This is a genomic window from Kitasatospora sp. NPDC088351 (genome assembly GCF_040685575.1).
GTDB lineage: Bacteria > Actinomycetota > Actinomycetes > Streptomycetales > Streptomycetaceae > Kitasatospora.
Genome location: NZ_JBFBIL010000047.1, coordinates 1 through 56721 on the forward strand (window position 1 = coordinate 1; position 56721 = coordinate 56721).

The 56721-nt window shown below is 71.8% G+C and carries 56 protein-coding genes and 1 tRNA gene (1 of these 57 only partly in view); 39 read left to right on the forward strand and 18 right to left on the reverse strand.

The annotated features are described in order from the left end of the window. Positions 1-75: 75 nt before the first annotated feature. Together AB0P06_RS27020 and AB0P06_RS27025 are read right to left on the reverse strand one after the other, a co-directional pair. Positions 76-1503 (reverse strand): aldehyde dehydrogenase family protein, encoded by a 1428-nt coding sequence (locus AB0P06_RS27020; RefSeq protein ID WP_363611671.1) that lies wholly within the window; start codon positions 1501-1503, stop codon positions 76-78. A 250-nt stretch (positions 1504-1753) separates the two neighbouring features. Further along, positions 1754-2260, reverse strand: a complete 507-nt coding sequence (locus tag AB0P06_RS27025) for a DUF6624 domain-containing protein (protein ID WP_363611673.1) — start codon at positions 2258-2260, stop codon at positions 1754-1756. A 406-nt stretch (positions 2261-2666) separates the two neighbouring features. Between AB0P06_RS27025 and AB0P06_RS27030 the strand changes: the two genes are divergently transcribed. Beyond that, a complete protein-coding gene (locus AB0P06_RS27030; RefSeq protein WP_363611675.1) occupies positions 2667-3668 on the forward strand; it encodes a class I SAM-dependent methyltransferase in 1002 nt (333 codons plus the stop codon). 89 nt (positions 3669-3757) lie between these two features. On the opposite strand, the gene AB0P06_RS27035 is transcribed toward AB0P06_RS27030, so the two are convergent. The 3 genes from AB0P06_RS27035 to AB0P06_RS27045 are packed head-to-tail and all read right to left on the reverse strand — an operon-like array spanning position 3758 to position 4685. After that, complete coding sequence (locus AB0P06_RS27035) at positions 3758-3955, reverse strand: hypothetical protein (RefSeq protein WP_363611677.1); 198 nt, start codon at positions 3953-3955, stop codon at positions 3758-3760. Continuing rightward, positions 3952-4236, reverse strand: a complete 285-nt coding sequence (locus tag AB0P06_RS27040) for a hypothetical protein (protein ID WP_363611679.1) — start codon at positions 4234-4236, stop codon at positions 3952-3954. The genes AB0P06_RS27035 and AB0P06_RS27040 overlap by 4 nt, the downstream gene beginning before the upstream one ends. Beyond that, positions 4233-4685 (reverse strand): ATP-binding protein, encoded by a 453-nt coding sequence (locus AB0P06_RS27045; protein WP_363611681.1) that lies wholly within the window; start codon positions 4683-4685, stop codon positions 4233-4235. Before AB0P06_RS27045 ends, AB0P06_RS27040 begins: the two co-directional genes overlap by 4 nt. A gap of 311 nt (positions 4686-4996) precedes the next feature. On the opposite strand from AB0P06_RS27045, the gene AB0P06_RS27050 reads away from it, so the two are divergent. The 7 genes from AB0P06_RS27050 to AB0P06_RS27080 all read left to right on the forward strand — a co-directional run bounded on the left by AB0P06_RS27050 (position 4997) and on the right by AB0P06_RS27080 (position 9397). Beyond that, the gene (locus AB0P06_RS27050) at positions 4997-5842 is read left to right on the forward strand and encodes a helix-turn-helix transcriptional regulator (RefSeq protein WP_363611683.1); all 846 of its coding nucleotides are present in this window, start codon (positions 4997-4999) and stop codon (positions 5840-5842) included. Continuing rightward, positions 5839-6057 (forward strand): DUF397 domain-containing protein, encoded by a 219-nt coding sequence (locus AB0P06_RS27055; RefSeq protein WP_363611685.1) that lies wholly within the window; start codon positions 5839-5841, stop codon positions 6055-6057. The genes AB0P06_RS27050 and AB0P06_RS27055 overlap by 4 nt, the downstream gene beginning before the upstream one ends. Before the next feature lie 167 nt (positions 6058-6224). Next, the gene (locus AB0P06_RS27060; protein WP_363611688.1) at positions 6225-6428 is read left to right on the forward strand and encodes a DUF397 domain-containing protein; all 204 of its coding nucleotides are present in this window, start codon (positions 6225-6227) and stop codon (positions 6426-6428) included. 45 nt (positions 6429-6473) lie between these two features. After that, the gene (locus tag AB0P06_RS27065) at positions 6474-6677 is read left to right on the forward strand and encodes a DUF397 domain-containing protein (protein ID WP_363611690.1); all 204 of its coding nucleotides are present in this window, start codon (positions 6474-6476) and stop codon (positions 6675-6677) included. Between the two features lie 117 nt (positions 6678-6794). Further along, complete coding sequence (locus AB0P06_RS27070) at positions 6795-6980, forward strand: DUF397 domain-containing protein (protein ID WP_363611692.1); 186 nt, start codon at positions 6795-6797, stop codon at positions 6978-6980. A 128-nt stretch (positions 6981-7108) separates the two neighbouring features. Beyond that, a complete protein-coding gene (lysA, locus tag AB0P06_RS27075; protein ID WP_363611694.1) occupies positions 7109-8464 on the forward strand; it encodes a diaminopimelate decarboxylase in 1356 nt (451 codons plus the stop codon). Between the two features lie 9 nt (positions 8465-8473). Further along, complete coding sequence (locus AB0P06_RS27080) at positions 8474-9397, forward strand: LysR substrate-binding domain-containing protein (protein WP_363611696.1); 924 nt, start codon at positions 8474-8476, stop codon at positions 9395-9397. Between the two features lie 88 nt (positions 9398-9485). Here AB0P06_RS27080 and AB0P06_RS27085 read toward each other — a convergent pair whose 3' ends face one another. Further along, positions 9486-11123: a M4 family metallopeptidase gene (locus AB0P06_RS27085; RefSeq protein ID WP_363611698.1), complete on the reverse strand. Its 1638-nt coding sequence runs from the start codon at positions 11121-11123 to the stop codon at positions 9486-9488. Between the two features lie 563 nt (positions 11124-11686). Between AB0P06_RS27085 and AB0P06_RS27090 the strand changes: the two genes are divergently transcribed. Together AB0P06_RS27090 and AB0P06_RS27095 are read left to right on the forward strand one after the other, a co-directional pair. After that, positions 11687-11836 carry a hypothetical protein gene (locus tag AB0P06_RS27090; RefSeq protein WP_363611700.1) on the forward strand — a complete coding sequence of 50 codons (150 nt, stop codon included), beginning with the start codon at positions 11687-11689 and terminating at the stop codon, positions 11834-11836. Between the two features lie 202 nt (positions 11837-12038). After that, complete coding sequence (locus AB0P06_RS27095; protein ID WP_363611702.1) at positions 12039-13295, forward strand: hypothetical protein; 1257 nt, start codon at positions 12039-12041, stop codon at positions 13293-13295. A gap of 754 nt (positions 13296-14049) precedes the next feature. Here the strand turns inward: AB0P06_RS27095 and AB0P06_RS27100 are convergent. The 7 genes from AB0P06_RS27100 to AB0P06_RS27130 all read right to left on the reverse strand — a co-directional run bounded on the left by AB0P06_RS27100 (position 14050) and on the right by AB0P06_RS27130 (position 21629). Beyond that, entirely contained in the window at positions 14050-14967 is a 918-nt protein-coding gene (locus AB0P06_RS27100) for a serine hydrolase (protein WP_363611704.1), read from the reverse strand. After that, on the reverse strand, positions 14964-16604 hold the full coding sequence (locus AB0P06_RS27105) for a D-aminoacylase (RefSeq protein ID WP_363611706.1): 1641 nt from the start codon (positions 16602-16604) through the stop codon (positions 14964-14966). Before AB0P06_RS27105 ends, AB0P06_RS27100 begins: the two co-directional genes overlap by 4 nt. Further along, a complete protein-coding gene (locus AB0P06_RS27110; RefSeq protein ID WP_363611780.1) occupies positions 16604-17368 on the reverse strand; it encodes an amino acid ABC transporter ATP-binding protein in 765 nt (254 codons plus the stop codon). Before AB0P06_RS27110 ends, AB0P06_RS27105 begins: the two co-directional genes overlap by 1 nt. A 23-nt stretch (positions 17369-17391) precedes the next feature. Next, the gene (locus AB0P06_RS27115; protein WP_363611708.1) at positions 17392-18417 is read right to left on the reverse strand and encodes an amino acid ABC transporter permease; all 1026 of its coding nucleotides are present in this window, start codon (positions 18415-18417) and stop codon (positions 17392-17394) included. An 8-nt stretch (positions 18418-18425) separates the two neighbouring features. Then, complete coding sequence (locus AB0P06_RS27120) at positions 18426-19313, reverse strand: ABC transporter substrate-binding protein (protein WP_363611710.1); 888 nt, start codon at positions 19311-19313, stop codon at positions 18426-18428. 212 nt (positions 19314-19525) lie between these two features. Further along, complete coding sequence (locus AB0P06_RS27125; protein WP_363611712.1) at positions 19526-21184, reverse strand: APC family permease; 1659 nt, start codon at positions 21182-21184, stop codon at positions 19526-19528. A gap of 360 nt (positions 21185-21544) precedes the next feature. Further along, positions 21545-21629 (reverse strand) — tRNA-Leu (locus AB0P06_RS27130). Positions 21630-21998: 369 nt separating this feature from the next. Between AB0P06_RS27130 and AB0P06_RS27135 the strand changes: the two genes are divergently transcribed. After that, positions 21999-22475, forward strand: coding sequence for an ATP-binding protein (locus AB0P06_RS27135; protein ID WP_363611782.1), 477 nt, complete (start codon positions 21999-22001; stop codon positions 22473-22475). 7 nt (positions 22476-22482) lie between these two features. Here AB0P06_RS27135 and idi read toward each other — a convergent pair whose 3' ends face one another. After that, the gene (gene idi, locus AB0P06_RS27140; RefSeq protein ID WP_363611714.1) at positions 22483-23148 is read right to left on the reverse strand and encodes an isopentenyl-diphosphate Delta-isomerase; all 666 of its coding nucleotides are present in this window, start codon (positions 23146-23148) and stop codon (positions 22483-22485) included. A gap of 324 nt (positions 23149-23472) precedes the next feature. On the opposite strand from idi, the gene AB0P06_RS27145 reads away from it, so the two are divergent. From AB0P06_RS27145 to AB0P06_RS27215, 15 genes are all read left to right on the forward strand, one after another. After that, positions 23473-24228 (forward strand): phosphocholine cytidylyltransferase family protein, encoded by a 756-nt coding sequence (locus AB0P06_RS27145; protein WP_363611716.1) that lies wholly within the window; start codon positions 23473-23475, stop codon positions 24226-24228. After that, on the forward strand, positions 24216-25277 hold the full coding sequence (locus tag AB0P06_RS27150; RefSeq protein WP_363611718.1) for an iron-containing alcohol dehydrogenase family protein: 1062 nt from the start codon (positions 24216-24218) through the stop codon (positions 25275-25277). The genes AB0P06_RS27145 and AB0P06_RS27150 overlap by 13 nt, the downstream gene beginning before the upstream one ends. Positions 25278-25380: 103 nt before the next feature. Further along, positions 25381-26118, forward strand: a complete 738-nt coding sequence (locus AB0P06_RS27155) for a CDP-alcohol phosphatidyltransferase family protein (RefSeq protein ID WP_363611784.1) — start codon at positions 25381-25383, stop codon at positions 26116-26118. Between the two features lie 56 nt (positions 26119-26174). Next, positions 26175-27020: a glycosyltransferase gene (locus AB0P06_RS27160; protein ID WP_363611787.1), complete on the forward strand. Its 846-nt coding sequence runs from the start codon at positions 26175-26177 to the stop codon at positions 27018-27020. Between the two features lie 186 nt (positions 27021-27206). Continuing rightward, positions 27207-28148, forward strand: a complete 942-nt coding sequence (locus AB0P06_RS27165) for an ABC transporter permease (protein WP_363611720.1) — start codon at positions 27207-27209, stop codon at positions 28146-28148. Next, entirely contained in the window at positions 28141-28950 is an 810-nt protein-coding gene (locus AB0P06_RS27170) for an ABC transporter ATP-binding protein (protein ID WP_363611722.1), read from the forward strand. The genes AB0P06_RS27165 and AB0P06_RS27170 overlap by 8 nt, the downstream gene beginning before the upstream one ends. Positions 28951-29271: 321 nt before the next feature. Then, on the forward strand, positions 29272-30192 hold the full coding sequence (hpnC, locus tag AB0P06_RS27175; protein ID WP_363611724.1) for a squalene synthase HpnC: 921 nt from the start codon (positions 29272-29274) through the stop codon (positions 30190-30192). Between the two features lie 41 nt (positions 30193-30233). After that, positions 30234-31091 (forward strand): presqualene diphosphate synthase HpnD, encoded by an 858-nt coding sequence (gene hpnD / locus AB0P06_RS27180; RefSeq protein ID WP_363611789.1) that lies wholly within the window; start codon positions 30234-30236, stop codon positions 31089-31091. A 127-nt stretch (positions 31092-31218) separates the two neighbouring features. Beyond that, positions 31219-32652: a hydroxysqualene dehydroxylase HpnE gene (hpnE, locus tag AB0P06_RS27185; protein WP_363611726.1), complete on the forward strand. Its 1434-nt coding sequence runs from the start codon at positions 31219-31221 to the stop codon at positions 32650-32652. 185 nt (positions 32653-32837) lie between these two features. Continuing rightward, positions 32838-33869 (forward strand): polyprenyl synthetase family protein, encoded by a 1032-nt coding sequence (locus tag AB0P06_RS27190; RefSeq protein WP_363611791.1) that lies wholly within the window; start codon positions 32838-32840, stop codon positions 33867-33869. Between the two features lie 7 nt (positions 33870-33876). Then, positions 33877-35970, forward strand: coding sequence for a squalene--hopene cyclase (gene shc, locus AB0P06_RS27195; protein WP_363611728.1), 2094 nt, complete (start codon positions 33877-33879; stop codon positions 35968-35970). After that, positions 35967-36668, forward strand: a complete 702-nt coding sequence (locus tag AB0P06_RS27200) for a 1-hydroxy-2-methyl-2-butenyl 4-diphosphate reductase (RefSeq protein WP_363611730.1) — start codon at positions 35967-35969, stop codon at positions 36666-36668. Before shc ends, AB0P06_RS27200 begins: the two co-directional genes overlap by 4 nt. Before the next feature lie 2 nt (positions 36669-36670). Beyond that, a complete protein-coding gene (gene hpnH, locus AB0P06_RS27205) occupies positions 36671-37696 on the forward strand; it encodes an adenosyl-hopene transferase HpnH (RefSeq protein ID WP_363611732.1) in 1026 nt (341 codons plus the stop codon). Between the two features lie 102 nt (positions 37697-37798). Then, a complete protein-coding gene (gene dxs / locus AB0P06_RS27210; RefSeq protein WP_363611734.1) occupies positions 37799-39709 on the forward strand; it encodes a 1-deoxy-D-xylulose-5-phosphate synthase in 1911 nt (636 codons plus the stop codon). Next, the gene (locus AB0P06_RS27215; protein ID WP_363611736.1) at positions 39699-41105 is read left to right on the forward strand and encodes an aspartate aminotransferase family protein; all 1407 of its coding nucleotides are present in this window, start codon (positions 39699-39701) and stop codon (positions 41103-41105) included. The genes dxs and AB0P06_RS27215 overlap by 11 nt, the downstream gene beginning before the upstream one ends. Before the next feature lie 90 nt (positions 41106-41195). On the opposite strand, the gene AB0P06_RS27220 is transcribed toward AB0P06_RS27215, so the two are convergent. Then, positions 41196-41468, reverse strand: a complete 273-nt coding sequence (locus tag AB0P06_RS27220; protein WP_363611738.1) for a DUF6343 family protein — start codon at positions 41466-41468, stop codon at positions 41196-41198. A gap of 85 nt (positions 41469-41553) precedes the next feature. Between AB0P06_RS27220 and AB0P06_RS27225 the strand changes: the two genes are divergently transcribed. Beyond that, positions 41554-41736, forward strand: coding sequence for an I78 family peptidase inhibitor (locus tag AB0P06_RS27225; protein WP_363611740.1), 183 nt, complete (start codon positions 41554-41556; stop codon positions 41734-41736). Here AB0P06_RS27225 and AB0P06_RS27230 read toward each other — a convergent pair. Together AB0P06_RS27230 and fabG are read right to left on the reverse strand one after the other, a co-directional pair. Further along, a complete protein-coding gene (locus AB0P06_RS27230; RefSeq protein WP_363611742.1) occupies positions 41687-42472 on the reverse strand; it encodes a phosphatase PAP2 family protein in 786 nt (261 codons plus the stop codon). The genes AB0P06_RS27225 and AB0P06_RS27230 overlap by 50 nt on opposite strands. 231 nt (positions 42473-42703) lie before the next feature. Continuing rightward, complete coding sequence (gene fabG, locus AB0P06_RS27235) at positions 42704-43471, reverse strand: 3-oxoacyl-ACP reductase FabG (protein WP_363611744.1); 768 nt, start codon at positions 43469-43471, stop codon at positions 42704-42706. Positions 43472-43855: 384 nt separating this feature from the next. Here fabG and AB0P06_RS27240 point away from each other — a divergent pair, with 384 nt between their 5' ends. Then, the gene (locus AB0P06_RS27240; protein ID WP_363611746.1) at positions 43856-44722 is read left to right on the forward strand and encodes a MarR family transcriptional regulator; all 867 of its coding nucleotides are present in this window, start codon (positions 43856-43858) and stop codon (positions 44720-44722) included. Between the two features lie 253 nt (positions 44723-44975). Here AB0P06_RS27240 and AB0P06_RS27245 read toward each other — a convergent pair whose 3' ends face one another. Further along, on the reverse strand, positions 44976-45839 hold the full coding sequence (locus tag AB0P06_RS27245) for an aldo/keto reductase (protein WP_363611748.1): 864 nt from the start codon (positions 45837-45839) through the stop codon (positions 44976-44978). Between the two features lie 382 nt (positions 45840-46221). On the opposite strand from AB0P06_RS27245, the gene AB0P06_RS27250 reads away from it, so the two are divergent. The 11 genes from AB0P06_RS27250 to AB0P06_RS27300 all read left to right on the forward strand — a co-directional run. After that, on the forward strand, positions 46222-47994 hold the full coding sequence (locus tag AB0P06_RS27250) for an ABC transporter ATP-binding protein (protein WP_363611794.1): 1773 nt from the start codon (positions 46222-46224) through the stop codon (positions 47992-47994). A 112-nt stretch (positions 47995-48106) separates the two neighbouring features. Beyond that, on the forward strand, positions 48107-49879 hold the full coding sequence (locus AB0P06_RS27255; RefSeq protein ID WP_363611750.1) for an ABC transporter ATP-binding protein: 1773 nt from the start codon (positions 48107-48109) through the stop codon (positions 49877-49879). A gap of 128 nt (positions 49880-50007) precedes the next feature. After that, entirely contained in the window at positions 50008-50253 is a 246-nt protein-coding gene (locus AB0P06_RS27260) for a LapA family protein (protein ID WP_363611752.1), read from the forward strand. 32 nt (positions 50254-50285) lie between these two features. Beyond that, positions 50286-51014: an amino acid ABC transporter ATP-binding protein gene (locus AB0P06_RS27265; protein WP_363611796.1), complete on the forward strand. Its 729-nt coding sequence runs from the start codon at positions 50286-50288 to the stop codon at positions 51012-51014. Between the two features lie 9 nt (positions 51015-51023). Continuing rightward, positions 51024-51926, forward strand: coding sequence for a glutamate ABC transporter substrate-binding protein (locus tag AB0P06_RS27270; protein ID WP_363611754.1), 903 nt, complete (start codon positions 51024-51026; stop codon positions 51924-51926). 13 nt (positions 51927-51939) lie between these two features. Next, positions 51940-52584, forward strand: a complete 645-nt coding sequence (locus AB0P06_RS27275) for an amino acid ABC transporter permease (protein ID WP_363611756.1) — start codon at positions 51940-51942, stop codon at positions 52582-52584. Next, positions 52581-53450: an amino acid ABC transporter permease gene (locus AB0P06_RS27280; RefSeq protein WP_363611758.1), complete on the forward strand. Its 870-nt coding sequence runs from the start codon at positions 52581-52583 to the stop codon at positions 53448-53450. The genes AB0P06_RS27275 and AB0P06_RS27280 overlap by 4 nt, the downstream gene beginning before the upstream one ends. 133 nt (positions 53451-53583) lie before the next feature. After that, the gene (locus AB0P06_RS27285; protein WP_363611760.1) at positions 53584-54489 is read left to right on the forward strand and encodes a LysR family transcriptional regulator; all 906 of its coding nucleotides are present in this window, start codon (positions 53584-53586) and stop codon (positions 54487-54489) included. A 77-nt stretch (positions 54490-54566) separates the two neighbouring features. After that, positions 54567-55148 (forward strand): cysteine dioxygenase family protein, encoded by a 582-nt coding sequence (locus tag AB0P06_RS27290; RefSeq protein WP_363611762.1) that lies wholly within the window; start codon positions 54567-54569, stop codon positions 55146-55148. 13 nt (positions 55149-55161) lie between these two features. Then, entirely contained in the window at positions 55162-56241 is a 1080-nt protein-coding gene (locus AB0P06_RS27295) for a putative sulfate exporter family transporter (RefSeq protein WP_363611798.1), read from the forward strand. Between the two features lie 89 nt (positions 56242-56330). Continuing rightward, positions 56331-56721, forward strand: the 5' portion of a protein-coding gene (locus AB0P06_RS27300; RefSeq protein WP_363611764.1) for a spermidine synthase. 320 nt of this gene lie beyond the right edge of the window; only the first 391 of its 711 coding nucleotides appear in the window; it begins with the start codon at positions 56331-56333; the stop codon falls past the right edge of the window.

The window sequence follows — 56721 nt, forward strand, 5'->3', positions numbered from 1 at the left end:
TTCTCGGGGGTGATCTGTGTTGTTGTGGGGGGGGGGGGGGGGGGCGGGGGGGGGGCCCCCCACCCCACAACTCGGCTAGTACTGAAGCGACTTGTACTGTAGGAACTCCTCCAGCCCGTGTCGCCCCAGCTCCCGGCCGAGCCCCGAGTTCTTGTAACCGCCGAACGGCGCCAGCGGGTTGAAGCGCCCGCCGTTGAGGTCCACCTGCCCGGTGTCCAGGCGGCGGGCGAACGCGGCGGCGGTGTCGGTGTCCGCGGCCCAGACGCCGCCGGCCAGTCCGTACTCGGTGCCGTTGGCCAGTTCGGCGGCGTGCTCCTCGTCACGGTAGGCGAGCACGGCCAGTACCGGGCCGAACACCTCCTCCTGGGCGACCGTCATGTCGGCGGTCACATCGGCGAGTACCGTCGGCCGGACGTAGAAGCCGGTGGTCAGGCCCTCGGGGGCGTCGGCGCCGCCCGCGACGAGCCGGGCGCCCTCGGCGAGCGCGCCGGTGATGTAGCCGCGCACCCGCTCCCGCTGGCGGGCGTTGACCACCGGCCCGATCCGGGTCTGCGGGTCCGCCGGGTCGCCCGGGGTGTACTTGGCGGCGGCCCGCTCGGCGATCGCCACCGCCTCCTCGTACTGGTCCTGGTGGACCAGCAGCCTGGTCCACGCGCTGCACGTCTGGCCGGAGTTGGCGAAGACGTTGGCCACGTTGACGTTGACCGCCCGGGTGAGGTCGGCGCCGGGCAGCACCACATTGGCGGACTTGCCGCCCAACTCCAGTGCCACCCGCTTGATTCCGCGCCCCGCGGTCTCGGCGACCGCCCGGCCGACGGCGGTCGACCCGGTGAACGAGACCACGTCCACGCCCGGGTGCCCGGCGAGCGCCGCCCCCGCGACCGCGCCGGTGCCGGTCACCAGGTTGAACACCCCCGCCGGGAAGCCCGCCTCGTGGACGAGCCGCGCGAACAGCCGGGCCACCAGCGGGGTGTCCTCGGCCGGCTTGAGCACCACCGGACAGCCGGCGGCCAGCGCGGGGACGACCTTGGCCACGATCTGGTGCAGCGGGTAGTTCCACGGCGTGATCGCCGCGACCACGCCGGCCGGTTCGGCGAGGACCACGGAGTTGCCGATCCGCTCCTCGAACGGGTACTCCGCGAGCAGCGTGAGGTAGGAGCCGGTGACGGCCAGCGGCAGCCCGGCGTGCACGGCGGTGGCGAAGCCGACCGGCGCGCCCAGCTCGGCGACCACCGTCTCGGCGATCTCCTCCTGCGCGGCGGCCAGGCCGTCCCGCAGCCGGGTCAGCGGCGCCAGCCGCTCCTCACGGGTGGTGGCGGCCCAGGCCCGGGCCGCCCGTCGGGCCGCGGCGACGGCGGCGTCCACATCGGCCGCGCCGCCGGCCGGGACGGCGGCGAGCGGCTGCTCGGTCGCCGGGTTCAGCACCGGGATCGACCCGGTGTCGAGGGAGGGCCGCCAGGCGCCGTCGATGTACTGGTCGCCGTACTCCGCGTACTGCTGCACCGGTTGGGTCCTCTCGTCTTCTCGGCCGCTCGATGGGCGGCGCTGGTCAGGTGCCAGTCAAGGCGGACCGGGTGCGTCGGCGCAAGAGTCGATCATGTGACCGACCGGCGTGCGGGCGGTGTTCGCACGCCGGCCGGGCGCCGTTCGTACCGTGGCCGGGCAGGGTTCGCACCCGGACCGGCCGCGGTGGTGTCCTCCCTGGTCGGGCCAGGTGTCGGCGCGGCCGTCGGGGGCGCCCCCGGCCGGGTGCTCAGCGCGGTGCGAACCGCGCGGTGTACTCCTCGAACGGCTCGATCCCGACCTCCGCGCGCCGCTCGTCCAGCCGCTCCGGGTCCTCGCACGGCCAGGGCACCGGCCGGCCGTCCGCCACCGCGCCGATCTGGGTGCCGTACCGCTGCTCGCGGCCCTCGTTGACGGCCAGCCGGTCGGCCAGGAAGGCGAGGTCCCGCGCGCTCGCCGCGCCGGCCGCGACCGCCTCCGTCATCAGCGCCACGGCCCGCCGCTGCACGTCGAGCTGGCGGTCCGCGTGCTGTGCGACCAGCCAGGCGGCGCGGGCGGCGTCCGTGCCGACCAGCGGTTCGGACGGCCAGCGGTGCTCCGTCATGATCTCGTTCAGCCGGTCGCCGTGCCGGGCGGTCAGCCGCCGCCAGACCGCCTGCTCGGCGAGGTCCGGGCTGTTGGCGAGGTGGGCGGCGCCCTGGTCCTCGGCCGCCATCCGCAGCAACTCCTCGGCCAGTGCCCGCTCCGGTGCCTTCATCCGCTCCGCTCCCAGCTCTCCGGGCCCCTTCCGGCGGGGCCGCCCGCCACCACCGTAGGCGCGGCCGGCGCGACGAAGATCGTTCCCGTTGATGGTGACAGCCCGGGCACCGGGGCGGCAGGATGGAGGAACCGGTCCCGCCGGATGATGCGTTCACCACGCGGCCATGAAGTGGCGAGTTGCGAAACTCTTCTGTCCGAAACCTCCTCACGGCTGATCAGTCGGCGGTAGATTGCAGCGAACTCGGGCGCGCGGGAATACCGTTGGCAACCGGTCCGAGCGGTGTGCCCGTGTCGGGCCGGAGGCTGCCCCGGACGGCCGGCGGGGCGAGCCTCCCCGCCGACCCGTGGATCCGCGTCAGAGAGATCGTTCGCAAGGGTCGTCCGTACCGCGTAAGGAGCATCCCGTGACCGACGCCGCGTTGACCGCCGAGCAGCAACGGCCCGCAGAGCCGGCCTCGCTCAATGACGTGCCCGGCTGGTTCTGGGAGCACGACCGGCACCTCTTCGAGTGGTTCCTGAACCGGCAGGAGAAGGCCGGGGTCACCGGTGACCTGCTGGAGATGGGCGCCTACCTGGGGCGCAGCGCGATCGTGATCGGCTCGCACCTCCAGCCCGGGAAGGCCTTCACGGTCTGCGACCTGTTCGACTCGGACGCCCCGGACGACGAGAACGCGGCCGAGATGGACGCGTCCTACCGGAAGACGCTGACCCGCTCCGCGTTCGAGAACAACTACCTCGCCTTCCACGACCGGCTGCCGGAGATCATCCAGGCGCCCACCTCGACCCTGGCCGGCGGCCGCATCCCGGCCGGGGCGTTCCGCTTCATCCACATCGACGCCTCGCACCTGTACGAGCACGTGGTCGGCGACCTCCAGGTGGCCCGGACGGCGCTCCGGTCGGACGGCGTGGTGGTCCTGGACGACTACCGCTCGCAGCACACCCCGGGGGTCGCCGCCGCCACCTGGGAGGCGGTGTTCAACCACGGCCTCAAGCCGATCGTGCTGACCGAGGGCAAGTTCTACGGCACCTGGGGCGACCCTGAGCCGGCCCAGCGCGACCTGCTGGACCGGATCGGCCTCGCCAAGGGCTGCGAGCTCGCCAACGAGGCGCTGAACGGGCAGCGGGTGCTGCGGATCTTCGGCACCTCGGAGGGCATCGGGCCGGTCCCGGCCTCCCGCCACCACGACCGGCTGGCCGCCGAGGCCGCCCGCCGCGAGGCCGAGCGGACCGCCGACGAGGCCCGCCGCGAGCTGCGGCGCGAGCAGGAGCAGGCGGCCAGGGACCTCGCCGACCGCCGGGCCCGCGCCGCCGAGCGCCGCCGCCCGGCCAACGTGGCCAAGCGCGTCGCGGGTGACCTGCTCCCGCCGGTGGTCACCTCCGTGATCCGCCGCGCCCGCCAGGGCTGACGGCCGGGCTTCAGTACCTGCCGTTTCGCACACAGCCGCGTGGCCCACCCGGGCCGCGCGGCTGTTGCGCGTTCCTGCCCGCCGATCGGTCAGTGGGGTCCGTTGGCGATGCTGTCCCGCAGCCGCTGCCTGATCCGTTCCGAGGCCTCGGGCAGCCACTGAGCCAGTTCGGCTTCGAAGCGGCGGCGTTCGGCACGCAGGAGGCGGGCGAGCGGCGACCGTGAGCAGTGGAGGAACCACCGGTTGCCCGGTTCGTGGCGGAGCCAGGAGTACACGCGGCGGATCACCGGTCAACTCCCGGGACGGTCCAGCGGATGCGCAGGTGGTGGGCGCTTTCGGGGAGGATCACCGGCAGGGACAACGGGCCGGTGTGGTTGAGGTGTTCGACGATGAACCGTTCGGCGCTGGGGCCGGTGAGGTAGCGCTCGAACCACTCCCACTGGGGTCTGCCGAGGGGGCGGAACTGGAGGGAGAACCAGAGCGAGGAGAGGGCTTTGGGGAGGAGGAAGTAGGTCGTCGGCGGCATGATGCCGGTGATCTCGGCGGTGACCAGGCGGTTGTCCCTCACGCGGCACTCTCCTCGGAGCCGGCCGCGGACTCCGGGGTGATCTCAGCCCAGATGATCTTTCCCACGTGTTCGCGCGGGCAGCAACCCCACTGCTGGGAGAGTGACTTGACGAGCAGGAGACCACGCCCCGACTCGTCCTCTCCGGAAGTCGTGCGGAGGATCGGCCCGCGTTCGGCCCGGGCGTCGTGCACCTCGATGCGGAGGCGGGAGCCGTCGACGGAGAGCGCCAGCCAGATGCGGTTGCCGGGCGGCGTGCCGTGGACCACGGCATTGGTGACGAGCTCCGAGACCAGCAACAGCCCGGCGTCGGCGAAGCGCTGACCGTGGGGCAGGCCGGCGAGCAGCTTTTCGAGCGCTCGCCGGGCCTCCTCCGGCGAGCGCTTGCTGCGCGGCAGCCAGCAGCTGGTGGAGGCGGAGGGCGGGGGAGGGCAGTTGAGGGCTTCGGGCATGGCGGAGCCACCTTCAGGGAGTGGGGTAATAGGTGACGGCGACGGCCGGGCGGTGCTTCAGGGCGCCAAGTGCACTGGCATGGGGGTGCTGGCGAGCATGGCGCAGACTCCGGCATGATGTGACCGTCTGTCAGCTTTCCGTTACGGGCAGCATGGAGCATGGCTCGGGGCATTTGCAAGCCATGTCGAGCGAATATGAAAACTTTCACTCCATCGGGCAAGGTGCCACCTCTAGGCTCACGGTGGTGGTGGCGGAGCATCACCAAAGCCATGCACACTGGTCCATGGACAGCTCTGGAGGGTTTACGTAGATGGCAGTTGCAGTGCCGGCCGTGCGCTACCGGCGCATCGCGGCCGAGCTGAGAAGGCTCCGCGAGCTCAAGAACCTGTCAGCCGAAGAGGTGGCAGCCCAGGTCGACGGCGTCAACCTGGTGAAGCTCAGTAGGTATGAGAACGCTCGCGTCCAGCTGAAGCCGGACGTCGTCCGTTCGCTCCTCGACTTCTACCAGTGCGACGATGAGTTGAAGGAAGTCCTCGTCGAGATCCTCCGGGACAAGCGTCGACCGGGGTGGGTGGCCGGCTTCGAGCAGTTGAACCCGCTCTACACCGACCTGATCCGGCTGGAAGAGACGGCGGCCGGCATCAAGTCCTACGAGTCGGCATACATCCCCGGACTGCTCCAGACCCGCAACTATGCCCACGCCATCATCTCCAGCGGAGTCATCAAGAAACCGAGCGTGGAGGAGCGGGTTGATGTGCGGATCAATCGGCAGTCCGTCCTGACGCGGGCTGACAATCCGCTCAAGCTATGGGCTGTCATCCACGAGTCGGCGCTGACCATGGGTACGGCACAGGGTGTGATGCTTGATCAGCTCGACAAGCTGCTTCATTTCAGCAGGCTCCCGAACGTCAGCATCCAGATCATGTCGGCCATGGCTCCGCCGCATCCTGGAATGACTGGGCCCTTCTCCCTCCTGGAGTTCCGGCAACGGGACCTCGACCTGGTTCTGCTGAGTGGAATGTTTGGCGGCAACTGGGTTGAGGATCCGGATCATGTGGACATCTATCGAGGCGCCTTCGACGAGATCATGGCGACAGCCTTGGATCTCGACCAGTCGCTCAACCTCATCACAGAAAAGAGAGACAAGCTCAAGTGACCCACTACCCCGTCGCCTCCGCCCTGCCCGTGACGTGGCAGAAAGCTGCTGCCAGCGACCCGAACGACAACTGCGTCGAGTGCGGCACTTTGCAAGGCGCCGTCGTGGTCCGGGACAGCAAGGACGCCAGCGGCCCCGCTCTCGCCTTCCCCGCCGACACATGGCGGGCGTTCGTGGCCGGCGTCCGTATCGGTGACTTCCCCTCCGGCTGCTGACCCGCCCGGCTTCAACAGCCCCTGCGCCGAACTGGGCGCAGGGGCTGTTGTGTTGCTTCGGCGTGGGGTGCGACGCTGTATCGAAGTTGGCAGTCGACGCGGCTCTCGTTCAACCGCGTGCTCTGAGAACTCCTACGTGGAGAAGGAAAGAGACAGGGAGAGTGAGCATGATCGAGCTGGTGAGCCCATTCAAGAAGTCGTCGTACTCCACCCAGGCGGGGGAGTGTGTGGAGGTAGCGGACTTGGTGGACGGTGGCCGGGTCGTTCGGGACAGTAAGGACGCCAGCGGCCCTGCCCTCGCCTTTCCTGTCGACGCCTGGCGGGCGTTCGTGGCCGGCGTCCGAGCCGGGGACTTTCCCTTCGGTTGCTGACGAACACCCATGCCGAGAACAAGGCAAAGAAGAGGGAGGGTGAGCATGATCGAGCTGGTAACCCCGTTCAAGAAGTCGTCCTACTCCCAGCAGGGGGGTGAGTGCGTCGAGGTGGCAGGCCTCGCCGACGGCGGCCGGGCCGTCCGGGACAGCAAGAACCCCAGCGGCCCTGCCCTCGCCTTCCCCGTCGACGCCTGGCAGGCGTTCGTGGCCGGATTCAGCGCCGGAGATTTCGCCGTCGACCGCTGACCTTCCCGGTTTTCTGCGGCCCCGCGCCGGAGCTCGGCGCGGGGCCGGTTCCACCTCGTCCTAGAGCAGAGGAGACATGTTCAAGTGGCCTACTATCCCGTAGCCTCCGCCCTTCCCGTGAAGTGGAGGAAGGCGCGCGTCAGTAACCCGAACGACGACTGCGTGGAATGCGGCCCGCTGGAAGGCATGGTCATGGTCCGCGACAGCAAGGACCCCAGCGGCCCCACCCTCGCCTTCCCCGCCGACGCCTGGCAGGCGTTCGTGGCTGGCGTCCGAGCCGGGGACTTTCCCGCCGAGCACTGACCCGCCCCCACCACCCCCCTCCCCCCGAGCATCGAAATCGGTACGGCTCAGGGGTCGAAGAATCCGCTTTCCCGGTCCCTCCCCGCCCCCCGAGGATGGCAGGTGAACCAGCCTGCCCGGGAGGAATCGTGTCGCCACTGTCGCCAGCCCAATCAGCCCTCGGCCCGGGGCTGTTGCCGCTCACCGCCGAGGCCGGACCCGATGGGCTGGCCGTCGGCGGGCTCCTGCTCGACGATCTCGCCGAGCAGTACGGGACCCCGCTCTTCGTCTACGACGAGGAACACCTGCGCCGGCGCTGCCGCGAGGCCGTCGCCGCCTTCGGGCCCGGCAACGTCGCGTACGCGTCCAAGGCGTTCCTCTGCACGGCTATGGCCCGCCTCGCCCATGAGGAGGGCATGCTGCTGGACGTCGCCTCGGGCGGCGAACTGCGGGTCGCCCTGCACGCCGAGGTGCCGCCGGACCGGATCGTGCTGCACGGGAACAACAAGAGCGACGCCGAGCTGCGCACCGCGATGGCCGTCGGCCTGCGCCACATCGTCGTGGACAGCTTCGACGAGCTGGACCGGATCGAGCGGCTGCACGCCGAGGAGGGCCTGCCGCCCGCCCGGGTACAGCTGCGGGTGGCGCCCGGGGTGGCGGCCGGCGCCCATGCGGCGATCCAGACCGGCGGGCACGACTCCAAGTTCGGCTTCGGCCTCGCCGACGGCACCGCCGACGCCGCCGTGCTCCGGGCCACGAACTCCCCGGCCGTCGTCCTGGAGGGCGTCCACGCGCACGTCGGCTCCCAGGTGCTGAACGCCGCCGAGCTGGCCAACGGCGCCGCCGCCCTCGCCCGCTTCGCCGTCGCCCGTGGTGTGCGCCGGCTGACCGTCGGCGGCGGGCTGGGCGTGGCCTACCTGGGCGGGCAGAGCGCGCCCTCGTTCGCGGCCTGGGCCGAGCGGGTGCACGCGGCCGTGCGCGGCGCGGGCTGGACGGGAGAGGTGGGCGTGGAGCCGGGCCGTTCGATCGTCGCGCGGGCCGGGCTGACCCTGTACCGGGTCGGCACGATCAAGGACATCAAGGACGTCCGGACGTACGTCAGCGTGGACGGCGGCATGAGCGACAACATGCGCCCCGCACTGTACGGCGCCTGCTACGAGGCGTTCCTGCCGCGCTGCCCCGAGGCGCCCCGCCCGCTGCGGGCCCGGCTGGTCGGCAAGCACTGCGAGAGCGGCGACGTCATCATCGACAACGCGGCGCTCCCGGCCGACCTGAGCGTGGGGGACCTGCTGGCCACCCCCGTCACCGGCGCCTACGGCTACGCGATGGCGTCCAACTACAACAAGCTGCCCCGCCCGGCGGTGGTCTTCGTCCGCGACGGCGCGGCCCGCCTCGTCGTACGGCGCGAGACCGAGGAGGATCTGCTGCGCCTGGACGTCGAAAACGGACCGGATGATTCCGAAAACCTGGCCCTGGTGGCTGCGCGACGGTCGCATGCGTCCTAATCTGGCCCGATGCTGAACAGCGCCCGTCTGCTCGTCCTGCTGGAGATCGCCCGCCGGGGCACCATCGTGGCCGCCGCGCAGGCCCTGCACCTGAGCCCGTCCGCCATCTCGCACCAGCTCGCCCGCCTGGAGCAGGAGCTGGGGGTCGCGCTGGTGGAACGGGCGCCGCAGTCGCTGCGGCTGACCCCGGCGGGCGAGCGGCTCGCCGACCACGCGCAGGCGATCGCCGATCTGATGGCCGTCGCCCAGGACGACCTGCGGGCGCATTCGGAGGGCACCGCGGGCGTGCTCAGGCTGGGCTTCTTCGCGTCCGCGGGGCTGGATCTGCTCCCGCGGGCGCTGGCGGCGTTCGCGGTCCGGCACCCACAGGTCGAGCTGGAGCTGATCATGGGGCAGCCGCACGAGCTGATTCCCGATCTGGAGGCGGGCCGGCTGGATGCGGCCGTCGTCTTCGAACACCCGCTGGACCCGTGGTGCCGGCAGGCGGCGGTGGACGTCCAGATGTACTTCGACGAGCCGCAGCTGGTGGTGGTGCCGCTGCGGCACCGGCTCGGGCGGCGCTCGCTGGTGCGGCTGGCCGAGCTGGAGGGCGAGAGCTGGATCGGCACGCACGGCGGCAGCACCGGCGAGCCGGTGCTCGAACGGGCCTGCGCCGCCGAGGGGTTCCGCCCCCGGGTGCGCTGCCGCAGCGACCACTACCAGGTGACGATCAACCTCGCGCGGGCCGGGATGGGCGTCGCGCTGATCCCGGCGCTGGGCGTGGCCGACAGTTCCGGGGTGCACGTCTGCCGGCTCGACCACCCGCGGCTGCACCGGCGGATCGGGGTGGCCACCCGGGCCACCAACCGCAACCCGGTGCTGCGGGCCTTCCTCGTCGAACTGCGCGCGGCCGCCGGGGAGGTCAGGTCACTGCTGGAGCTGCAGTGGTCCTGACCGCCCCGGCGGCCTCAGGCCCTATACCCGTCCGACGCCCTGGCCGTCCGGCGCCCAACCCGTCCGGCGCCCAACCCGTCCGACACGCCTAGTTGACGTTCACCGCGCTCCAGGTGGCCGCCACCGCGTTGTACTCGGCGCCGCCCTGGCCGTACAGGTCCGCCGCCGCGCTCAGGGTGGCCGCGCGGGCGCCCGCGTAGTCGGTGGTGGAGGTGAAGTAGACGGTCAGCGCGCGGTACCAGATCTGCGCGGCCTTGTCCCGCCCGATGCCGGCCGGCGTCGAGCCGTCGGCCGTCGGGCTGTTGTAGCCGAAGCCGTTGACGGTCTTCGCGCCGCTGCCCTCGGACAGCAGGTAGAAGAAGTGGTTGGCCACGCCCGACGAGTAGTGCACATCCAGGTTGCCCACGTCCGCCGACCAGTAGTCGGCCGACTGGCCGTCCTTGGAGGGCTGGTCCATGTAGCGCAGCGGGGTGCCGTCGCCGTTGAGGTTGATCAGCTCGCCGATCCAGTAGTTCGGCGGGTTGGAGGGCAGGTCGGCGTACCACTCGACCATCGTGCCCATGATGTCGGAGGTGGCCTCGTTGAGGCCGCCGGACTCGCCCGCGTAGTTGAGGCCGGCGGTGGCGGCGGTGACGCCGTGGGTCATCTCGTGGCCGGCCACGTCGATCTCGGTCAGCGGGTGGCTGTCTCCCGAGCCGTCGCCGTAGGTCATGCAGAAGCAGTTGTCGTCCCAGAACGCGTTGGTGTAGTTGGTGTCGTAGTGCACGCGGCTCGCGGCGCCGACGCCGTCGTCGCGGATGCCGTTGCGGGTGAAGGCGCTCTTGTAGAAGTCCCAGGTGGTCGCCGCGCCGAACTGGGCGTCCACGGCGGCCGATTCGCGGTTGGAGACGGTTCCGTCGCCCCAGCTGTTGGTCGGGTTGGCGAACAGGGAGCCGTTGCCGGCGGTCCCGTTGTTCATGTCGCTGGTGGACTGGCCGCCACGGGTGTCGTCCTGGAGCCGGTACTGGCCGCCGCTCTGGACGGTGTTCAGCTGGACGCTGCCGACGAAGACGCCGTTGCCGGGACCGGAGACGGTCTGCACCTGCTCGTGGCTGGAGAGCACCTGGCCGGTGGTCGCGTCGGTGACCAGCAGCTGTCGGCTCGGGGTGCGGTTCGCGCGCACGCCCTCCACGACGGTCCGGTACGCGAGCCGCGGTTTGCCGTCGCTCGCCCACACCACCAGCTCCGGCGTGCCGGTCCGGTGCACCTGGGTCAGCGGGGACTCGTCGGTGTCCCCGGTGATGCCGACGGTGGCCCGTATCGCGCCGGTGGCCTGCGCGGCGGCCTGGTCGACGGGGATCCGCGGGGTGAGGCTCGGCAGGCTGATCCGCGCGGAGACGGCCTTGTCGACCTTCTTCACCGAACCGTCGGCCTTCTGATGGACCACCAGATCGCCACCGAGCACCGGCAGGCCGGCGAAGGTGCGCTCGAAACGGAGGTGGCGGGTGCCGTCGGCGTCCACCACGGCGTCCTTCGCGACCAGCTTCTCCTGGCCGCCCAGCGCGAGGGCCTTGGCCAGCGGTCCGGCCTGGCCGTTCGCCAGCGCGATCATGGCGGCGTGCTGCCGGGCGGCCTGCGCCTGGAGGGCGGGGGCCGGGCCGGCCTGGGCAGTGGCGCTCACCTGGACGACACCGGTGAGCAGGGCGGTGGCGGAGAGCACGGCGACGGTCGCAAGCTTTCGCTTCACGTGCGAGTCCTTCCGGGAAACCGCGTCGGTACGCGGTCGCACCACGTCCCCGGGGCCGGGTCGGCACCTGTGGGGCGGAACGGGCGCTGACGTGCTGCGCCCCGTACGGTCGAGCGGCAGAGCACCGGGGGTGGGGGTGGTGGCTACCGAACGGGACTGGCGAGAAGCATGACAATCCGGCATTCGAAATGACAGGCCCGGCTCAGGCATTGGCCAGGTCTCGCCAGCCGGGGAAGGCCTCCGACGGGGTGACAAAACGGGTCAAACACACCCGCTTTGCCGTGGGTTTCCGTGCGAACCGCACCGCCCCGCCTGCGCCGATATCTGATCCATCGTCAGACATTCGACGATCATGATCGAGCTGGCGCCGTTTTACACGACTGTAGAACTTCCGATACGGAGTCTTGACGTCCGCTTGGCGAGGTCCCGCCACCGGCCGCCCTTGTCCACCGTCAGGACGTCTGCTACACGCGCGGTTCCGGAGCCGGACCGCGGTCGTGGGCGGTCGGCGAGCTACGGTCGTCGCCGGATGCGGCGGTGGTGTTCGGGCAGGGGAGGTCGGCATGGCCGAGATCGAGGTCCCGGGGCCTGAGCCGGAGTGGGAGACGGCTCCGTCGCACCAGGGCGGGAAGCGCAATCCCGCGTTCCGGCAGAGCATGTGGGAGTTCGCCGCCACCGCGGTGATCTTGCGAGGACGTCACCCGTTTGAGTGAGTTCGCAGTCATGCGGCTGTGGTCGATGAAGCCTTGCGAGGACGATCGACCTTGGACCGCCCGATTCTGCTGAATTCCCAACAGGGTTAGGTCAATGATCGACGTCGGCAGGACAGGACGGAGGCCCCGATTGACGACCTCAAAGACCACGCACCGGCGTTCCTTCGGTAGGATCGCGCGCTTGTGTCGCATGGTCGTTGCAGTGGCGATTGCGATGCTCTCGATCGGCGCAGGCAGCGTCGCGCGGTCTGCCCCACTGTCTCCGGCGCCGTCGCAACCGGGTGTTGCGGCGTCGCCTGGCTGCGAGACATTCTTCCCGTCGCCCTACGAGGTGTGCGGCGCGATCCTGGACAAGTACAAGGCGCTGGGTGGCCCACAGAGTTTCCTGCTGCTGCCGAAGTCCAACGAAAGGCCGGCGCCGGACGGCGCCGGGGCGTTCTCTGAGTTCGTGGGCGGCAACATCTACTGGTCGCCCTCAACAAGCGCGCACCCTGTCGCTCATGACTTCCTCACCAAGTGGGGACAGTACGGGTACGAGGCCGGGTTCATGCGATACCCCACCACCGACGAGATCGTGCTTGGCGACGGCGTCAGCCGCCGTCAGGAGTTCGAGGGTGCGTCTATCTACTTCAGCTTCGTCACCGGTGCGCACGAGGTGCACGGTCTGATTCGGCAGGCATGGGTTGATCTCGGGGCAGAGACCAGCTTCCTGGGCTTCCCCACTTCCGATGAACAGGACACCCCACCCCAGCACAGCCCCTGGGGCGGCCGCGAGAGTCTGTTCCAGACCGGAGTGGTCACCGCGAACCTCACCAACAACTCCACCCACGTCGGCAACTGGTCGATTTATCCCACGCCGGCTCCGGCAGGGCTGACGCGAACCATGCCGACGGCGGACCGCCTGCCCGCCCTGCGTGCACAGGACCTACCCGAAGCCACGGTTCCGACCGGTCGTGCGGTCAAAGCGGGCGACGGGTGCCCGGAGGGAACGACCGATTACAGCAAGATCAACAAAGCCGAATGGAACTGCGAGAGCGTCTCGGAGGACCTGAGCTACTACGAGGTGATGCTTCGCAAGGGTGAGGCGCGCGGAGCGCGTATCGATGACGACAGTGCTGAACCGGCCAAGACGGCGGGATTCGGACGGCTGCACGCGGGCGAGGACCACAACATCGGGCCCCACACGATCCAGCTCATTGCGCGAGACTCGCAGTACTGCTCGCCGCTGGGCTACCAGAATCGATGCTCGTACACGATGGCGTTCCATTTCGACAAGGACTTCATCGACAACATCACCGTAGTCGTCCAGCAGCACGCAGACACCGAAGGCAGGTCACCCGACAGCCATGACCTCGGAGTCGTCACCGCGTACTGCGGGATCGGTAATCCCGCCGACCACCGCAGGGGCTACTGTCGCGATGACATCCCCCCGCCGTTCAACGGCGGCAAGAAGCACTGACACACCCGCAGCCGTCGCCGGGACAAACGGGCTTCAGCACCCTGTGGAAATCTGTGGTGGTGCCCGGAACCGGGGCGTGTACGGCGTTCAAGGCCCGGAACCCTGGAACGCGATCCCTCGAAATATCCCGAAGCGGAGACGAGCTTGCGGGATTCCCTGCCAGCAGGGGTTTGGACCTTTCTCGCCGTATTTGATGCAGAGCGCGAAAACCGTGGTCAACCAACGCTGGAGTTCGACACGGAGGTGCTGACATGGGGGTCCCGGGGGTGGTAGCCCGGGCCCCCATGCTACTGGCTCGCTGCCTTGCGGTCTGGGCAAGTCCCCGATTATCCATCAGATGGACCGCCTCGGAGCGCCGGGCACGGCGTCTGCAACAGCACAGCGGCCTATTGCTTGAGCCCGGTGAACCCATGCGGTCACAGCACTGGCCGAGCAACTCCGACGCCGGACCGTGGTCGTGGGCGGTCAGTGAACCGGTGACGAGCCGGCCGGTGGCGCGGTCGTGCCGGACCGCCCGGGTCGTCGCCGGGCGGGCTCCGGCCGACCGGGCGATGGCGCCTCCGACGCTCCGGCCGCCGTGCCGTTCGAGGCCGAACCGGCCTTCGCGGGTGCCGTTGACGGACTCGATCAGCCGGCGGACGGACTTTCAGCAACCCCCGCCGGGACGTGGGGCGCCCCGACCCGGCTCACGCCCCGACCCGGCTCACGCCCCGACCCGGCTCACGCCCCGACCCGGCTCACGCCCCGACCCGGCTCACGCCCCGACGCGAGGTCGTACCGGCCGTAGCGCGCAGGCGGCCAGCGCCCGCCCCACCTCGCGGATGGCGTGCACCGCCGCCCGCTCGGTGCTGGGGCCGAGCGCCGTGTCCCAGTGCGCGATCACCGCGTAGGCGATCCGGCGCGCGCCCACGACGACACCCGCGTCCGCCCGTACCCCGGTGTCGGTGCCGGTCTTGTTGGCCACCAGCAGGCGGCCCGGCAGCGGCTCGGGGAAGCAGGGCGCGTACGGGTCGTGGTCGATCAGCGCGGGGACCAGACCGTGGTCGGTGTTGGACCGCATCCAGTCCAGCAGCCGGGCCGAGGCGGCCGGCGAGGCCATCTCGCCGCGCACGGCCAGCGCGACCAGCCGGGCGAGGTCCCCGGCGGTGCCGGTGGCGAACACCGGCGGCACGCCCGGCCCGCGTTCGTCGCGCACCCGGTCGTGCAGGGTGAGCCGGGCCAGCCCCAGCTCCCGGGCCAGCCGCCCGGTGGCGGGCAGGCCGACCAGCCGCAGCAGCGCGTTGGTCGCGGTGTTGTCGCTGACCGAGGCGGTGAGCCAGGCCAGGTCCTCGACCGTCCAGCCGGGGCGGCCGAGCCGCCGCAGCAGCCCGGTGCCGCCCGTCACATCGGTGTCGGTGATCTCCACCGGCCGGCCGGCGTGCAGTTCCCCGGTGTCCAGCCGCCGGGACACCTCGGCGAGCAGCAGCAGCTTGGACGCGCTGGCGACCGGCAGCACGACATCGGCGTCCACGCCGACCGTCCCGTCACCCCCGAAGCCGCCACCACCGTCGTCGAAACCGCCGCCGCAGCCGAACCCTTCGCCGACGGCGTCCACGTCCACGGCGGCGACGGCGAGGGTGAGCGGCAGGGCCGCCGCACTGCGGGCGGCGGCCGCCACCTGGGCGAGACTCATCGGACCCGCACCACCTCTCCGGCCCGCACCGAGGTGGGCCGGCCGTCGCGCACCGCGATCCGCCCGGCCACCACGACCGTGTCCACGCCCTCCGGTGCCAGCAGCGGCCGCTCGAAGGTGGCGGCGTCCCGGACCGCGTCCGGGTCCAGCACCACCAGGTCGGCCACCGCGCCGTCGCGGATCACCCCGCGGCCGGTCAGCCGGAACCGTTCGGCGGGCAGCCCGGTCATCTTGTGCACCGCGAGTTCCAGCGGCAGCAGCCCCTCGTCGCGGCCGTAGTGGCCGAGCACCCGGGCGAAGCTGCCCGCCCAACGGGGGTGCGGGCGGCCGGGTTTGGGCACCCCGTCCGAGCCGATCATGGACAGCGGGCTGGCCAGGACCCGGCGGACGTCGTCCTCGCGCATCGAGTGGCTGATGATGGTCACCTCTCCCTGCGAGTCCAGCAGCAGGTCGCAGACGTACTCCACCGGGTCGATCCCGCGGTCGGCCGCCAGGTCGGCGATCCGGTGGCCCTCGGCCGAGCGGCGCGCCGGGGCGGCGGCCACCGCGATGAGGTCCCAGCCGCCGTTGCCGACGGTGTTCTCCCAGCCCGCCACGCCCTGCGCGATGTCCGTCCGGATCCGCTCGCGCACGTCCGGCCGGCGCAGCCGCTCCAGCAGCGCGGCCACCCCGCCCTCGCTGGTCCACGGCGGCAGCATGGCGTGCAGCACGGTACTGCCCGCGGTGTACGGATAGACGTCGCAGAGCACGTCGATCCCGTCCGCGCGGGCCTGCTCCAGCCGGGGGAGGGTGCGCAGGGTCGCGCCCCAGGCGTGCCGGCCCGCGGTCTTGTGGTGCGACACCTGGAGCGGCGCGCCGGACCGCTCGGCGATCTCCAGCGCCTCCTCCAGGGCCTTCTCCACCTGCGACATCTCGTCCCGCAGATGGGTCACGTACGGCTTGCCGTGCCGCGCGGCGACCCTGGCCAGCGCGACGATCTCCTCGGTGTCGGCGTAGGTGCCCGGCGGGTAGATCAGCCCGGTGGAGAGCCCGGCCGCGCCCTGGGCCAGGGCCCGGTCGAGCAGTTCGCACATGGCGGCCAGCTCCTCGGGCCGGGGCGGGCGGGCGTCGAAGCCCATCACCCCGGCGCGCAGCGTGCCGTGACCGACCAGCGAGGCGATGTGGTTGCGCCGCAGCTCGGGCCGCTGGCCGGCGGCGAAGGCGTCGAAGTCCTCGGCCGGCCGGACCGGCCCGATGCCGAAGGTCACCCGCAGGTGTTCGGCCAGCTCGGGCAGCCGCTGCGGCAGCGCGGGGAAGAGACTGCTGCCGCAGTTGCCACTGATCTCGGTGGTGACGCCCTGGAGCAGCGGGGCCAGCCGCAGCTCCTCGACGGCGTCGTCGTCCGCGGCCGTGTGCGCGCCGACCGGTGCGGCCAGCGCGTCCGAGTGGGTGTGCACATCGATGAAGCCGGGGGTGACGACCCGTCCGGTGGCGTCCACCGTCCGGGCCGCGGCCACGGCGGTGCCCGGCGGCAGGACGGTGACCCGCCCGCCGGAGACCGCGAGGTCGGCCGGACGGGCGGCGGCGCCGGTGCCGTCCACCAGGGTGCCGCCGCGGACCAGCAGTTCCACGTCGGAGATGCCCACGATCGCCCCCATCACAGCACCGTCGAGAGAAAGGCCCGGGTGCGCTCGTGGCGCGGGGCGGTGAACACCTCGTCGGGCCGGCCGGCCTCGACGACCGCGCCCTGGTCCATGAAGAGCACCCGGTCGGCGACCTCGCGGGCGAACCCCATCTCATGGGTGACGACGATCATCGTCATCCCGCTGCGCGCCAGGTCGCGCATCACCCCGAGCACCTCGCCGACGAGTTCGGGGTCGAGGGCGGAGGTGGGCTCGTCGAAGAGCATCACCGTGGGCTCCATGGCCAGCGCGCGGGCGATCGCCACCCGCTGCTGCTGGCCGCCGGAGAGCTGGCCCGGGTAGTGGTCGGCGCGGTCGGCCAGCCCGACCCGGCGCAGCAGCTCGCGGGCCTGCTGCTGGGCCTCGGCCCGGTTGCGGCCCTTGACGGCGACCGGGCCCTCCATCACGTTCTGCACGGCGGTACGGTGCGGGAACAGGTGGAACCGCTGGAACACCATGCCGATCCGCTCGCGCTGGCGGCGGATGTCCCGGGGCCGCCGCTCACGCAGCCTGGCTCCGGCCGGGCTGCCGTGCGGCTCGTAGCCGACCAGCTCGCCGTTGACCGCGATCCGCCCGGCGTCGATCTTCTCCAGGTGGTTGAAGCAGCGCAGCAGGGTGGACTTGCCGGACCCGGAGGGCCCGATCACACAGAGCACCTCCCCGGCGCGGACCTCCAGGTCGATGCCGCACAGCACCTCGGTTTCGCCGAAACGTTTCCGCACGCCGCGTGCCGAGAGAATCAGGTCATCGTCCGTCGCGACCGTCACTGGTCCGCCCCCTTCGTCTTCTCCGCCGTGTTCGCCGCGGCGGGCTTCTTCGCCCTGAGGGCCTTCCCCGACGCCCCCTGAGCCCTGGTCCGCCCCGGTACGAGGTTCCCCAGCACCCGCCGCCGCAGCGGCCGGGCGGACACCCCGGGGCTGAACCGCCGCTCCACCGCGTGCTGGGCGACGCTGGCGATGGTGGTCAGTACCAGGTACCAGATCGACGCCACCACCAGCAGCGCGATCACCTCGAAGTTGGCGAGGTAGAGGTGCTGGGAGACGGTCATCAGATCGGCGCCGGCGATGACCGAGACCAGCGAGGTGGTCTTCAGCATCGAGATGAACTGGTTGCCGAACGGCGGGATGATCACCCGCATCGCCTGCGGCAGCACCACCCGGAAGAGGATCTTCGGGTTGGACATGCCCAGCGCGGCGGCGGCCTCGCGCTGCCCCGGGTCCACGCTCTGGATGCCGGCCCGGACGATCTCCGACATATAGGCGCCCTCGTTGATCGACAGGCCCAGCAGCGCCGCCACGAACCCGGTGATCAGGGTGTTGGACTGCCAGCTGACCAGCTTGGGTCCGTCGAACGGGATGCCGATGCTGATCTCCGGGAAGAGCAGCGCCAGGTTGAACCAGAAGATCAGCTGCACCAGCAGCGGCGTCCCCCGGAAGAACCAGGTGTACGCGCCGGCCGTCATCCGCAGCACCGGGCTGTCGGACAGCTGCATCACCGCCGCCACCACACCGATCACGATGCCGACCAGCTGCGAGATCAGGGTGAGCTGGACGGTCACCCAGAGCCCCTCCAGGATCACGCTGTCGAACTGGTACTCGGCGATGATGTCCCAGTGCAGGTTGGGGTTGACGATGACCGTGTAGGCCAGCCAGACCGCGATGAACGCGGCGGCCAGCACCGCCAGCCAGCGCCCCGGCCGGGGGCGTCCGGTCACCTGGAGGGTCAGGTCGTCCTGGGCCGGCGCGGCGCCGGAGCCAGGGAGCGCGGCTTCTCTCATATCGGTGCTCATCGCCGTTCTCACTGCCCGGCGGTGTTGACGGTGGCGCGGGTCACGGCGCTGCCGCCGACCTCGTACTGGTCCAGGATCTTCCGGTAGTCACCGGACTCGATCAGCTCCTGGAGCGCGCCCTGCACGGCGTCCCGCAGCCCGCTCTCCTTCTTCGCCACCGCGATGCCCCACGGCGCCGTCCCGTACTGCTCCGGCAGCACCTGGTAGGAGCCGTTCTTCTGGACGAACATCTGCGCCACCGGGTAGTCCACGATGGTGGCTACCGCCCGTCCGCTGTCCAGCTGGAGCAGCCCGGTCGGGGCGTCCTCGCTCTGCGAGATGTTCATCTTGGTGGCGCACTTGGCGTTCTGCTGCTCGCCGATGTCCAGGTTGGAGCTGCCCTTGGCGAGGACCACGGCCTTGCCGCACAGGTCCTCCAGGGACTTGATCCCCTCCGGGTTGTCCTTCTTGGTCATCACGACGCCGCCGGTGCGGAAGTAGTCCACGAAGTCGACGGCCTGGCGGCGCTGCTCGCTGTCGGTCATCGAGGACATCACCAGGTCGAACCGGCCGGCCTGGAGGCCGGGGATCAGCCCGTCGAAGGACGCGTTGGTCATCTCCAGCTTGAGCCCCAGCCGCCCGGCGATCGCCGCGGCCAGGTCCGGGTCCACCCCGGTCAGCTCGGTGGTCCCGGGCTTGTACATCTCCATCGGCGGGTATCCGACGGCGGTGGCCACTCTCAGCACACCGGCCTGCTTGAATTTCGCGGGCAGCGCCTCGGCGCCGCTCTTTCCGGCGGCACCCTGGGCCCCGGCCGGAGCCGGAGCGGTGCCCTGGTCGGAGCGCCCGCAGGCGGTGGCCGCCAGGGCCACCAGAGCCAGCGCGGCCAGACAACGCAGAGGACGGGGGCGGTTCATGGCATCTCCCTCGGGCGGTGACGGTGCGCCGATGCTGGCAGCCCGGTCCCGGTGAACGGAAGATGATGAAGCTATTGCTCTCTGACCAACGAATTTCGTATTGCTCCCCCCCCCCGGGGTTCAGGCCTCCACCCCGCCTCCGGGAAAACGCGACGTGCCGGCCGAGAGGCTCGGCCGGCACGTCGCCGGGTACCGCGGTTCGGAGCGGCGGCTCAGGCGCGGGCGCCCTCCGTGGCGTCGGCGGCGTGCGGCGTGTCGCCCGTCCCGCCCTCGGCGGTGAGCTCATGCTTGACGGCGTCCAGCGAGGGGTTCTGCCAGGCGCTCCGCAGGCCCCAGCGGTAGAAGGCCAGCGCGAGCACGGCGACGATCAGCAGGTCCCAGCCCTCGGGCAGGTAGCCGTGTCCGCCGAAGTCCGCGCTGCCGGCCCAGGAGACCCCGGCCATCACGAACAGGTAGGCGATCATCCAGACGCCGGCCTTGAGGTGCGGCTTGAGCTCGGCCCACGGCTTGCGCAGCTCGTACCAGGCCCAGATCGGCAGCCCGGCGGCCATCAGCAGGATCACCTTGCCGGTCAGCGGCCAGCGCGCCCAGTACAGCACCAGCGAGCCGAAGACCATGGCGGTCGGGGCGATCACCGGCATCGCGCGGAGCCTGACCGGGCGGGGCAGCTCGGGGGCGAGCCGGCGCAGCGCCATCACGGCGACCGGGCCGGTGATGTACGAGATCACGGTCGCCACCGAGACGATCTCGGCCAGGGAGCCCCAGCCGCGGAAGACCGCGAGGAAGAGGAAGGCGATGAGGAGGTTGAGCAGCAGCGCCGGGCGCGGGATGCCGGTCTTGGGGTCCACCCGGCCGAAGACGGCCGGCAGGTGGCCGTTCTCCTGCACCCCGTGGATCATGCGCGAGGTGGTGGCGGCGTAGATCATGCCGGTGCCGCTGGGCGAGACGAAGGCGTCCGCGTACAGCAGCAGGGCGAGCCAGTTCAGGCCCCAGGCGATCGAGAGGTCGGCGAGCGGCGAGGTGTAGGCGAGGCCGCCCCAGCCCTGGGAGAGGTCCGCCGTGGGGACGGCGCCCAGGAACGCGATCTGGAGCACGACGTAGATCACCAGGGCGATCAGGATGGAGCCGATCACCGCCATGGGCAGCGACTTGCCGGGGTTACGGGCCTCGCCGGCCAGGTTGAGCGGGGACTGGAAGCCGTTGAACGCCCAGACGATGCCGGAGACGGCGACGGCCGTGAAAACCGCGCTCCAGCCGTTCGGGGCGAAGCCGCCGTGGTCCTGGAAGTGCGAGGTGTCGAAGTGCGCCAGCAGCAGGGCGCTCGCGGTCAGCGTGGGGACGACCACCTTGAACACGGTGATCGCGGTGTTGGTCTTGGCGAAGAGCGTGATCGCGAACCAGTTGAGCGCGAAGTACCCGACCAGCAGCACGCCGGCCACGGCCACCCCGCTGACGGTGAGCTCCTGTCCGTTGAAGAGCCCCTGGGCCCAGCCGAAGTGCCAGGAGCTCATGTACTGCACGGAGGCGGTGGCCTCGCCGGGGATCACCGAGACGATGGCGATCCAGTTGGCCCAGGCGGCCAGGTAGCCGGCCAGCGAGCCGTGCGAGTACTGGCCGTACCGCACCATGCCGCCGGCCTTGGGGAACATCGACCCCAGTTCGCTGTAGGTGAGCGCGATGGTCAGCGCCACCGCCGCCCCGATCACCCACGCGACGATCGAGGCCGGTCCGGCCAGGCGCGCGGCGCGCTCGGCGCCGAACAGCCAGCCCGAGCCGATGATCGACCCGAGGCCGACGGCCGTGAGGCTGATGGTGCCGAGCGAGCGGCGGTAATGCGTATGGGATGCCGTCCTCGGCGCGGGCGCGCTCAACGTATCGGTCCTCTGTCTCATCAGGTCCGGACAAACGGACACAGCTTATGGTGGGAAATCGGGCGAAATCCTCAGATAAAGCTCAAATGGCGCAATTGTTGCCATCTTGTGTCCGCCACCCGGGTGCTTTCGTGGTACGGGCGGGCTGCCGCCGAACGGGCGTGCCACGCACTGCCCTTGGCCGTCGGCGACGGCGTCGGCAGCGGCGTCGACGACCGGGCCGGCCGTGAAAACCGGGCCGACTGCCGCGACGACGGCTGTGACAACGGCTGTGACAACGGCCACGGCCACTGCCACGAGGCCGGGAAAACGAAAATTCCCCGCAGGTGCTCTTACGAGCTCCCGCGGGGAATCACTCTGTGTCCGAGGGGGGACTTGAACCCCCACGCCCGATAAAGGGCACTAGCACCTCAAGCTAGCGCGTCTGCCATTCCGCCACCCGGACAGGGTGTGTGCTTCGGGGTCTTCCTGCTCGCCCCCTCGGCGACAGAGAGAACATTACCAGGGTTCTGGAGCGCTTCTCACCTGCGTTTCCTCGGTGCGGGCCGATGGGGACGGCAGGGCTGGCTGGGCTGGGAGGGATGGGTCGAGGGCCTGATCGAAAGCGGGGCGAAGCGGTGGTTCGGGTGAACCAAGCGGTCGGTTTGGGGGCGGACGGCGGTCGGTACCGGACGGGAACGGTCCGACCCGGGCAAGTTGTCGACGGAGCCGCGTCCCCGTGGACGGCTCTCCTAGCCTCTGTGAACCGAGGGCGCCATGAGCGGAACGCCTGATTCCCGGCGTCGCGGACGAAGGGCGGCTGGACGTGGAGCAGATCAACGGGGCGGCGAAGGCCGAGCCGAGACGCGGGGAGAACGGGCCCGTCGAGGGGGTGTGGCGGTTCCCGGTGCCGGCGGTGGAGGCGTCGGTGCCCCGGACCAGACACGCGGTGCGCGACCGGCTGCTGGCCCAGGGCATGGCGGGGGTGCGCTACCAGGAGCTGGTGGACGACCTGCTGCTGATCGTCTCGGAGCTGGTCGGCAACGCGGTCACGCACGCCGCGCGGCTCTCGCCGGAGGTCACCACCGAACTGTCGGTCCGGGAGGGCTGGGTGCGGGTCTCGGTCGAGGACGGCGACCCCTACCGGCCGAAGGCCCTGGAGAGCGACACCGGGCGGACCGGCGGGCGCGGGCTGCTGCTGGTGAAGAGCGTGACCCTACAGGCCGGCGGGGTCTGCGACGTGGAACGGACGGGGGAGGGCGGCAAGGTGGTCTGGGCCTCGCTGCCCATCCCCCGGGAGGAGACCGCGTAGCGGCCGGCTACCAGTCGCGGCCGGCGATTTCCCGGATGCCGGGCAGGGCCGCCTCGAAGACGGTCTCGAACCAGACCGAGAACGGGCGCTCGGCCCGCAGCTCGCGCAGCTCCTGCGCGGTCACGAAGGCGAAGTCGTCGACCTCGTCCGGGTCGGGCTCGACCGGGGCGGTGATCAGCCCGACGAACAGGTGGTTCCACTCCCGCTCGATCAGGCCGGAGGTCTCGTCCGGCAGGTCGTAGCGGACGGTGCCGGCCTCGCAGAGCAGCGCGGGTGCGGCGCCCAGCTCCTCCGCGGTGCGGCGGGCGGCGGCGACGAACGGCGGCTCGCCGGGGTACGGGTGGCCGCAGCAGGTGTTCGACCAGACGCCGGGGGAGTGGTACTTGCAGAGGGCCCGGCGCTGGAGCAGCATCCGGCCCTGGCGGTCGAAGAGGAACACCGAGAAGGCCCGGTGCAGCCGGCCGGGCTGCTGGTGGGCCCAGAGCTTCTCGGCGGTGCCGGTCGTGACGCCCTTGTCGTCGACCAGCTCCAGCAGGATCTCGGTGCCCGATCCCGCCCCGGCCGAGGCCCGGGGGCCGGCCGTCACCACGGTCTCCACGTCGGTCTCCACGTCGAGACCGGTGTCGATCTCGGAGGTGAAGTGCGTCGGGTCGGTCGGCGGACTCTGGGGCATGAGGCCTCTTTCGGGAGCAACGGGAGCACCGGTGCCGGCGTCATGCTCCAGTCTGCCGTATGGGTGGCGGTCCGGACGGGTCCCACGCACAACGAGGTCGATCATGACCGTTCCCGACCGCTTCCGAGCACGCGGACAGGGCAGCTCCCCGTCCGCGCAGCCCCCCGGCCGCGTTCGGGCCGGTCGCCCCGGTCGCCTACCATCACATACGACACGGTGCCCGCATCTGCGGCGGCACCGGCGCGCCCGCCCACCCGGCCGGCCCAGCAGGCCGCCCGGCAGCAGGCGCAGCAGCGCACTGCACGACGGATCAGGAGACCCCGCATGATCGGCCTCGTTCTGGCAGCCGGCGCCGGCCGCCGGCTGCGCCCGTACACCGACACGCTGCCCAAGGCGCTGGTGCCGGTCGCCGGGGAGCGGACCGTCCTGGACCTCACTCTCCGCAACTTCGCCGAGGTCGGCCTCCGGGAGGCGGCGATCGTCGTCGGCTACCGCAAGGAGGCGGTCTACGACCGCAAGACGGCGCTGGAGGAGAAGTACGGCGTCCGGCTCACCCTGGTCGAGAACGACAAGGCCGAGGAGTGGAACAACGCCTACTCCCTCTGGTGCGCCCGCGACCTCTTCGCCGAGGGCCTGCTGCTGGCCAACGGTGACACCGTCCACCCGGCCTCCGTCCAGCGGACCATGCTGGAGGGCAACCAGCGCCTCACCGAGGCGGGCGCCGCGCCGGGCATCCTGCTCGCCCTCGACACGGTGAAGAAGCTCGCCGACGAGGAGATGAAGGTCGTCGTCGACCCGGCCGCCGGCATGCGCCGCATCACCAAGCTGATGGACCCGGTCGAGGCCAGCGGCGAGTACATCGGCCTCACCGTGATCAACCCGTCCGCCGCCGCCGACCTCACCGACGCGCTGCGCGCCACCTACGAGCGCGACCCGCAGCTGTACTACGAGGACGGCTACCAGGAGATGGTGAACCGCGGTCTGCGGATCGACGTGCAGCCGATCGGTGAGGTGTCCTGGGTCGAGGTCGACAACCACGACGACCTGGCGAAGGCGCGGGAGATCGCGTGCCAGTACTGACGAGGCTGGTCCCGTCGCCGGTCTTCGTCGAGATCCGTCCGGGCGCGCTGGACACACTCGGCGGCATCCTCGCCGACCAGCGGCTCTCCGCCTCGGGCCGGATCGCGGTGGCGATCAGCAACGGCTCGGGGGCGGTGCTGCGGACGCGGCTGGAGCCGGCCCTGCCGGGCGCCGACTGGTACAACGTCGACGACGGCAGCCTGGACAGCGCGGTGCGGCTGGCGGACGAGATCCGCGGCGGGCACTACGACGCGATCGTCGGACTCGGCGGTGGCAAGATCATCGACGCCGCCAAGTACGCCGCCGCCCGGGTCGGCCTGCCGCTGGTCGCGGTCGCCACCAACCTCGCCCACGACGGCATCTGCTCGCCCGTCTCCACGCTCGACAACGACGCCGGCCGGGGTTCGTACGGGGTGCCCAGCCCGATCGGGATCGTGGTCGACCTCGACGTGATCCGGCAGGCCCCGCCGCGCTTCGTGGCGGCCGGGATCGGCGACGTCATCTCCAACATCTCGGCCTGCGCGGACTGGGAGCTGTCTCAGGCCGTGACCGGCGAACCGGTGGACGGACTGGCCGTCGCGATGGCCCGCTCGGCCGGTGAGAACCTGCTGCGCCATCCCGGAAACCTCCAGGACCGGGACCTCCTTACGGCCCTCGCGGAAGCCCTGGTACTGTCCGGCATCGCGATGAACATCGCGGGCAGCACCCGGCCCTCGTCGGGCGCCTGCCACGAGATCTCGCATGCCCTGGACGTGCTGTATCCCAAGCGGTCCGCCCAGCACGGCGAACAGGTCGGCCTCGGGGCCGCCTTCGCCAGCTTCCTGCGGGGCGAGCACGAGCTGACCGGTCTGATCGTGGAGCGCCTGGCGTACCACGGACTGCCGGTGACCGCCGCTCAGATCGGCTTCACCGAGGCGGAGTTCACCGAGGCGGTGCACTACGCTCCGAACACCCGTCCGGGCCGCTTCACCATTCTTGAGCACCTCGACCTCTCCCCATCCGCAATCAGGGACGCGTACGCCGACTATGTCCAAGCCGTCAACAGCTGACCGCCCGACCGGACCCTCCGCCGGCGGCCCCGACCGGCCCCCGGTGGACCTGACCCGCCGCCCCTCGATCGAGGAACTGCGCGCGGTGATCCACCCGGAGGGCATGCTCCAGCGCCGCAGCGCCGAGCACTGGGCCGGCCGCCTGTACATGCGGAAGATCTCACTGCGGATCACCCGTGTGCTCTCCACCAAGACGGCGATCACGCCCAACGGCCTGACCTACCTGATGATGTTCACCGGCGTCCTGGCCGGTGCCGCGCTGATCGTCCCGGGTATCACCGGCGCGATTTTCGGCGCCCTGCTCATCCAGGTCTACCTGCTGCTGGACTGCGTGGACGGCGAGGTGGCCCGCTGGCGCCGGCAGACCTCGCTCACCGGCGTCTACCTGGACCGGGTCGGCCACTACATGTCCGAGGCCGCCCTGCTCACCGGTCTCGGCCTGCGTGGCTGCGACCTCTTCCACCGGGCGGGCGGCGCGGCGCACTGGGAGTGGGCCTTCCTCGGCACGCTCGCCGCGCTCGGCGCCATCCTGATCAAGTCCGAGACCGACCTGGTGGACGTGGCCCGCGCCCGCAGCGGTCTGACGGCGGTCGAGGACAGCGCCTCGGTGCCGCGCTCGTCCGGGGTGGCCAAGGCCCGCCGGGCGGCCTCCTTCCTCAAGTTCCACCGGCTGGTGGGCGCCGTCGAGGCCTCGCTGTTCATCCTCGCGGCGGGTGTCGCCGACGCCGTCCACGGCGGGCTGTTCTTCACCAGGCTCGCGGTGGTCGTGCTGGCCGCCATCGCCATGCTGCAGACCGTGCTGCACCTGCTGAGCATCGTCCTCTCCAGCAGGCTGCGGTGACCGCGGTGAGCGGCCCGGCCGCGGACACCTTCCGGCTCGGCGCGGTGATCATTACCATGGGCAACCGCCCCGCCGAACTGAACGCCCTGATCGAGTCGGTCCGCGCCCAGGAGGGCCCGGAGGTCGAGCTGGCCGTGGTCGTCAACGGCGCCCCGATGCCGCCGCTCCCGGCGGGCGTGCGCGCCGTCGAACTGCCGGAGAACCTCGGCATCCCGGGCGGCCGCAACGTCGGCATCGAGCTGTTCGGCCGCGACGGCCGGGACGTGGACGCGGTCCTCTTCCTGGACGACGACGGCCGGCTGCCGGGCACCGACTCGGCCCGGTTGCTGCGCGAGGCCTTCACCGCCGATCCGGAGCTGGGCATCGTCAGCTTCCGGATCGCCGACCCCGACACCGGTGTCACCCAGCGCCGGCACGTGCCCCGGCTGCGCGTCGGAGACCCGCTGCGCTCGTCCCGGGTGACCACCTTCCTGGGCGGCGCCGCCGCCGTGCGCTGCACGGTGTTCGAGCAGGCCGGCCAGCTGCCCGCCGAGTTCTTCTACGCGCACGAGGAGACCGACCTCGCGTGGCGCGCGCTGGACGCCGGCTGGGCCGTCGACTACCGGGCCGACGTGGTGCTGCACCACCCGACCACGTCGCCCGCCCGGCACGCCTCGTACTTCCACAATGTGGCCCGCAACCGGGTTTGGCTCGCGAGGCGGAACCTTCCGGCCCTGTTGGTGCCTCTCTACCTGGGAACCTGGTTTCTGCTCACCCTGGCCCGACGCCCCTCCCCGGAGGCGCTGAAGGCCTGGTGGGGCGGGTTCCGGGCGGGCTGGCGCGAACCGTGCGGTGCGCGGCGGCCCATGCGATGGCGTACCGTTTGGCGACTGACCAGGCTGGGCCGGCCACCGGTCATCTGATCCGTCCGATGACCGTACCGCCGGTCGATCGGGCGGTCGTACTGCCGTACGGTCGGCCGATCGCTGCGGCCGGTGACCACACACCGGCCGGATTCCCCCCGTGATCCCAGTGGATCCCCCTCGGCGCACGGCCGGCGGACCCCCGCCGACCGGCCGCCCCGACCCGATCCCGCGCGAAGGACGAATGTGTCGACAGTGAGTGAACCCGTCAGCCTCTCAGCCCCGAGGGGGGCGGACGCGGGCCTGACCCCCAAGCAGCTTGCGGACAAGTACGGCTTGGCGGTGAGCGGCAGACGGCCCGGTCTGGTCGCCTACACCAAGCAGCTCTGGGCCCGGCGCCACTTCATCTGGGCCTTCGCCACCGCCCGCCTGGTGGCCCAGTACACCGACGCCAAGCTCGGCCAGCTCTGGCAGGTCGTGACGCCGCTGCTGAACTGCGCGGTGTTCTACCTGGTCTTCGGTGTGATCCTGAACAACAAGGACGGATTCCCGAAGTACGTCGCGTGGCTCTGCATCGGCGTGTTCGTCTTCCAGTTCACCCAGAGCGCGGTGCAGTCGGGCACCCGGGCGATCTCGGACAACCTGGGCCTGATCCGCGCGCTGCACTTCCCGCGCGCCTCGCTGCCGATCGCCTTCACCGTGATCCAGCTGCAGCAGCTGCTGATCTCGATGGTCGTGCTGGTCGTGGTCGTGCTGGTCACCGGCGTCAAGCCCAGTGTCACCTGGGTGCTGGTCCTGCCGGCGCTGCTCCTGCAGTCGATGTTCAACACCGGTGTCGCGCTGATCATGTCCCGGATCGGGGCCAAGACGAGTGACATCTCGCAGCTGATCCCGTTCGCGATGCGGGCGTGGATGTACCTGTCCGGCGTGATGTACAGCATCCAGGACAAGATCGACAGCTGGCCGCCGTTCTGGCAGACGCTGATGCAGATCAACCCGGCCTCGGTCTACATGGACCTCATCCGGCACGCCCTGGCACCGGAGATCTACAACAAGCACGTCTACGGCGCCAACGCCCAGGAACTGCCGGCCCACCTGTGGAAGTACGGCATCGGCTGGGGGCTCGGAATGCTGCTGATCGGATATGTCTTCTTCTGGAAGGCCGAGGAGGAGTACGGCCGTGGCTGACACCGACCTGAGCAAGAACCTCTCGATCAACGACGCGGACGTGGCCCGCGAGCCCACCGTGGTCGTCGACGACGTGCACATCGTCTACCGGGTGCACGGCGCGGGCTCCGGCAAGGGCAGCGCCACCTCCGCGATCAGCCGGATCATCAGCCGCAAGCGCGCCTCCGGCGTGCGCGAGGTGCACGCGGTGCGCGGGATCAGCTTCACCGCGTACAAGGGCGAGGCGATCGGTCTGATCGGCTCCAACGGCTCCGGCAAGTCGACCATGCTGGCGGCCATCGCCGGTCTGCTGCCGACCGAGAAGGGCGGCATCTACACCAACGGCCAGCCCTCCCTGCTGGGCGTCAACGCGGCCCTGATGAACGAGCTCACCGGCGAGCGCAACGTCGTGCTCGGCTGCCTGGCGATGGGGATGTCGCCGGCCGAGGTGCGGGCGCGCTACGACGACATCGTCGACTTCTCGGGCATCAACGAGAAGGGCGACTTCATCTCCCTGCCGATGCGCACCTACTCCTCCGGCATGGGCGCCCGTCTGCGGTTCTCCATCGCGGCGGCGAAGACCCACGACGTGCTGCTGATCGACGAGGCGCTGGCCACCGGCGACCAGGCGTTCCAGCAGCGCAGCAAGAACCGCATCACCGAACTGCGCAAGGCCGCCGGTACGGTCTTCCTGGTCAGCCACGACAACAGCTCGATCCGCGAGGTCTGCGAGCGGACGATCTGGATCGAGCACGGCGAGCTGATCATGGACGGGCCGACCGAGGAGGTCGTGGGCCGCTACGAGCGCGGCGAGCGCCCGTAACGCCCACCGGGCCCCGTACGGGAGGGCCGGTACCGGGAACCACCCCCGGCACCGGCCCTCCCGCCGTCTGCGCGCCTCCGGTACGCCCCCGGGCGGCCCTCGGCCGGCCGGGTGAGCGCCCCTGCGCCGGGCGGGGCGCCCTTCTCCCGCGCGGCGGGTGGTGTCAGGCTGTAGACGCGGGGGTTGTGTGCTGGACGTGACGCCATACTCGGACGCGTGTCCGAGTCGGACCGGTGATCCAGAGCGGTGTAGAACGGGGGAGTGACAGCAGTGTCGGCTTCGGCCCAGCCCAGTAGTGAACCAGCGGACCGTTCGACGGGGGTGACGCTGGACAAGGCGGCCGCGGAGAACTTCCCGGTCGCCCCGTTCTTCCTGCCCGCCGCCTGGCGCGACGACCTGATGGCCGTCTACGGCTTCGCCCGCCTGGTGGACGACGCCGGCGACGGCGACCTGGCCGACCCGGCCGGCGCGGCCCGGCTGCTCGGGGTGGCCGAACAGCCCCCCGCCGCCCCTTCGGCCCAGCCCGGCCCGGCCGAGACCGCCTTCCGGCTCGCCCTGCTCGACGGGCTGGAGCGGGACCTCGACCGGGTCTTCGAGGCCGCCCTGCACCCCGGGACCGCCGAGGCCCCCCGCCACCCCCTGCTGCGCGCCCTCGTCCCGCTGGTCGACCGGCACGGCCTGACCCCGGAGCCGTTCCGCCGCCTGATCGAGGCCAACCGGGTGGACCAGACCACCGCCCGCTACGCCACCTACCAGGACCTGATCGGCTACTGCACGCTCTCCGCCGACCCGGTGGGCCGCCTGGTGCTGGCCATCGCGGGCGTCTCCACCCCCGAGCGGATCCGGCTCTCCGACGAGATCTGCAGCGCCCTCCAGATCGTGGAGCACCTCCAGGACGTCGCCGAGGACCTCGCCCAGGGCCGGATCTACCTCCCGGAGGAGGACCTGACCCGGTTCGGCGTCACCGAGGAGGAGCTCGCCGCCCCCGCCGCGAACGGCGCGGTGCGCGAGCTGATCGCCTTCGAGGCGGACCGGGCACGCACCCTGCTCGACCACGGCGCGCCATTGGTAGGTACGGTTCGGGGGAGGCTTCGACTGCTCCTGGCGGGATTCACCGCAGGCGGCTACGCGGCCCTGGCGGCCATCGAGGCCGCCGGGTACGACGTACTCGCCCAGCAGGCGAAGCCTGACAAGCGCCGCCTCGCAGCGAAGGCGGCGGCCATCTTCGCGAAGGGAAGGTGAACGCCCGAGTGGCGGCATCACCACTGGCGTCGGCGCAGGTCATGGCGGCATACCGGTACTGCGAGGCAGTCACCGGGCTACAGGCGCGCAATTTCAGCTACGGCATCCGTCTGCTGCCGGAGCCCAAGCGGCTGGCCATGTCGGCCCTGTACGCCCTGGCCCGCCGGGTCGACGACATCGGCGACGGAGACCTGCCCGCCGACCGCAAGGCCGAGGCCCTGCTGCGCACCCGCGGGCTGCTGGGCGAGATCCGCGCCGGGGCGGTCGCCGAGGACGACACCGATCCGATCAAGGTCGCCCTGGCGGACGCCGCCCGGCGCTTCCCGATCCCGCTCGGCGGCTTCGACGAACTGATCGACGGCGTCGAGATGGACCTCAAGGGCGCCGAGTACCAGACCTACGAGGAGCTGAAGGTCTACTGCCGCTGCGTCGCGGGCGCGATCGGCCGGCTCTCGCTCGGCGTGTACGGCTGCGACGACCCGGAGCGCGGTGCCCGCTACGCGGACACCCTGGGCCTGGCGCTGCAGCTCACCAACATCCTGCGCGACCTGCGCGAGGACGCCCTGAACGGCCGCGTCTACCTGCCCGCCGAGGACCTGGCCAGGTTCGGCTGCGAGCAGGGCTTCGCGCTGCCCAGGCCGCCGATCGGCGCCGACTTCACCGGCCTGGTGGCCTTCGAGGCCGCCCGCGCCCAGGCCGCGTTCGAGGAGGGCCTGCGGCTGCTGCCGATGCTCGACCGCCGCAGCCGGGCCTGTACCGCCGCGATGGCCGGGATCTACCACCGGCTGCTCGGCCGGATCGCCGCCGACCCGGAGTCGGTCCTGCGCGGCCGGGTCTCGCTGCCGGGCTGGGAGAAGGCGTATGTGGCGCTTTCCGGGCTCGCCGGGGGGCGTTCTTGATTCTCGCCACAGTTCTGTCACGCTGTGTCAGCGGGGAATCACTTATGGGTAGAGCCGTGTTGACCACGACTGTGCTGGCCACAACGACCGCCACCGGGCGGTCCAGCGAATGCGAGGGGGAGGGCCGATGACCGGGCGAGCCGATGCCGCGCGCCCGGCCGCCGTCGTGGTCGGCGGCGGCCTGGCAGGGATCACCGCCGCACTGCGGCTGGCCGAGGCGGACCACCGGGTCACCCTGGTCGAGGGCCGCCCCCGGCTGGGCGGGCTGGCCTTCTCGTTCCAGCGCGGCGAGCTGACCGTCGACAACGGCCAGCACGTCTACCTGCGCTGCTGCACCGCCTACCGGGGCCTGATCGACCGGCTCGGGGCGAGCCGGCTGGTCCACCTCCAGGACCGGCTCGACGTCCCCGTCCTGGGCGTCTCCGGGCCCGACGGCGCCCCGGTGCGAACCCTGGGCCGACTGCGGCGGGCCGGGCTGCCCGTTCCGCTGCACCTGGCCGGCAGCCTCGCCCGGTACCCGCACCTGGGCCCGGCCGACCGGGCCCGGGTGGTCCGCGGCGCGCTCGCCCTGAAGGGCCTGGACCTCGCCGACCCGGCGCTGGACGGGCTCTCCTTCGGCGCGTGGCTGCGCCGCAACGGGCAGAACGAGCGCACCCTCGCCGCCCTGTGGGACCTGGTCGGCGTCGCCACGCTGAACGCCCGGGCCGACCAGGTGTCGCTGGCGCTGGCCGCGATGGTGTTCAAGACCGGGCTGCTCTCCGACCCGGGCGCCTCCGACATCGGCACGGCCGCCGTCCCGCTGGGCGCGATCCACCACGACGCGGCGCTCGCCGAGCTGGAGCGCGCCGGCGTGCGGGTGCTGCTGCGCGCCCGTGCCGCGGAGCTCAAGCCGGCCACGCCTCAGCACGCCGTCCGGCTGGAGAGTGGCGAGCTGCTCACCGCCGACACCGTCGTCCTGGCCGGCGCCCAGGACACCGCTGCCGCCCTGCTGCCGCCCGACGCCATCGACGGGCAGCGGCAGCTGGCCGACTTCGGCACCGCGCCGATCCTCAACGTCCACGTGGTCTACGACCGCACGGTGCTGCGCCGCCCGTTCTTCGCGGCGCTCGGCTCGCCGGTGCAGTGGGTGTTCGACCGCACCGCGCACTCCGGACTGGCCGGCACCGAGTCGGGCCGGGCGCACCCCGGAGCCCAGTACCTGGCGGTCTCCCAGTCCGCCGTCCAGGACGAGATCGATCTGCCGGTCGCCGAGCTGCGCCGCCGTTACCTGCCGGAGCTGGCCCGCCTGCTCCCGGCCGCCGGCGGCGCCGAGGTGCTGGACTTCTTCGTCACCCGTGAGCGCACCGCGACCTTCGACCCGGCCCCGGGCACCGCGGCGCTGCGCCCGCACGCCCGGACCAAGGTCCCCGGGCTGCTGCTGGCCGGTTCGTGGACGGCCACCGGCTGGCCCGCGACGATGGAGGGCGCGGTGCGCAGCGGCCACGCCGCGGCCGACGCGGCGCTCGCCGGCGGCGGCACCAGGATCCCGGTGGACCGCGGCGACGGGAGGTGGCCCAGGTGACCACGGGCCCCGCCACCGGCGACCCCGCGAGATCCGGCGGTCCCACCGCCGGCCTCACCGGCCTCATCGACATCGCAAGCGCCCGGCCGCCCTTCGCGGCCCGGCACCATCAGGGAGAGGGAACGCACGTGGAGTCAAGCACCGGCACTGCCGTCGGAGGCACGGCGCACGCCGAACCGGTCTCGGTGCCCGAGCTGCTCGCCCGTAGCCGTACGCTCTGCACCCCACCGCTGCGGGCCGCCGTCGCCCGTCTGGCCGCACCGATGGACACCGTCGCGGCCTACCACTTCGGCTGGATCGACCGGGACGGCACGCCGTCCGCGGGGGACGGCGGCAAGGCCGTCCGCCCCGCTCTGGCCCTGCTCTCCGCGCAGGCGACCGGCGCCCCGGCGGAGGTGGGGGTACCCGGCGGGGTCGCCGTTGAACTGGTGCACAACTTCTCGCTGCTCCATGATGATCTGATGGACGGTGACGAGACCAGACGCCACCGGGCCACCGCCTGGACGGTCTTCGGTCCGGCCCAGGCGATCCTGGCCGGTGACGCCCTGGCGACGCTCGGTACGGAGGTGCTGCTCGACGCCGCCGTCACCGGTGGAGCGAGCCCCACCGACGCCGCCCGCGCCGTCCGGCTGCTCACCACCGCGACCCGCGGGCTCATCGACGGCCAGGCGATGGACGTGGCCTTCGAACAGCGGGACAGCGTCACCGTCGCCGAATGCCTGGAGATGGAGGGCGGCAAGACCGCCGCGCTCCTCGCCGCCGCCTCGGCGATCGGCGCCGTCCTGGCCGGCGCCGACGACCGGGTCTCGGACGCCCTCCAGCGCTACGGCCACCACCTGGGGCTCGCCTTCCAGGCGGTGGACGACCTGCTCGGCATCTGGGGCGCCACCGAGGTCACCGGCAAGCCGCACTGGGGCGACCTGCGCCAGCGCAAGAAGTCGCTGCCGGTCGCCGCCGCGCTCGCCGAGGGCGGCGCCGCGTCGCGCCGGCTCGCCGAGGAGCTGGCCGACCCCACCGGGCGCGGCGAGGAGAGCGAGCCCCAGCTCGCCGCCCGCGCCGGCCTGATCGAGGAGGCCGGCGGCCGTGCCTGGACCCAGGAGGAGGCCCGCCGCCAGCACACGACCGCCCTCGCCGCCCTGGACGAGGTCCCCATGCCCGACACGGTGCGCGAGCACTTCGTCGCACTCGCCGAATTCGTGGTGGTACGAGAGAGGTGACGTTACGTTGACAGCAACCGCGGACGGCCGGCTCGACCCTGAGTACGATTCCGAGCCGGTCGCGGTGGGCGACCGCCCCCCGGCGCTCCTGAGCGCCGGGCGGTGGCAGCCCGAAGGGACCGACCCGCTCCGGCCGGCCGACCGTCCCGACGAACAGCACACCGGGCCGGCCTCCGCCGAGGAGACGCTGGCCCGCGCCACCACCCACCTGCTCTCGCTACAGAGCTCGGAGGGCTGGTGGAAGGGTGATCTGGAGACCAACGTCACCATGGACGCCGAGGACCTGCTGCTCCGGCAGTTCCTCGGAATCCGAACGGCTGAGCAGACCAAGGCCACCGCCGAGTGGATCCGCTCCCAGCAACGGGAGGACGGCACCTGGTCCACCTTCCACGGCGGACCGCCCGAACTCTCCACCACCGTCGAGGCGTATGTCGCCCTCAAGCTCGCCGGCGACGACCCCAACGCCCCGCACATGCTCGCCGCCGCCCGCTACGTGCGCTCCGCCGGCGGCATCGCGGCCGCCCGGGTGTTCACCCGGATCTGGCTCGCGCTCTTCGGCTGGTGGCCCTGGGCACGGCTGCCCGAGATGCCGCCCGAGATCATGTTCCTGCCCAAGTGGCTCCCGCTGAACATCTACGCCTTCGGCTGCTGGGCCCGGCAGACCATCGTGCCGCTGACCATCGTCTCGGCCCACCGCCCGGTCCGCCCGGCCCCCTTCCCGCTCACCGAACTGCACACCGACCCGGAGCACCCCTTCCCGGACCGGCCGCTCGCCCCCGCCACCACCTGGGACGGCGTCTTCGAGCGCCTCGACAAGGTGCTGCACGCCTACCACCGCCGGGCGCTGCGCCCGCTGCGCCGGCTCGCCATCTCCCAGGCCTGCCGGTGGATCGTCGAGCGGCAGGAGGCCGACGGCTGCTGGGGCGGCATCCAGCCGCCCGCCGTCTACTCCCTGATCGCCCTGCACCTGGAGGGCTACGAGCTGGAACACCCGGTGGTGCAGGCCGGCCTGTCGGCCTTCGACCGGTTCACCGTGCACACCGAGGACGGCCGGCGCTGGCTGGAGGCCTGCCAGTCCCCGGTCTGGGACACCTGCCTGGCCACCATCGCGCTGGTCGACGCCGGGGTGCCGGCCGACCACCCCGCACTGGTCTCCGCAGTGGACTGGATGCTCGCGGAGGAGATCACCCGGCGCGGCGACTGGTCCGTACAGCGGCCCTCGCTCGCGCCCGGCGGCTGGGCGTTCGAGTTCGAGAACGACACCTACCCCGACATCGACGACACCGCCGAGGTGGTGCTCGCACTGCGCCGGGTCGCCCACCCGAGCCCCGCCAAGGTGGCCGGAGCGGTGGACCGCGGCGTCGACTGGAACCTCGGCATGCAGTCCAAGAACGGCGCCTGGGGCGCGTTCGACGTCGACAACACCAGCACCCTGCCGAACAAGCTGCCGTTCTGCGACTTCGGCGAGGTGGTCGACCCGCCGTCCGCCGATGTCACCGCCCATGTGGTGGAGATGCTCGCCGAGGTCGGCAAGGGCCGGGACCCTCGCACCCGCCGGGGTGTGGAGTGGCTGCTGCGCAACCAGGAGGCCGACGGCTCCTGGTTCGGCCGCTGGGGCACCAACTACATCTACGGCACCGGTTCCGTCCTGCCCGCCCTGGTCGCGGCCGGCGTCCCGGACGAGCACCCGGCGATCCGCCGCGCCGTCCGCTGGCTGGAGGACCGGCAGAACACCGACGGCGGCTGGGGCGAGGACATGCGCTCCTACGAGGACCCGGCCCGCTGGGCCGGGCGCGGCGACTCCACCGCCTCGCAGACCGCCTGGGCGCTGATGGCGCTGCTCGCGGCCGGCGAGGGCCCGGACGGCCGGGCCAACCCGGCGGTCGAGCGCGGGGTGGACTGGCTGGTCCGCACCCAGCTGCCCGAGGGGACCTGGGACGAACCGCAGTTCACCGGCACCGGATTCCCCTGGGACTTCTCCATCAACTACCACCTCTACCGGCTGGTCTTCCCGGTCACCGCACTCGGCCGGTACCTCCACGGCAGCCCGGCCACCGGCCGGGAGAACACCGGCACCCCGACGATCGGGGCGGCCCGGTGAGCCGAGCCCCGCTGCTGGTGCTCTGCGCGCTCGGCCCCGAGGTGTGGGCCCTGCGGGGCGGGGACTGGCGCGGCGCGGCCGCCGGTCCGCCGGTCCTCGTCCGCACCGGGGTGGGCCGGCGGCGGGCCTCACTCGCCGTCAGAAGGCTGCTCAGCGCCGCCCCCGGCGGCTACGGCGCGGTCGTGGTGGCCGGCTTCGGGGCCGCCGTCGCGCCGGGAATAAGCCCCGGCGACGTCATCGTTGCGAACGGGGTGCGCGATGCCGAAGGGAACCTCTTCGCGGTCGACTCGGGCCCGGATCTCACCCGGGTCCTGAAGGCACGCGGTCTGACGGTCCACACCGGGGTGCACCACACCGCGGACCATGTGGTGCGCGGCATCGAACGGCGCGCCCTGCACCTGCAGGGCGCGCTCGCGGTCGACATGGAGGCCGCCGCGGTCACCGCGGCCCTCCAGGAGCTCCGCCCGACGCTGCCCGCGGCCGTCCTGCGGGTGGTCGTCGACACCCCCGAGCACGAACTGCTGCGTCCGGGCACTCTCCCGGCCGGACTGCGCGCCTGGCGGGCCCTGCGCGCGACCGTGCCCGCCCTGGTCGACTGGCACGAACAGAACCGGCCGCCGCGGGGGCGCCTACCGGGCCCGCCGTCCGGAATCCTCCACCACCCCACATCCTCGACGCTCCCTCAGGAGGCGAGCTAGCCATGGCCATGCCGTTGCGCCAAACCGTGCGGGTCGGCACCTACCTCATGCAGCAGAAGCTCAAGCGGCGGGACAAATTCCCGCTGATCGTCGAACTGGAACCGCTGTTCGCCTGCAACCTGGCCTGTGAGGGATGCGGCAAGATCCAGCACCCGGCGGGTGTGCTGAAGCAGCGGATGCCGGTCGCCCAGGCGGTCGGCGCGGTGCTGGAGTCGGGTGCCCCGATGGTCTCGATCGCGGGCGGCGAGCCGCTGATGCACCCGCAGATCGACGAGATCGTGCGGCAACTGGTCGAGCGCCGCAAGTACGTCTTCCTCTGCACCAACGCGCTGCTGCTGCGCAAGAAGCTGGACAAGTTCAAGCCCTCGCCGTACTTCACCTTCACCGTGCACATCGACGGCATGCGCGAGCGGCACGACGCCTCGGTGGCCAAGGAGGGCACCTTCGACGAGGCGGTGGAGGCGATCAAGGAGGCCCAGCGGCGGGGCTTCCGGGTCACCACCAACAGCACCTTCTTCAACACCGACACCCCGCAGACCATCATCGAGGTGCTGGACTACCTCAATGACGAGCTCAAGGTCGAGGAGATGATGATCTCCCCGGCGTTCGCCTATGAGAAGGCCCCCGACCAGGAGCACTTCCTCGGCGTCGAACAGACCAGGGAGCTGTTCCGCAAGACCTTCGCCGGCGGCAACCGGCGGCGCTGGCGGCTCAACCACAGCCCGCTGTTCCTGGACTTCCTGGAGGGCAAGGTCGACTTCTCCTGCACCGCCTGGGGCATCCCCAACTACTCGCTGTTCGGGTGGCAGCGCCCCTGCTACCTGATGTCCGACGGGTACGTCCCCACCTACCGCGAGCTGGTCGAGAAGACCGACTGGGAGAAGTACGGCCGCGGCAAGGACCCGCGCTGCGCCAACTGCATGGCGCACTGCGGCTACGAGCCGACCGCCGTCCTCGCCACCATGGGCTCGCTCAAGGAGTCGCTGCGCGCGATCACCGAGACCATCAGCGCCAACCGCGGCCACTGACCGGCCGTCTGTGACCTCACGGTCCGGCCCGGGCCACCCGCCCGGGCCGGACCGCCCCGTCAGGGGGCACCACCGCACCGCTCCGAGTCGTGAGGTGAACACATGTCACTGCTCTCCAGCGTCAAGTCCCCGGCCGACCTGCGGGAGATCCCGGCCGCCGACCTCCCGCTGCTCGCCGACGAGATCCGCGCGTTCCTGATCGACGCCGTCACCAGGACCGGCGGCCACCTCGGCCCGAACCTCGGTGTGGTGGAGCTGACCATCGCGCTGCACCGGGTCTTCGACTCCCCGCGCGACCGGATCGTCTGGGACACCGGCCACCAGAGCTACGTCCACAAGCTGCTCACCGGCCGCCAGGACTTCTCCCGGCTGCGGATGAAGGACGGCCTCTCCGGCTACCCCTCCCGCGCCGAGTCCGAGCACGACCTGGTCGAGAACTCGCACGCCTCCACCGCCCTCTCCTACGCCGACGGCCTCGCCAAGGCCGCCCGGCTCCTCGGCCAGCACGACCGGCAGACCGTCGCCGTGATCGGCGACGGCGCCCTCACCGGCGGCCTCGCCTGGGAGGCGCTCAACAACATCGCCGAGGCCCGGGACCGGCCGCTGGTGATCGTCGTCAACGACAACGAGCGCTCCTACGCCAGAACCGTCGGCGGCCTCGCCCACCACCTCGCCACGCTGCGCACCACCCAGGGGTACGAACGCTTCCTCGCCCTCGGCAAGGAGGCGCTGCAGCGCACCCCGCTGGTCGGCCAGCCGATCTTCGACGCGCTGCACGGCGCCAAGAAGGGGTTCAAGGACGCCTTCGCCCCGCAGGGCATGTTCGAGGACCTCGGGCTCAAGTACCTCGGGCCGATCGACGGCCACGACCTCGGCGCCGTCGAGCAGGCGCTGCGCCAGGCGCGCGGGTTCGGCGGCCCGGTCATCGTGCACTGCCTGACCGTCAAGGGCCGCGGCTACCGGCCCGCCGAGCAGGACGAGGCGGACCGCTTCCACGCCGTCAACCCGATCGACCCGTACACCTGCCTGCCCGTCTCGCCCAGCGGCGGGGTCTCCTGGACGTCCGTGTTCGGCGAGGAGATGCTCGCACTCGGGGCGGAGCGGCCGGACGTGGTCGCGATCACCGCCGCGATGCTCCAGCCGGTCGGGCTCGCCAAGTTCGCCCAGGCGTACCCCGAGCGGATCTTCGACGTCGGCATCGCCGAGCAGCACGCCGTCACCAGCGCGGCCGGCCTGGCCACCGGTGGGCTCCACCCGGTGGTGGCGGTGTACGCGACCTTCCTCAACCGGGCGTTCGACCAGGTGCTGATGGACGTCGCCCTGCACCGGCTGGGCGTCACCTTCGTACTCGACCGCTCCGGGGTGACCGGTCCGGACGGGGCCTCGCACAACGGCATGTGGGACATGTCGATCCTGCAGGTCGTCCCCGGTCTGCGGCTGGCCGCCCCGCGCGACGCCGATCAGCTCCGCGCCCAGTTGCGGGAGGCGGTGGAGGTGGTGGACGCGCCGACCGTGGTCCGCTTCCCCAAGGCGACCATCGGGCCCGTCGTCCCGGCCCTCGAGCGGATCGGCGGCGTGGACGTACTGCTGCGGACCGGGCCGGAGCCCGAGATCCTGCTGGTCGCCGTCGGCACCACCGCGGCCGCCTGCCTGGACGCGGCGCGGCTGCTGCTCGCCGAGGGGTTCACCGCGACCGTGGTCGACCCGCGCTGGGTCAAGCCGGTCGACGAGGCGCTGCCGCTCCTGGCCGCGGCGCACCGGCTGGTCGTCACCGTCGAGGACAACGGCCGGACCGGCGGCGTCGGCGCCGCGATCGCGCAGACGCTGCGCGACGCCGACCTGGACGTTCCACTGCGGGTGCTGGGCCTGCCGCAGCAGTTCCTCGAACACGGCGCCCGCGGCGACATCCTGGAGGAGACCGGCCTGACCGGGACCGGGGTCGCCGCCCAGACCGCGGTCTTCGCCAAGAACCTGCTACCGACCCGAGGAGCGGACCAGCACCATGCCGGCTGACCCCGACAGCACCGAAGCACGCTTCGACCTCGCCGCCCTGCTCGCCGAACGCGGGGCCGAGCGTTATGAGTTGCACAGCCGCTACCTCAATCCGCAGCTGCCCCGGATGCTGCGCACCATCGGCTTCGACAAGTACTACGAGCGCGCCGAGGGCCCGTACTTCTACGACGCCGAGGGCCACGAGTACCTCGACATGCTGGCCGGCTTCGGCATCTTCGCGCTGGGCCGCCACCACCCGGTGGTGCGGTCCGCCGTTCAGCAGGTGATGGACCTCGACCTGCCCGACCTGGTCCGCTTCGACTGCTCGCCGCTGCCCGGGCTGCTGGCCGAGCGGCTGCTCTCCTTCGCGCCCGGGCTGGACCGGGTGTTCTTCGGCAACAGCGGCACCGAGGCCGTCGAGACGGCGCTCAAGTTCGCCCGGTACGCGACCGGGCGCAAGCGGGTGCTCTACGCCGACCACGCCTTCCACGGGCTGACCGCCGGGTCACTCTCCGTCAACGGTGAGAACGGATTCCGCAAGGGCTTCGACCCGCTGCTGCCGGACACCGCCGTTCCGCTCGGCGATCTCGTCACCCTGGCCAAGGAGTTGAGGAAAGGCGATGTCGCGGCGCTGATCGTCGAGCCGGTCCAGGGCAAGGGCGTGCAGGCCCCCCCTCCCGGCTGGCTGCGCGCGGCCCAGGAACTGCTGCACGAGCACAAAGCGCTGCTGATCTGCGACGAGGTGCAGACCGGGATCGGCCGGACCGGTGAGTTCTTCGCCTACCAGCACGAGGAGGGGGTACTGCCGGACCTGGTCTGCGTCGCCAAGGCGCTCTCCGGCGGGTATGTGCCGGTCGGGGCGACGCTCGGCAAGAGCTGCATCTTCGAGAAGGTGTACTCCTCGATGGACCGGGTGCTGGTCCACTCGGCCAGCTTCGGCTCCAACGCCCAGGCGATGGCGGCCGGCCTGGCGACCCTGGAGGTGATGCGGGACGAGAAGGTGGTCGAGAACGCCCGCCGGGTCGGCGATCTGTTCCGGGAGCGGCTGACCGCGCTGACCGGGAAGTACGAGCTGCTGGCCGAGGTCCGGGGCCGGGGCCTGATGATCGGTATCGAGTTCGGCCGGCCGAAGTCGCTCAAGCTGCGCACCGGCTGGACGGCTCTCCAGGCCGCCCGCAAGGGCTTGTTCGCGCAGATGGTGGTCGTACCGCTGCTCCAGCGGCACCGGATTCTCACCCAGGTCTCCGGTGACCACCTGGAGGTGATCAAGCTGATCCCGCCGCTGATCATCACCGAGCGGGATGTGGACCGGTTCATCGACGCGTTCACCGATGTCATGGACGACGCGCACCGGGGCAGCGGCCTGATGTGGGACTTCGGCCGGACGCTGGTGAAGCAGGCGGTCGGCAACCGCTGAGCGCCGCGGTCGGCCCGGTCGGCGGCGGAGGGTACGGGCACGGGGTGGGAGGTCGGCGGGCCGACTTCCCACCCCGTGGGAGATACCGCGTCAGAGCTCTGTCCGGCGGCGCCGGATGACGACGACGAGATCGACGACGGCGAACAGGGTGAGCAGCCCGCAGGCCACCGCGAAACCGGTGAGGGTGCCCCGGCTGGGGGCGCCGTACGCGGGGGAGTTGGCCGCCCAGATCGCGAAGGCCGCGGTGGCGAGGGCGAACAGTGGTGTGAAGGTGAGTGAGAGCAGATAACGCAGCTTGAGGTCGCTGCGGGCGGTGGCGGGCTCGGTGCCGCTGCGCCACCGGCGCGGGGTGGTGGTGCGCATGTCCGTTCACCTCCCGGATCCGGGTGCGGCCGGTGTGGGCGGTCTACGATTCCAGCGTACGTCCGGGGCGAGCAGGGGAGCGGCGATGGCGGACGCGGAGGGCTATGCGGGGCTGCGGGTGGAACGGGCCGAGGAGCTGGCCCGTCGGCACGGCTGGGCCTCGGTCCGGGTGCTGCCGCCCGGGGCGATGATGACCATGGACCACCGGGAGGGCCGGCTCAACCTCGCGGTGCGCGACGGGGTGGTGGAGCGCAGCTGGGAGGGGTAGGGCCGGCCGGCCTCCGGGAGCCGGTGAGCCGCCGCTCGGCGGCGGCGACCAGGGGTTCGAGCAGGGGCAGCGAGAGCAGCACCAGCAGGCCGGCGGCCCAGCCGGCCAGGACGTCGGTGACCCAGTGGGTGCCGAGGTAGAGGGTGGTGAGCCCGACCGAGCAGGCGGTGGCGGCGGCGAGCACCGCGCCGGTGCGCCGCCAGCGGGCCGCCAGGTAGGCCAGGACGCCCCAGGTGACCACGGCGTTGGCGGTGTGCCCGGACGGGAATATGGTGCCGCCGGAGAACAGCTCGGGCGAGCCGACGTACTGGGCGTAGTGCGGGCCGAGGCGGCCGGTGGCGATCTTCACCGCGCCGACGGTGGCGTTGAGCAGCAGCAGGGCCACAGCCATCACCAGCAGGGGGCGCAGCCGCCGTAGCCGGTGGGCGCGCCAGCCGAGCCAGGCGAAGGCCGCGACGGCGGACGGACCGCGCTGCCCGGCCACCACCCAGATGTCCAGCAGTGGCTCCAGGCTGGGCCAGCGTTCGTACGGGCGCATCAGCCGTACCGACCAGTCGAGGTCGACCAGCGCGGTGTTGAGCAGCACGCCGGCCACCACCAGCAGATAGCCGAGGGCGGTGAGGGCCAGCGGTCCGGCCTGCCGCCGGGCCGTCGGCGGACCGGACGCCGCGGGGGTGGGGCGTGGGCGCTCGCGGCGGGAGGTCAGGTTCTCCGGCAGTTCACTCGGCGCTTGCACGGTGGTGACGGTACCCACCTGTCCGGCGGCAGTCCCCGGGGAGTGGAGATTTTCCGGGGAAATCGGGGACAAGGCTGAAATATAGCTGCTTGGAGGTGCTTTCCCGATATTCTTCCGTCGAATATCGATGTGGCCTTCGAATGGTTATTCCAAAGGGTGTGCAAAGCGAACGGAGTGGGAGGCCGGTCGGCCGGCTTCCCACTCCGTGGTAACCCTGCGTAGGTTCGGTGCTCAGTCGAGGGGGCCGCCGGCCACGTAGATCACCTGTCCGGAGACGAAGCCCGCACCCTCGCCGGCGAGGAACGAGATGGTGTGCGCCACGTCCTCCGGGACGCCGACCCGCTGGACCGGGATCTGGCCGGCGGCGGCGCGCTTGAAGTCCTCGAAGTCCATGCCGACCCGGGCGGCGGTGGCGGCCGTCATGTCGGTGGCGATGAAGCCGGGGGCGACGGCGTTGGCGGTGATGCCGAACTTGCCCAGCTCGATGGCCAGGGTCTTGGTGAAGCCCTGCAGACCCGCCTTGGCGGCGGAGTAGTTGGCCTGGCCGCGGTTGCCCTGGGCGGAGGACGAGGACAGGTTGACGATCCGGCCGAAGCCGGCGTCCACCATGTGCTTCTGCACCGCCCGGGTCATCAGGAAGGCGCCGCGCAGATGAACGTTCATCACCGTGTCCCAGTCGGACTCGGACATCTTGAAGAGCAGGTTGTCGCGCAGCACGCCCGCGTTGTTCACGAGGACGACCGGGGCGCCGAGTTCGGCGGCGATGCGGTCGACCGCGGCCTGTACCTGCCCGGCGTCCGAGACGTCGGCGCCGACGGCGAGGGCGAGGCCGCCCGCCGCGGTGATCCGGTCGACGGTGTCCTTGCAGGCCGCCTCGTCCAGGTCGAGGACGGCGACGGCGTACCCGTCGGAGGCCAGGCGCAGCGCGGTGGCGGCGCCCAGGCCGCGCGCGGCGCCGGTGACGACGGCGACCCTGGGGGCGGTGCTCTGCTCGGTCATGCTCGCTCTCGTCTCTCTTGGTGGACCGCTGAGGTGGCCACACCTTACCCGCGAGTAGGGTGCCCGGCCAGGGTGGAGAGCCGCAGGTGACCGAGGGTAAGGACCGACCGGTCGGCTTTCTCCTGCGAACGGGTTACGGTCGGGGCGACGCGGCGAGTAAATATGCCAATGTTGCCGAACCTGCGTCTACTATCCGCCCCCGCCTGCCAGCGAGGGCCCGCCGTTTGTATAGTGTCCGCCAGCAGCCACCGGCTGCACGGCTGGAGCGCCCTCCCTCACAGCGGGACGCCCACTCGCCGTTACTGCCCCACCCGGGTGTCCCACACACACCGGGTGTGACATCGGGACGGATACATGGTGCTGGGGGAGATCCCGACGACCCGCGTGTCCGCGCGACTGCAGCAGTCGCCCGGACACCTCATCCGCGTTGCACAGCAGGTACACACCCGTCTGTGGTCCGAACATGTCGGAGCCGATCTCACGGCCCCGCAGTTCGCCGTACTGCTGGTCCTCGCCCTGGAACCGGGCGCTGACCAGCGGACGGTCGGCGAGAGAGCCTCGCTGGACAAGGCCACGATGGCCGAGATGGTCGCTCGGCTGGTCCGTCGTGGACTGGTGCTGCGAAGGCGCGATCCGGCCGACGGCCGGCGCAAGCTGCTCGCTCTCTCGCAGAGCGGCGCCCAGGCGGTGCGCGAGGCCACCGGCGGAGTGGTCCGCGTGCAGCGCACGCTCTTCGAGCCGCTCACGGCCGAGGAGCAGCTGGAAATCGTCCGCGTGATGGCCAAGATAGCCAGGCTGGAGCCCGCTGCGGTCGCCGTCCTCACGGACGCGCGGCCGATGCTGGACGCCCAGCGGGCGATCGGCTATCTGATCAGGGTGAGCCAGCAGGTTCACACCAAACTCTGGTCGGAGCACGTCGGTTCGGACCTGACGGCGCCGCAGTACGCGGTGCTGGACGCGCTCGAACTGGAGCCGGGCGCCGATCAGCGGACGGTCGGCGAGCTGGCCTCGCTGGACAAGGCCACGATGGCCGAGATGGTCAGCCGTCTCGTCCGGCGCGGTCTGGTGCAGCGTCGGCGCGACCCCTCGGACGGGCGGCGCAACCTGCTGTCGCTCTCGCCGGCGGGGCAGGACCTGCTGCACCGCTCGGCCGCGGGCGTGGCGGAGGTTCAGCGGTTGTTGCTGGCCGCGCTGGAAGAGGAGGAACACGCACCCGCCCTGGCGTTGATCGCCAAGGCGGCCAGGCTCTAGGCGCCCTTCCTCGCGCGCTAGCCAAAACGATTCGCCACCGTGCCGGAGGCCCTCCTGTCGAGGGCCGAAGGAGCGTGGTCGGACCGGTCGGTAGGGCTGCGCGCCGAGCGGCGGGAAGGTTCCGGCCGACGTCGCGGGCCCTTCACACCGAAGGCCGCCCACCCCGAACGGGGTGGGCGGCCTTCGGTGTTGACGTTCGGTCGGGGGCGGTGCCGTCGAACACCGGTCCGGCGTCGACGGCGCCGAGGCGGCGTCAGTTCCAGTCGAAGCTCTGCGGGTCCGGGCCGATCCGCTCGCCGGTGGCGATGCCGGCGATCGCGGTCAGGTCGGCCGCGTCCAGCTCGAAGCCGGTGACGTCCAGGTTCTCCTTGATCCGGGCCGGGGTGACCGACTTCGGGATCGCGATGATGCCGCTCTGCAGGTGCCAGCGGAGCACCACCTGGGCGACGGTGCGGCCGTGCTTCTCGGCGATCTTCACCAGCACCGGGTCGGCCAGCAGCTCCTTGCCCTGGCCCAGCGGGCTCCAGGCCTCGGTGGCGATGCCGTGCTGGGCGTGGAAGGCGCGCAGTTCGCCCTGCGGGAAGTACGGGTGCAGCTCGACCTGGTTCAGCACCGGGGCCACCGAGGCCTCGTCGAGCAGGCGGGTGAGCTGCTCGGCGCCGAAGTTGGAGACGCCGATGGACTTCACCCGGCCGCCGGCGAGCAGCTGCTCCAGGCCCTTCCAGACGTTCAGGAAGCTGCCGTGCATCGGGCGCGGCCAGTGGATCAGGTAGAGGTCCACGTAGTCCAGGCCGAGCTTGGCCAGCGAGGCGTCGAACTCGCGCAGTACCGCGTCGCGGCCCTGCTCGCCGGACCAGTCGCGGGTGCCGGAGTTCCACAGCTTGGTGGTGATGTAGAGGTCCTCGCGGGCCACGCCGCCCGCGAGCGCCTCGGTGATCGCCTGGCCGGTGCCGGCCTCGTTCTCGTAGATCGCCGCCGTGTCGATCGAGCGGTAGCCCGCCTGGATGGCGTTGCGGACGGCCGCCGTCGCCTCCGCGTCGGGAACCTGCCACACGCCGAAGCCGAGCTGCGGGATCTGCGAGCCGTTGTTGAGGGTGATGCTGGGGATCTTGCTCACGGGAAGGGGTGCCCTCCTGGTTGACCATCGTTTCCAGTGAAGGCCAACCGGTGGCGCCGCGGGATTGTTCCCGTCCGGCGAAAGAATTTTCCGACGCGTTGTACCGGCGTACGCAGGGGTTCTCGGCGCCGGGTCCGTCGGGCGGCCGCCGGGAAAACCTGTTGCGCAGGTCACATCCGGATTGGCAGGCTCGCTGCCATGACGTCCTGACCAGCCCCTCGCCGTGACCGTGCCGGCCGCCTTCGCCGCTGTTCCCCCACCCCTCCCGGTCGCCGTTCCGGCGCCCGGACCGCCGCCGTTCCGGTGCGCCGTGAGGTCCGAGATCCGGGCCGCGCCACCGGCCGTCCGCGCCACCCGCCCGTACCACCCGCAACGGAGCGTCATGCCGCTCAAGACCTTGCCGCTGGCCGATCCCGGCAGCCCCGATCTCTCCTCACCGCTCGCCTTCCTGCGCTGGCTGCAGCGCAGCCAGCGGCGCGGGCAGGTGCTCTCCACCTGCTGGGCGCTGCTCGAGATGGGGTGCCAGGCGGCCCTGCCGATACCGCTCGGACTGGGCGTCCAGGCCGCCGTCGACGGCGACGGCGCCGGGATCTGGCGGGCTGGGGCCGCCGTCCTGGCCCTCGCCGCGGTCGCCTCGCTCGGCGCGGTGCTGCTGCACCGTCAGGCGGTGTGGAACTGGATCCACGCCGCCACCCATGTCCGTCAGCTGGTGGCCCGTCAGGCCTCCGGCCTCGGCGCCGGGTTGTCCCGCCGGATCGCCACGGGCGAGATCGTGGCCGTCGGCAGCGGGGACGTCGAGAAGATCGGCTGGTATGTCGAGCTGATCGCCCGGCTCCGCGCCGGGGTGGTCGTCTGGCTGGCGGTGGGCTGCGCCGTGCTGGTGGCCGAACCACTGCTCGGCCTCATCGTCCTGCTCGGTGTACCGGTTCTGGCCGCCGCGGTCTGGCCGCTGCTCGGCCCGTTCGAACGGCGTTACTCCGAACAGCGCGCGCTCGGCGGCAAGGCCACCGAGCTGGCCGCCGACACCGTCGCCGGGCTGCGGGTGCTGCGCGGCATCGGTGGTGAGGAGCTGTTCCTGGCCCGGTACCGGGTCGCCTCGCAGAAGGTCCGCGCCGCCGCCGTCCGCTCGGCCCGGGTCCGGTCCCTGATGCAGGCTCAGCAGGTCCTGCTGCCGGGCCTGTTCGTGGTCGGCGTCACCTGGTACGGCGCCCACCTGGCCGCCGACGGCCGGATCACCATCGGCACCCTGGTCGCCGTGTACGGCTCCACCGCCTTCCTGGCCGCGCCGCTGCGCATCCTGGGCGAGGCCGCGCACGCCTGGAGCGTCGCCAGGGTCTCGGCCGGCCGGGCCGTCCGGGTGCTCTCGCTCAGCCGCACCGACGGCACGGCCGGGGCCGCGCTGAGCCGGCCCGGACAGGCCGACCTGTACGACCCGGCGACCGGCCTGACCGCCCGCGCGGGCGAGCTGACCGCCGTGGTCTGCGGCGACCCGGACTTCGCCGGCGCACTCGCCGAGCGGCTCGGCGGACACGTCCCGCTCGCCGACGGCGAGCAGCCGCAGCCCTCCGTCCGGCTCGGTGGCACCGAGCTGGACACCGTCCCGCTGACCGAGGCCCGGGCGGCGGTGCTGGTCCACGACAAGGAGCCGGTGCTGCTCTCCGGCACTCTGGCCGGGCTGTTCGACATCCCCGCCTCGGGCCGGGTCGCGCCGGCCGACGCGCTCGCCGCCGCCCGTGCCGACGACGTCCTGGACGCCCTGGTGGACGGCTCGCCGGACTGCGCGGGGGACGCGATGCGGGCGCGGATCACCGAGCGCGGCCGCTCGCTCTCCGGCGGCCAGCGTCAGCGGCTGGCGCTCGCCCGCTCGCTGCTGGCCGACCCGCCGGTCCTCGTCCTGGACGAGCCCACCAGCGCGGTCGACGCCCACACGGAGTCGCGGATCGCCGCCGGGCTGCGCAGGCACCGGGAGGGCCGCACCACCGTGGTCTTCGCGACCAGTCCGCTGCTGCTCGACCAGGCCGACCGGGTGGTGCTGGTGCTGGACGGCCGGGCCGTCGCGGCCGGCCGCCATCGCGAGCTGATGCACACCGAGCCCGGCTACCGGGCCGTGGTCACCCGCGACGAGGAACCGGCCGCCGTCGGGGAGGGCGCATGACCGTCGTCCGCCCCCCGGCCCGTCCGGCTTGCCCCACCCACCTGGCCCGCCCTGCCCGCGGCGAACGTCCGGCCCACCGCGACCGCCCGGCCGGAGAACAGAGGAGCACCGTATGAAGCCCCCCGCCCATCAGGAGCAGGGGCCGGCCACCACGCTGCCGGTCGGCTCCCCGGCCGCCGTGCGCTCCTACCTGCGGCTGCTCGCCCGGCGTCACCGGGCCGGCTTCTCGTCCGTGGTGGCGCTGCACTCGGTGGCCACCGTGGCCGGGCTGGTCGGGCCCTGGGTCCTCGGCACCCTGGTCGAGTCACTGGCCACCGATACCGCCGAGACCGCCGTCGCGGCCGCCGTCGGCTGGTACCTGCTGGCGCTGGTGGTGCAGTCCGCCTTCACCTGGTGGTCCCGGATGCGCGGCAGCATCCTCGGCGAGCGCGTCCTGGCCGACCTGCGCGAGGACTTCCTGGTCCGCTCGGTCGCGCTGCCCACCGGCGTGCTGGAGCGGGCCGGTACCGGGGACCTCGTCTCCCGGGGCACCACCGACATCGACCGGCTGGACAAATCGGTCCGCGAGGCGGCGCCCGAGCTGGCCGTCGCCGTGGTCTCGCTGCTGCTGGTGCTGGGCGCGCTGGTGATCACCTCGCCGCTGCTCGCGCTCACCTCGCTGATCGGCCTGCCGCTGCTGCTCGCCAGCTCCCGCTGGTACTTCCGGCGGGCCCCGCAGTCCTACCGGAACGAGTCGGCCGGCTACGCCGCGGTGAACACCGTGCTGGCCGAGACGGTGGACGCCGGGCGGACGGTCGAGGCGCTGCGCCTCGGCGACCAGCGGGTCCGGCTGACCGACCGCAAGCTCGGCGAGTGGCTCGCCTGGGAGCGGTACACCCTCTGGCTGCGGTCGGTCTGGTTCCCGACCATCGACGCGGTCTACGCCCTGGCCGTGCTCGGGACCCTGGTCCTCGGCGGGCTGTTCACCCTGCGGGGCTGGATCACCGTCGGCCAGCTGACCACCGGCGTGCTGTACGCCCAGGCGCTCGTCGCCCCGGTCGACCTGATCCTGCGCTGGTACGACGAGCTGCAGATCGGGCAGGCCTCGCTGGCCCGGCTGGTCGGGGTGCGCGAGGTACCCGAGCACGAGAGCGACGAGGACGCCCTTCCGGACGGTCGGCAGGTCCGGGCGACGGACGTCCGGTTCGGCTACCGCGAGGGCGCCGACGTGCTGCACGGCATCAGCCTGGACGTCGCCCCGGGAAGCCGGGTGGCGCTGGTCGGGCCGTCCGGCGCGGGCAAGTCCACCCTGGGCCGGCTGCTGGCCGGGATCTACGCGCCCGGCCGGGGCAGTGTCACGCTCGGCGGGGCGGCGCTGGCGAGGATGCCGGCCGAGCGGGTCCGGGCACAGGTCGCGCTGGTCAACCAGGAGCACCACGTCTTCGTCGGCACCCTGCGGGACAACCTGCGGCTGGCCGTGCCGGAGGCCGACGACACCGAGCTGCGCGCCGCGCTGGACGCGGTGGAGGCCGGTGACTGGGTGGACGCGCTGCCGGAGGGCCTGGACACCGAGGTCGGTTCGGGCGCCACCGCGCTGACCCCGCCGCAGGCGCAGCAGCTGGCCCTGGCCCGGCTGGTGCTGGCCGATCCGCACACCCTGGTGCTGGACGAGGCCACCTCGCTGCTGGACCCGAGGGCCGCCCGGCACCTGGAGCGCTCGCTCTCCCGGGTGCTGGAGGGCCGGACGGTGATCGCCATCGCCCACCGGCTGCACACCGCGCACGACGCGGACGTGATCGCCGTGGTCGAGGGCGGGCGGATCAGTGAGTACGGCAGCCACCCGGAGCTGGTGGCGGCCGGTGGTCCGTACGCGGCGCTCTGGCGCTCCTGGCGCGACGAGCGATGACGCGAACGGTCATGATCGACTACAGCTGGTGAGCGAAGGTAAACCCGCACGGGGTGAGATTGCCCCGTGTGGGTTACTCCTGGGCGCGTAACCGGACAAATCGGGTTCGCGGCCAGCAGACTGCGCGGGTGACCAAGATTTCAGACGGCTCGTCCGGTTCCAAGCGCAGCGAAATCGCGGGAATCCCCACCCGGTACATCGGGATCGGCGTCATCGTCGTCCTGGCGGTGTGGTTCCTGTTCGCCAACCTCGACAAGGTGAAGATCCAGTTCTGGGTGCTCACCGTCACCGCGCCGCTCTGGATCGCCCTGCTGGCCACCCTGCTCGCCGGCGGCGCACTGGGCTGGCTGCTGAAGGGCCGGCGCGGCAAGTGACCACCGCCCCCGGGGCCTCCGGCTTCACGCCGCTGATCGAGCTGCGCGGCGTCAACAAGCACTTCGGGGACCTGCATGTCCTGCAGGACATCGAACTGACGGTCGGGCGCGGGGAGGTCGTGGTGGTGATCGGCCCGTCCGGCTCCGGCAAGTCCACACTCTGCCGGGCGATCAACCGGCTGGAGCCGATCGAGGCCGGCACCATCGTGATCGACGGGCAGGCGCTGCCCGAGGAGGGCAAGGGGCTGGCCCGGCTGCGCGCCGAGGTGGGGATGGTGTTCCAGTCCTTCAACCTGTTCGCGCACAAGACCGTGCTGCAGAACGTCTCGCTGGCCCAGATCAAGGTCCGGGGCCGCTCCCGGACGGAGGCCGACGCCAAGTCCCGGGCGCTGCTGGAGCGGGTCGGTCTGGCCTCGCAGGCGGACAAGTACCCGGCGCAGCTCTCCGGCGGCCAGCAGCAGCGGGTCGCCATCGCCCGGGCCCTCGCCATGGAGCCCAAGGCGCTGCTCTTCGACGAGCCCACCTCGGCCCTCGACCCCGAGATGATCAACGAGGTGCTGGACGTGATGCGCCGGCTCGCGAACGAGGGCATGACCATGGTGGTGGTCACCCACGAGATGGGATTCGCCCGCGCCTCCGCCAACCGGGTGGTCTTCATGGCCGACGGGCGGATCGTCGAGGACCGCGCCCCCGAGGCCTTCTTCAGCGCTCCCGAGAGCGCGCGCGCCCGGGACTTCCTGTCCAAGATCCTGAAGCACTGAGGCGGCGCCATGAGGGAGATGACCGCCGCACGGCTGCTCGCCGTCGCCGCGCTGGCCCTGCTGCTCACCGGCTGCGGCAAGCCGGGCACCCCGCCGCCCAAGGGCCCGCAGGCCGGTGCCCTGCCCAGCTACCAGGTGCGGAACGCCGCTGACATCACCGGCTCGCCCACCCTGGACGCCGCGCGCAGCCGCGGCCACCTGGTGGTCGGCGCCAAGGAGGACCAGCCCTACCTCGGCGAGAAGAACCCGGCCACCGGGGAGTACTCCGGCTTCGACATCGAGATCGCCAAGATGGTCGGTGCCTACCTCGGGTTCGCCCCGGACCGGATCGAGTTCAAGACCATCGCCTCGGCCAACCGCGAGACCGCGCTGCAGAACGGTCAGGTGGACTTCTACGTCGGCACCTACACCATCAACGACAACCGCAAGAAGCTGGTCGGCTTCGCCGGGCCGTACTTCATGGCCGGACAGTCGCTGCTGGTGCGCAAGAAGGACAACAGCATCCACGGTCCGGAGGACCTGAACGGCAAGAAGGTCTGCTCGGCGGCGGGATCCACCCCGTACCAGCGGATCCAGCAGCAGTACCCGAAGGCCAAGCTGATCGGCTACGACACCTACTCGGCCTGTGTGGACAACCTGATCACCGGCCAGGTGGACGCCGTCACCACGGACAACAGCATCCTGCTGGGCTACGCGGCCAAGGTGCCGGACGAGCTCAAGGTGGTCGGCCCGCTGTTCTCCCAGGAGCCGTACGGGATCGGGACCCCGAAGAACGACACCGTGCTGCGCGACGCGCTGAATGACGCCCTCGTCCAGCACGAGGAGAACGGCGACTGGAAACGGGCCTTCGAGGCCACCCTCGGCCTCTCCGGCGCGCCCGCGCCCACCCCGCCGCCGATCGACCGGTACTGAGAGGGCCCGCGCTGTGAAGACGCTGACCGACAACTGGTCGATCTACTGGAACGGCTTCCTCGGCACCCTTTCGCTGTTCGCGGTGAGCGCCGTGCTGTCGCTGGTGCTCGGCGTGCTGATCGCGAGCTTCCGGGTCTCGCCGGTGAAGCCGCTGCGGATCTTCGGCACCGGCTGGGTGACCCTGCTGCGCAACACGCCCCTGACGCTGCTGTTCTTCATCGTGGTGCTGGGCCTGCCGCGGTTCGACATCACCCTGCCGTTCTTCACCTTCGCGGTGCTCGCGCTCGGTTGCTACACCTCGGCGTTCGTCTGCGAGGCGATGCGCTCGGGCGTCAACACCGTGCCCTCCGGGCAGGGCGAGGCGGCGCGCAGCCTGGGGATGACCTTCGGCCAGACGATGGGGCTGGTGGTGCTGCCCCAGGCGTACCGGTCGGTGGTCGCGCCGATCGGCAGCGTCATGATCGCGCTGGCCAAGAACACCGCGATCGCCGGCTCGTTCAGCGTGACCGAGCTGCTCGGCACCTATCGGACCATCAACGAGCTGGGCTACAGCATCGTCTGGACCTTCGTCTGGATCGCTGTCGGCTATCTGATCATCACCCTGGCTATCAGCGCCGTCTTCAATCTGCTGGAACGACGAGTGGCGGTGTCGCGATGACCGTTCAATCCTCGGCGCTGTACGACATTCCGGGCCCACGGGCGATCGCCCGGCACCGGCTGTACGGCGTGATCGCGCTGCTGGTCATCCTGGCGCTGATCGGGTGGATCGTCTACATGCTGTTCCACACCCACCAGTTCACCTACCGGAAGTGGATGGCCTTCGAGTACCAGGGCGTCCAGGAGCTGCTGCTGCGCGGGCTCGGGAACACGCTGAAGGCCTTCGGCTGGACGGTGCTGTTCGCGCTGCCGTTCGGCGCGCTGTTCGCGGCCGGGCGGCTCTCCGACCACCGGGTGGTGCGCCGGCTCTCCACGCTGGTGGTCGAGTTCTTCCGGGCCATGCCGCTGCTGGTGATGATCTTCTTCATCTTCGTCGCGCTCAAGGTGCAGCCACTCTGGGCGCTGGTGGCCGGGCTGGTGCTCTACAACGGTTCGGTGCTCGCCGAGGTGTTCCGGGCCGGTGTGCTGGCGGTGCCCAAGGGGCAGCGGGAGGCGGCGTTCGCGCTCGGGATGCGCAAGACCCAGGTGATGACGTACGTGCTGGTGCCACAGGCCAACCGGGCGATGCTGCCGGCCATCATCAGCCAGCTGGTGGTCGCGCTCAAGGACACCTCGCTGGGGTTCCTGATCACCTACGAGGAGTTCCTGCACGCGGGCAAGCTGATCGCCACCAACCTGGACTACGATCTGCCCTTCATCCCGGTGGTGATGGTGATCGCGCCGGTCTACATCGGGATGTGTCTGCTGCTCTCCTGGCTGGCGCACCTGGTCGAGCGCCGCGGCCGACGCCGCCCCAGCATGCGCGGCGGCCCGCCGGTGGCCAGGGCGGAGGTGGCGATGGGGCTGCCGCCGTCGGTGCAGCAGTAGCCGGGGGCGGTGGGGGAGACGGTTCGCTCCTGGACCATAGGTGCGGATGGGGTTATGCCAATGACCTCCAAAGTCTGCTTATGATTACCCGCGCGGGGAGCAGCGGACGGGCGGTCGGAGGGCGGTGGAGCCGGTGTTCGACTCACGCCACATCAGGACCTTCCACGAGGTCGTCCGGGCCGGTTCCTACTCGGCGGCCGCCCGCGAACTCGGCTACACCCAGCCGGCCATCACCCAGCAGATGAAGGCCCTCGAACGCACCGTCGGCGTACCGCTGTTCACCCGGGCCGGGCGGGGGCTGCGGCTCACCGAGGCGGGCGAGGCGCTCTCCCGGCACGCCGAGGTGATCCTCGGCAGCCTCTCCGCCGCCCAGCAGCAGCTCGCCGCGCTCGCCCGGCTGCGCGCCGGGCGCGTCCGGGTCTGCGCCTTCCCCAGCGCCAACGCCACCCTGATACCCGAGGCGATGGCCAGGCTGCTCGCCGAGCACCCCGGGGTCCGGGTCGAACTGCTGGAGGCCGAGCCGCCGGACTCCGTCCAGCGGCTGCTGCGCGGCGAGTGCGACATCGCGCTGGCCTTCCGCTACCCGGGCGTGGCCGCCGAACTGCCGGACGGCCTGGACGAGATACCGCTGATGGAGGACCTGCTCACGGTCCTGCTGCCGGTCGGCCACCCGCTCGGCCGCCGGCACGCCGTCCGGCTGGCGGACCTCGACGGCGAGCGCTGGATCGCCGGCTGCCCGCGGTGCCGGGCCAACCTGCTGCACGTCTGCGCGGAGGAGGGCTTCGCCCCGGACATCGTCTTCTCCACCGACGACAACCTCGCCGTGCAGAGCCTGGTCGCCGCCGGGGTCGGCATCGCGCTGATGCCCGCGCTGGTGCTCTCCTTCATGTGCCACCGCAAGGTCACCGGCCGGGCCGTCGAACCGCACCTGCGCCGCCAGGTCAGCGCGTACGTGCTGCGCGACCACCGCCGGATCCCCGCCACCGCGCTGGTGCTGGACCAGTTGCGGTCGGCCGCCGCGGCCAGGGTCGGCTGCTGAACCCATAAGCCCGCGTTGGGTAACCCTGAAGAAACCCTCGTTGGACGTGATAGGTCGGCCGGGTCGAACCTGCTGGCATGACACCCTCAGCCACGGTCGGCAGTGACCGGCTCACCGAGCGTATGGCCGCCCTGATCGGCGAGATCCGCGCCGTCGTGGACCGCGGCCTGCCTCCGGAACTCACCGCCTACCTGGTCGGCGAACGACTCGCCCCGCACCTGCTCGCCGGCCCTGACGGCGCCGACGCGCTGCTCACCGCTGGCCAGCGCGAGGGCGACCCGGACCGCTACCGTCAGCACGTCCTGCACGCCGAGCCCGACGGCGGCTTCTCCGTCGTGGCCCTGGTCTGGCTGCCCGGCCAGGAAACCCCGATCCACGACCACGTCTCCTGGTGCGTGGCCGGCGTCCACCAGGGCCAGGAGAGCGAGACCCGGTACCGGCTGGTCTCCGACGGGCGCACCGCCCACCTCGTGGAGACCGAGCACGTGGTCGGCCCGGTCGGCAGCGTCGCCGCCTTCGCCCCGCCCGGTGACATCCATCTGGTCCGCAACGCCTGCGGTTCCACCGCCATCTCGATCCATGTGTACGGCGCCGACATATCCCGGCTCGGCACCAGCATCCGGCGGGTCTACCGGCTGCCCGCCGACGGGCGACGGTGAGCGCGCGGTGGCACTGACCGTCCGGGAGCGGCACACCCGCACCCGTCTGCTGCCCCCGCTCGGCGGGGACGCCCCCGGCCTGCTGCTCGCGGCGCTCGGGGTGGCCGCCGCGATCGCCGTCCACCAGGCCGTCCCCGCCGTGCCCAAGCTGACCGCCGCCGTCGTACTCGGGATCGCGGCGGCCCACCTGCCCGGGCTGCGGCCGGTGGTCCGGGGGGTGGCCAGGTCCGGACTGTCCACCGCCGGGCGGCGGCTGATGCGGATCGGCATCGTGCTGCTCGGCCTCAAGCTCGGCCTGGACGACGTGCTCGGCCTCGGCTGGGCCACCGTCGGCATGGTGCTCGCCGTGGTCTCCGTGACCTTCGCCGGCACCTGCTGGCTCGGGCGCCGGCTCGGCCTGCCCGGCGACCAGCCGCTGCTGGTCGCCACCGGGTACTCGATCTGCGGGGCGTCGGCGATCGGCGCGGTCAGCCAGGCCGCCGGCAGCGAGGAGGAGGACGTCGCCGCGTCGGTCGCCCTGGTCACCCTCTGCGGGACCCTCGCCATCGCCGTCCTTCCGCTGCTCCAGCACCCGCTCGGGCTCGGTGAGGCCGACTTCGGGCGGTGGGTCGGCGCCAGCGTGCACGACGTCGGCCAGGTGGTCGCCACCGCGCAGACCGGTGGGGCGGGTGCGCTGCGCGAGGCCGTACTGGTCAAGCTGATGCGGGTGGTGCTGCTGGCGCCGCTGGTCGCCGGAGTCGCCGTCGCGGTGCGGCGCGCGCACCGGGCCCGCGCTGCCGGGTCGGACGGGTCGGACGGGTCGGACGGGGGAGCGGCGGGCGGGCGGGCCGGGCGCCCGCCGATCGTGCCGCTGTTCGTGGCAGGCTTCCTCGGGATGATCGCGCTGCGCAGCACCGGTGTCCTGCCCGAGCGCGCGCTCACGCTGGCCGGCGACGCCCAGGAACTGCTGCTGGCCGCCGCCCTGTTCGGCCTCGGCAGTGCCGTGCACCTGCCCAGCCTGGTGCGTACCGGCGGGCGGATCGTTCTGCTGGGCCTCGCCTCGTGGGTGATGATCGCGGGGATCTCCTACGCGGGGGTGCTGGTCACGACGTGAGCGAGGGACGCGGGGGCTCCGCTATTGTCGGGCGGGTACTCGCTCGGCGAGAGAGCCCGAGCCCGGAACCGAGCTTCGAGGAACGCCGCATGTCCACCGCACTGCCCGAACGGGACGGTTACGACGCCGTCGTCACGCTCGACCGGCGGGAGGGCCCGTTCGGCGAGGTGGTACTGCGGCAGCGCGGTCGGCACTTCGAGATCATCGCCAACGGCTGCTTCCTGATGGACACCGCCGACGGGCGTTCGGAGCGGCTGCTGATCCAGGCGGCGCTGGACGAGCTCGACCGCACCGGTGCCGCGGTGGAGCGGCCGTCGGTGCTCATCGGCGGGCTCGGGGTGGGCTTCTCGCTGGCGTACGCGGCGGCCGAGCCGCGCTGGGGCCGGATCGCCATCGTCGAGCGGGAGGACGCGATCATCGACTGGCACCGCACCGGGCCGCTGGCGGCCTTCTCGGCCGGCGCGCTGGACGACGAGCGGG

Coding starts and splice junctions, on each gene's coding strand:
- AB0P06_RS27025 (WP_363611673.1), bottom strand. CDS start 2,260: ATGAAGGCACCGGAGCGGGCACTGGCCGAGGAGTTGCTGCGGATGGCG.
- AB0P06_RS27045 (WP_363611681.1), bottom strand. CDS start 4,685: ATGCCCGAAGCCCTCAACTGCCCTCCCCCGCCCTCCGCCTCCACCAGC.
- AB0P06_RS27050 (WP_363611683.1), top strand. CDS start 4,997: ATGGCAGTTGCAGTGCCGGCCGTGCGCTACCGGCGCATCGCGGCCGAG.
- AB0P06_RS27060 (WP_363611688.1), top strand. CDS start 6,225: ATGATCGAGCTGGTGAGCCCATTCAAGAAGTCGTCGTACTCCACCCAG.
- AB0P06_RS27065 (WP_363611690.1), top strand. CDS start 6,474: ATGATCGAGCTGGTAACCCCGTTCAAGAAGTCGTCCTACTCCCAGCAG.
- AB0P06_RS27080 (WP_363611696.1), top strand. CDS start 8,474: ATGCTGAACAGCGCCCGTCTGCTCGTCCTGCTGGAGATCGCCCGCCGG.
- AB0P06_RS27090 (WP_363611700.1), top strand. CDS start 11,687: ATGGCCGAGATCGAGGTCCCGGGGCCTGAGCCGGAGTGGGAGACGGCT.
- AB0P06_RS27100 (WP_363611704.1), bottom strand. CDS start 14,967: ATGAGTCTCGCCCAGGTGGCGGCCGCCGCCCGCAGTGCGGCGGCCCTG.
- AB0P06_RS27105 (WP_363611706.1), bottom strand. CDS start 16,604: ATGGGGGCGATCGTGGGCATCTCCGACGTGGAACTGCTGGTCCGCGGC.
- AB0P06_RS27115 (WP_363611708.1), bottom strand. CDS start 18,417: ATGAGCACCGATATGAGAGAAGCCGCGCTCCCTGGCTCCGGCGCCGCG.
- AB0P06_RS27120 (WP_363611710.1), bottom strand. CDS start 19,313: ATGAACCGCCCCCGTCCTCTGCGTTGTCTGGCCGCGCTGGCTCTGGTG.
- idi (WP_363611714.1), bottom strand. CDS start 23,148: ATGCCCCAGAGTCCGCCGACCGACCCGACGCACTTCACCTCCGAGATC.
- AB0P06_RS27145 (WP_363611716.1), top strand. CDS start 23,473: ATGATCGGCCTCGTTCTGGCAGCCGGCGCCGGCCGCCGGCTGCGCCCG.
- AB0P06_RS27155 (WP_363611784.1), top strand. CDS start 25,381: ATGCTCCAGCGCCGCAGCGCCGAGCACTGGGCCGGCCGCCTGTACATG.
- AB0P06_RS27160 (WP_363611787.1), top strand. CDS start 26,175: ATGGGCAACCGCCCCGCCGAACTGAACGCCCTGATCGAGTCGGTCCGC.
- hpnD (WP_363611789.1), top strand. CDS start 30,234: ATGGCGGCATACCGGTACTGCGAGGCAGTCACCGGGCTACAGGCGCGC.
- hpnE (WP_363611726.1), top strand. CDS start 31,219: ATGACCGGGCGAGCCGATGCCGCGCGCCCGGCCGCCGTCGTGGTCGGC.
- hpnH (WP_363611732.1), top strand. CDS start 36,671: ATGGCCATGCCGTTGCGCCAAACCGTGCGGGTCGGCACCTACCTCATG.
- dxs (WP_363611734.1), top strand. CDS start 37,799: ATGTCACTGCTCTCCAGCGTCAAGTCCCCGGCCGACCTGCGGGAGATC.
- AB0P06_RS27215 (WP_363611736.1), top strand. CDS start 39,699: ATGCCGGCTGACCCCGACAGCACCGAAGCACGCTTCGACCTCGCCGCC.
- AB0P06_RS27220 (WP_363611738.1), bottom strand. CDS start 41,468: ATGCGCACCACCACCCCGCGCCGGTGGCGCAGCGGCACCGAGCCCGCC.
- AB0P06_RS27225 (WP_363611740.1), top strand. CDS start 41,554: ATGGCGGACGCGGAGGGCTATGCGGGGCTGCGGGTGGAACGGGCCGAG.
- fabG (WP_363611744.1), bottom strand. CDS start 43,471: ATGACCGAGCAGAGCACCGCCCCCAGGGTCGCCGTCGTCACCGGCGCC.
- AB0P06_RS27250 (WP_363611794.1), top strand. CDS start 46,222: ATGCCGCTCAAGACCTTGCCGCTGGCCGATCCCGGCAGCCCCGATCTC.
- AB0P06_RS27255 (WP_363611750.1), top strand. CDS start 48,107: ATGAAGCCCCCCGCCCATCAGGAGCAGGGGCCGGCCACCACGCTGCCG.
- AB0P06_RS27270 (WP_363611754.1), top strand. CDS start 51,024: ATGAGGGAGATGACCGCCGCACGGCTGCTCGCCGTCGCCGCGCTGGCC.
- AB0P06_RS27280 (WP_363611758.1), top strand. CDS start 52,581: ATGACCGTTCAATCCTCGGCGCTGTACGACATTCCGGGCCCACGGGCG.
- AB0P06_RS27290 (WP_363611762.1), top strand. CDS start 54,567: ATGACACCCTCAGCCACGGTCGGCAGTGACCGGCTCACCGAGCGTATG.